Below are 57,671 nucleotides of genomic sequence, written 5' to 3' on the forward strand. Positions count from 1 at the left end.
AGGATCCGGGTTAAATCGAAGTAAATGGAAAAGAAAACTTCCAGAAAAATCCCAGCCAAAAGACGGATTTTCACTGAAATTCTAAAAGAGAATTATACGATCGCGCTAACTTTGATCGATCGGGAAATGTCCGAAACCGGAAAAGATCCAGAATTACTTTATAATTTTGCAATATGTTGTTCCAGAACAGGAAACCACAAAAAATGCGTTTCAATTATCGATGAATTATTAGAGGAATTTCCTAAATTCTCTGAAAGAGATAACGCGTTCAGAATGATGATCTATTCTCTGATCCGGACTGGAGATTATAAAACTGCTCTGACAAAAACGGAAGAACGTCTCAAACTTTCACTGGATGATATTATTCTTCTTTCCTTAAAAGCGTCGGCTCTGGAAAAATCCGGAGACACGAAAGCAGCAATCGAGACTCACCTCAGAATTTTGAGATTGAGGCCGGAGCAAAAAAACAGCCTAAATTCGGTGGCGTATCTACTTTTAGAGGGAAAGGAACCAAACCCGGAAGAGCTAAAATTGGCAATGGAAAACATCAAACGAGCGCTGCAATTGGACCCGGACAATCCTGCTTATTTGGATTCCTTTGGAGTTCTGCTTTCCAAATTGGGAAAACAAGAAGAAGCCAGAAAGGCCTTCGAAAAAGCAATTACCAAAGCTCCAACCGAAGATATCATTTTAGAACACCTGAAAAAACTATCTCAAACAAATAGACAAGCGACTTGACACCTCGCCCTTCCGCGAAATCATGGACTTCGATCCGGGATGTAGCGCAGTGGTAGCGCATCTGTTTTGGGTACAGAGGGTCGCAGGTTCAAATCCTGTCATCCCGAATCCTTCTTTATCACACAAGACTCGGTAGCTCAGTTGGATAGAGCAACTGCCTTCTAAGCAGTGGGTCGGGGGTTCGAATCCCTCTCGGGTCACCAAACATGGTGGACGTAGCTCAGTTGGTAGAGCTCCAGATTGTGGTTCTGGCTGTCGCGGGTTCAAGCCCCGTCGTTCACCCCAGTTTTCTTCTAATCCAAAACAATCAAATCAACTATTACCAAAAATTTTACGGTGGCTTGAAGCGAGCCTGTTGTTCACCCCAATTTTCTTCCTAATTCCCATTTCTCTTCAATTAACCCTTTTTTCCAAATTTCATTCTGCTTAGATTCAGAACGAACAAAGCCGAAACGTTTGTATAAATTTCTCGCTGCATCCAAATTGCTAAGGGTCCAAAGAAAAACGGAAATATTTTTAGATTTTGCATAATCTACTGCAAGAGTTAGTAAATTTTTCCCTACCCCCAAATTCCTAAATTTAGGTTCCGTATAAAACCATCGGATCTGAGAAAGATTTTTTCCAGAATGAATGATCGAGATGGCACCCGCTATATTTCCATTCGATTCCGCTACCCAGACCTTATCAAATTCAGTTTTATTTTTTAGATATTCCGACATTCCAAGTATCAAATATTTTTCGAATGAATCATTGAACTTGTACTCATCTCGATACAATACGGCTTGTCTATGGATTATATAACCTAGATCTCCAATACTTGCCTCCCGATAGATCACTGGAGATACTGCCCTGGAAAGAACCCTTACTACAAAATTCATAGAAGAAACTAATTCGTTTTTATCGGGATCAGAACAATCTTTGAGCAAACCTGAAATTTGTGAATTCGAAGCTAAAATTAATTTAGATAAAACCTCTTTTCCTTTTTTAGTGAGTTCCAAATGAAGAATGCGAGAATCATCTCTACTTGGAGTTCTTTTTAAAATTCCCTTTTTCTCAAATTGTTGGATTGTTCTACTTAGATAACCTTTGTCCAAATTTAACAAACGAACCAATTGACCGGCGGTAATATCCTTAGAATGTCCGATCTCATATAATAATCGCGCTTCGGTTAGAGAATATTCGCTATTCAAAAAATGATTATTTAGAAGTCCTAAAGCGTTTGTATAGTATCTGTTGAATTCACGAATAGAATCTACATAATCTTTCATAAAAAAATACTATATTTAATAGTTGCCAAAAGCAACTATTAAATCCAAAAAATTTTGTGAAAAATCTTGGCGTAACCGACCTTTATTTCGCGAAAAACAAAACAATCCCTGCAATCGTAATATCCGCAAAGAAATGCACGAGTACCGGATAATAAATTCCCTTGCTCAAAATTCGAATTAATCCAGTCATCAAACCATAAATCCCAGCGAGCACAATTCCCACCCAACCTCTTGGAAATCCATACAAATGTAAAATCCCAAAACTGATTGCTTGGAAAAGAAGAGCCCAAAAAAGAGAAAGTCCCGCGGTCAATAAAGACTCAAACAAAATTCCCCTGAATAAAAACTCTTCTGCAATCGCGTTTATGATCGCAAAGCCAAGGCCCGCAGTAATCAGCAAAGGAATCTCTCCTTTTGGAAAATTCTCTTTGATATCACTGATATCAGGATCCAAAAGATAAAACCAAAGAAATAAAGCGATACTTGCTGATAGAACAAATAGAATAGAAAGTCCCAAAACTTGTTTGGAAACTTCTCCCTTTGGCCACCATCTCAATAGCTCAGCTTTGCGAATTTTTGAAAAAGCTAAAAAATAAAAAACTAAGGCAACAATTAGAGTTCCGGGCCAAAGATTTTTAGCATAAGGAAATACATTAATGAAAGTTAATGCACATAATGGAATATTTAAATAGAATAACGACTTCCATTTAAATTGAAATCCGATCAGTAAGAATAGAAACAGAAGGACCGGAACTACGAATAAGGCTCGAACTTCTTCAAAAACTGCAACGCTGAAGACAGTAATTGATAAAAAGATAAAGAAACTTTCACGGCTATTAGATTTGTATTCAGGTAAATCGATTCTGCCGGTTTCTGAAAAATTCATATCAATACTTTGAAAGTTTATTCAAAGAGTTGAATATCTTTAATACATGCATTAGGACCAATATTTTCGAATGTCCCTTGCACTGCCCAAATCCAAATTCCATTTGGATATTCTTTTTGAGGAACAGAACCCGCGTCCTTCTTCAAATAAACCGTAGCAATTTCAGATCCTGAAAAATCCAAAATGATAGAACTATATTCAGTATCATCAGGAAGTCTGGATTCTTTATCCACATTGATTGCTTCTCTTTCTAAAACTTTGAGAGAAAGAGGAGGAGTATTTTTAGAACAAGCGATTACTTTCAGACCTTTCCAATTAGTCGGAACATAAATCCCGGACTTCAGGCGATGAGAAAGTCTTAACTCTAAATCAAAATCCATCTTTAATGAAGAAGGTCTTAATTTTTTCCACTCGGTATCCAAATTTCCGTCGGCCAGATAAGGCGCCTGAGAAGAACGATCCACTAAATAAGAATCAGTGAAATCGAAACGTAAAAAAGGAGGTTCGGATTTATAGGATTCCAATTTGGAATTCGTGGTAGAATACAGATAATAATTAGAAAAAGCCAGCCCGGTTACGAAAACCAAAGCCCAAATTTTTGAAACAGCGTTCAATTTTAAAAAATCCACTCATTCAAGTATGTCGATTTCTTAACCCGGAATCAAGAAGGATTTCCTTTCTTCTTGTCGAAAGAAAACCGATTTCGAATCATGATCCCGGAAAGAAATTTCTTAGGAAGGCGGTTCTCGAAATGCTTATTGGAATTACCGGCGGCACGGGACTCATAGGATCCATGTTGGCGATCCGCTTAAAGGCAGAAGGACATAGAGTCCGAATTTTTAGCCGAAGCGGAAAATTGCCGCCCAGACTCCAAAGAATTTCAGAATGGGATGTTCGAATCGGATCTCTTCCTACCAGAGCAGATCTAGAAGGAGTAAACGTTCTAATCAATCTCGCAGGTGAACCAATTGCAGGAGTTCGTTGGACCCCAGAATACAAACAAAGAATTCGCTCTTCTCGCGTAGACTTCACAAGGGACCTTGTTGCAAGACTCACATCCATGGGAGAGTTCGCACCCAAAACATTTTTCAACTCTTCTGCAATTGGGATCTACGGATCTTATGATGCGGGAACTCCACCATTCGACGAGGATAGTCCTGTTTCAGATGATGAGTTAGGCAGCTTATGCAAAGATTGGGAAGAAGAAGCTTTAGAAGCAGAAAAAGCAGGTATCCGAACAATCCTTCTAAGAACAGGAGTTGTTCTAACCACTGAAGGTGGTGCACTTGCTACCATGCTTCCTGCATTCAAATTATTCGCAGGCGGCCCGATAGGAAGTGGAAACCAAATCCTTTCCTGGATACATATCGAAGACCAACTCTCTGCAATCATGTTCCTGATCAGAAAAGAAGAAGCAAAAGGAGCATTCAATCTTGTATCCCCTGAGCCTCTTTCCAATGAACAATTCAGTAAGGCACTTGCAAAAACTTTAGGACGCCCTTCATTCGCAAGAGTTCCATCTTTTGCACTCTCACTTGCATTGGGCGAAGGTGCCATCGTGGCAACTCACGGCCAAAGAGTGGTGCCAAAAAGGCTCCAAGAGCTGGGTTATAAATTCAGATACCCAAGTCTGGAATCTGCTCTTCGAAATTTACTAGGCTGACGTTTTTCGAAAAATTTTATAAACTTCTAAAAACGACTTCCCATCCGATTTAGAATGAGTCTAATCTTCGTATGGAAAACACAATGCCTGGTTCATTCAACGAACTTCTCAAAACACATGATAAACCCATCCTAGTAGATTTCTGGGCCGAATGGTGCGGCCCTTGTAAAATGGTAGCCCCTGAGCTGGAAAAATTTGCACAAGCTCACCCTGGGCAAGTCACCGTAGTAAAAGTCAATATAGATGAAAAACCTGAATTGGCTCAACAATACGGAGTTCAATCCATTCCGACTCTGATGTTATTCAAAGACGGACAAATCGCTGAGAAAGTGGTGGGAGCAATTCCACAGGCACAAATGGAGAAAGTTTTTGCCCCTAAGCTGGCTTAACTTTTTACAAACGCTACGGGAGGCAACTCGCAGCATTCGCGAGAACCTTCCGCAGCGATTCTTCTGGGCGACTCCTTCGCTTCGCTCGGACCGCGCTACTCCGGGCTACGCGTTCGCTCCGGTCCCGGCAAATCACATTCAATATCCTGAATATAATTCTTATCGGCCGTGACTTCCCCTGCGTATCGCTGTCGCGATTACCAATTCACGATCTCGTCTACTTCTTCTTGGTCTAAACGGAAAGATTCATAATCTCCGAAAGTTTTAGGAAGAGTCCTAAATAAGAAAGCTCCAAAACCTTTTGCAAAAGAATCGAATCTAGATTTTTTAGAACCTGATGTTCTATCAAAAACTGCCTGTTCTAAAAATTCAGAAAGAACCAAAGCACCGTAAGCTTGGTCGGAAAGATCTACTCTAAATGTTTCCTTCCATTCTCTAGGCTTTTCTTCTATATTCTTATTCCAATCTAATAGAAGATTTTCTCCTAATTCTGCAGCAGCCTTTAGTTCAGGGTATTTTTTAGCAGAGTCAAAATTTTTCTTTAATTCCGAGACAAAAGAATCTCTGATCTTAGCACGATTCATCGCGCCAAGTGCATGATCAGTAATGATCAAGTGAGTTCCTTCCCAGGTTTCGTTGATGATACAATCATTATGAAGTCTTGGCAAACAAGTGTAGTCTCCAATAATCCCTGAACCACCCAAAGCCATAATCGCTCTATGAGTGATCTGAGAAGAAAGTGAAGAAGATCTATATTTCATCAAGGGAGTGGAGATCTGTTCTGCTAAAATTCCTTTTTGAGACCAATCAATCCCTCGGAAAATTGGCATAACCAAACCGGCATATAAAATCCTCATCTCTGCAAGTTCTCTGGAATATGCAGAAAAATCTTGGATCTTCTTCCCATAAGCTGTTCTGTATCTGGAATATTCTCTTGCCTCCATGAACGCTCTTCTGGACATTCCAGAAGCTGCAAGACCAACGTGAACTCTGGAAGTTCGGATCACATAACGGATCAGGTTTGCAATTCCATGCGCAGGTCTTCCTAAAGCCTCTGCTTCCAGATCTTCGTATACGATCTCTACTGTGAGCTTACCCTTAGAACCTATAATATCTTTTTTTCTTAATATATGGTGACCGTTCAGTTCTCCATTGTCCTTGATCCTTGGGACCAGAAACAATCCGACTGTTTCGGTATCTTCTATCTTAGCTGTTGTGACCCAAAGATCTCCTGGATTAGAGCAGAACCATTTTTCTCCGTTTAAGATCCATTTTCCATCTTCTCCCTTGCGTGCGATCGTACGGTTGGCACCTACATTACTTCCACCAACTCTCTCGGTAACATACTGTCCCGCCATAAAATGAGAGAAGGAGCCCTTTCCTGCGACTAAAGGAAGATATTTCTTTTTCTGTTCTTCTGTTCCTATTCCCTGAAGAACTCGGATCATACCTTCAGTCATCGCTAAAGGACAGGTAACTCCTCCTTCTCCATTTTGATTGGCGAGATAAGTTAAAGCCTGTCTGTGAAGATCAGTAAAAGGAAATTTCCATTCATCATGAAAATCTAAATTAACAATTCCGTAATCATAGGAGATCTTTCTGGAGAGTTTTTGTTCGTGAGAATAAACGATCTGATCAATACGATTTCCTGTTCTATCGTATTTAACTACTTCTCCGTATTTACCTTCTTTATGAGAGGCCTCGGTGAGTTCGTCTAAGGTGCCGCCGACCAATTCTCCATAACCTTTGAGATGATCGACCATCGCTTTTTTATGATCCGGTTTATAATCGGAAGAATATCTTTCTACTACTCTCTGGAGGATCTTATCCTCTTCGTAAAAGTTTTTACCTCTATTTCCTTTGTAACCGGTTAAGTCATAAGAAGATAAACCTGGGTTCTCGGCTAAACGTAATGGATGATTCATAATATTTCCTTTTAAAGAACGGCGACCTGATACCACTATCATAAGCGAATACAACTCGACTACCAGAACTTTTTAGCTCAGAATACTATGCATCGAACATCGTTTGTTTGGAAGAAAAAGTATAGCAAAGGTTATAGAACTAGAAAAACAGGTTTTTCTTAATATTCTAAAACCAAACCTTCATAAGGTGCGATCTCGAATACTACTGGGATCTCCATCTTCTCAGGTTTTCTATGAGTAGAGATGAGTATCTGAGCGGTACGATTCGCATTCGCTACGATCTTTTTAGATTCATTCTCAAAGTTCAAAATGACCAGACATTTTTTCTTATCGAACTCTCTTGTATATTGTAGAACTCCAGGAGGAGAATCATAATCCAAGGCAAGAGTTCCTTTTTTCAGGATCTCATTCCCTTTTCTAAGCCATATTAGCTTTTTATAAAAATTTAATAAACTTTCGATTGATCTGGATTGAGTTTCTACGTTTACTGATTCGTATTTGGAAAAAACTGGAAGCCAAGGTTCTCCCTTGCTAAATCCACCGTTCACATCCCCAGACCAACACATAGGAAGCCTACAATTGTCCCGGCTTGGATATACCGGCCAATACCTGATCCCTACTGGATCTTGGATGCGGTTTTTAGGAACTCTTTCATCCATCATTCCGAGCTCTTCTCCGTAATATAAGAACGGAGTTCCTCTTAGAGTTAAGAGCATTAGAGCAGCTATCTTTGCTCTTGCAGTTGTCTCTTTACCTTTAGAATATCTAGTGATATGTCTGCGGAAATCATGATTACTTAATGTATAATTCGGCCAACCTTTGTCTCGGAGATACTTCTCCCATTCTTTGATCACGTCCCTGAATTTTTCGGCTTTCCAAGGAGTGTAAAAGAAAGCAAAGTTGAATGCTAGATGAAGTTCATCACCTTTAGCACCATAATAAGAAGCAGGAAGTGCGCTTGTGCCAGGAGGCTCCATCATCACTTCGCCCACGGACATTCTGTCTCCGTAAGAATCTAAAAGTTTTCGGAGATCTTTAAGAATATCATGCATCTCGGGACGATCACGATCATAAATATGATTTTGTTGATCGAAAGGTCTAGCGATCCATCTTTTGCGAGGGTTACTTCTTAATTCAGAATCTTTAACGAATAGATTTACAACATCTAAACGGAAACCATCCACTCCGAGATCTAACCAATTTTTGACCATGGAGAAGATTGCTTTTTTAACTTCTGGATTTCTCCAGTTCAAGTCAGGTTGTTCTGCTAAGAAAGAATGATAATAATACTGATCAGTGGTTTTATCTAGGGTCCATGCTCTTCCCCCAAAAGTACCCATCCAATTATTAGGAGGTTTTCCATTTATAGGATCTCTCCAAATATACCAATCTCTCTTAGGATTGTTTTTGGAAGATTTAGATTCTAAAAACCAAGGATGTTGGTGAGAAGTATGATTTGCAACCAGGTCCATGATGATCCTGATCTTACGTTTATGAGCTTCTTTTAATAAACGTTTGAATGTTTCCAAATTCCCGAATACAGGATCGATACTTTCGTAATCCGAAATATCGTATCCGAAATCATACATAGGGGAAGGATAAATAGGGGAAAGCCAGATGGCATCAATGCCGAGTGAGTTCGGAGTTCCGTCGTTTAGATAATCCAGTTTTTGGATAATACCTTCTAGGTCGCCGATCCCATCTCCGTTAGTATCATTAAAACTTCTTGGATAAATTTGGTAAACTACCGCGTTCTTCCACCAGTCCGCGTCTATCTTTTTGCCGCGGTTAGGTGTACTTGGCTTTTTGATCAGCCTGACAGATGTCGCGGTTTCTTTTTTTCTTTTAGAAGTGACTGTGGAACGATTGCCCGAATCCATACTGGGAACCATTTTTAAAAAACAAGTTCCCCTGTCATCCTTTCCACTGGCTGTATTCTCAAGATCTTATCTTCCAGGGATTTTAACAATTCTGCATCTTTGACCTGTTCCCCGTCCTTAGTCTGGAGATAGAATGAGTCATAAGCATAATCTGCAGAAGTAGAGACCCTCAAATGAGAAACTTTTAAACCAAAATCGAATACTTTTCTTAAGATCCTATACACTAAACCAACCATATCGGGCATACGCACTTCCATGATGGTAGTATCTGTAATATCTTCGTTAGAAAAGCGAACAGAACGATTGATAATACTTTCCGGTATCGTCTTACGTGGATTCCATTCAGTTCTTTCGAAAGCAATACTGTCTCTTTGTAATTCTCCAGAGGCCATTAATCTGAGTTTGCCTTCCATTCTGGAAAGTTTTTCAGAAGAAATATTTCCACTGCCTTGAGGATCCGTTACTTGAAGAATATGGATCTGAAATTCTTCGAAAGTATAACTTTGCATCCCAACTAAACTCAAACCCTCGGAAGAAACAGAACAACATAAATCTAATAAGATTTCAGGAATATTACGGCTTACTACTTCTACTGTTACGAAAGCGGGATCTTGTTCAGAATCCAAGAGCAGGACCGAATTCGCATCTTGGCTAAGAGAAGTAATCGATTTAAAATATTTTAATATTTTTCTATTTGATACAGTTTTTAAAAAACTTTCAGGGATCACTGAATATGCAAATGACGCAATCGTTTTAGAAATTTTAGGATCTTGCCCTTCTTTTTCGGTCAAATATGCCACAAGATCTTTGGACAGAGAAATTCTTTCTTCTTCTCCGTGAGGATCTTCCGAATCATTTCTTTTATTTTTAAAGAAGTCTATAGAGTTTTTGTAAAGTTCGTTTAAGATTGCCTTTTTCCAATTAGTAAGAACGTTTGTGCCAACTGATTTGGTATCTATTATTGTAAGAATATATAAAAGTTTTAATCTCTCCGGATTAGAAACTGTTCTTGCAAAATTTCGTATCAGCTTTTTATCCGAAATATCTCTTTTAGAAGAAAGTTCCGACATCAGGATATGTTTTTCTACTAAGAAACGAAATAGATCTGTGTCTTCTTCTGATAAACCTAAACGAGATCCAACTGAAACAGCAAGTTCCGCACCATATTCTGAATGATCTCCTTCTTTTACTTTTCCAGCATCATGAAGAAGAATTGCTAAAGCCAAAATTTCGGTCTTCTCACATTCTCCATAAACTTCGAGGATCTCTCTATCCTCAAACTCTCTTTTATCTAAACGATCCAATTCGTGCAAGATCAGAAGAGTATGCTCATCCACAGTGAACTCATGATGATAACTGAACAAAGGAAAATTTGTACATGCGCCGAACTCAGGCAAAAGTTCCCCAAGCACCTGGCATTCATGCATTAATTTTAATATTTTTCCTCTATCCTTTTTATTCTGAAGAATGCTGATAAATCCACCGTTTACTTCCGCGGAATATCTGAAGTCATTATCCAAAAAGTGAGAAGCAAATCTGATTTCGCTAAGCAACCCACCGGAAACCTCAAAGCCCGTTTCTTGGATCATCCTGAAAGTAAGTAAAATATCTTTATATAAAGTATGAGGATCTGCAAAAAGATTTCCTTCGCTTGGAGGAAAGATCGTATTTCCAATTTTTAGGAAACGGATTCCTTCATAGTCAAAGTTCTGTGCTTCTCCCTTTTTTTGAGCCGCTAGTAATGAATCCAAATATACACGAACGATAAAAAATATATTCTTTTGATGACTATAGAGAGTGTTCATAAATTTCTCTATGGTTTGCATCTCTTCTTTTTTACCAAAGCCTAGATACTCCGCTACTTCAGGCTGAAGATTCAGATCCAAACGATCATGTTTTCTTCCAGTAAGAATATGAAGTGCGGTTCTCACTCGGATCAAAAAATCATAAGCTTCTTCCAAGGCTTGGACTTCTCCGCTTTGGAAAACCGGAAGAACTGCGAGTCCGCCTAAGGAACGGATAGGGCTTCTGGATTTTTCGGTCCAATATAAATATTGAATGTCTCTTAAACCACAGAGATCTGTTTTTAAATTCGGTTCAGAAAGAAGAATAGGTCGACCTTCTCTTAGGAACCTTTCCGAAAGTTGATCTTCTTTTGCTTGGTTATATCTAATCGCAAATTTAGCAGGAAGTTTTGCTAAAAATTCTTCTTGGTATTTTTTGAATAATTCTTTGGAACCAGTTAGGAACCTACTGTCCAAGACCGCATGAAAGCTGGACATATCATCCAAATAACGAAAGGATTCCTTGATAGTCCTACAGGTATGCCCTACTTCTTTTCCGGAATCATAAAGATAAGTATTTATAGAAGAAATGATCTCTGAAAGTTTAGAATCCGGAACTCCATTATGTAAATATAATATATCTACATCTGAGTGAGGGGCCATTTCCATACGGCCATAACCGCCTAAAGCGATAACTGCTACTTCTTCCCCTTTTTTTAAGATGCCGGATGACTTTTCGAATCTGGCTCTTAAAAAGGAATCTATTATAAATGTGAGCTGGCGAGAGATTAGGCGGCCAGAAACCGTCCGACTCTTTTCCAAAAGCCTTTGAAAACTATAAGAGATGTCTAATTCTAAAGGCAAGGTAAGTTCCTACTAGCTGTTAGACTGAGTTTATTTCAATTTATCGCCAGGGTTAGCACCTCTATGAGGCACAAAAAGACTGAGGCTCTCGCCTTCTCCAGAAGCCAAAAGCATTGCTTCTGAAATTCCGAACTTCATCTTTCTTGGTTTCAAATTAGCAACCGCAACAATCGTCAATCCAAGTAGATCCTGAGGTTGGTAAGAAGCTTTAATACCTGCAAAAACATTCTTAGTTCCGAGAGAACCAAGATCCAATTTTACTTGGACAAGTTTGTCAGCGCCTTCTACAGGACCTGCTTCTATAATTTTACCAACTCGAAGATCCACTTTACTTAGATCTTCAATAGAAATTTCCAAAACTCCTTCTGTTTTAGGAGCAGCAGCGGGCGTCGCAGGTTGAGCGGATTTAGTTTCCAAAGTGTTTTCTTCTAACATGGTTTGAATCGATTTTTCCTCTACACGTTTGGTGATCATTTCATATGCAGATACTTTTGTTTTTTCCAGATCGGAAGAAAGATCCGCAAACTCAGGCTTTTTGTTTAAACCTAAAATTTTATACACCTTCTCCCCTGATTTAGGAAGAACAGGGTATAAATAAATAGAAAGAATTCTGGCTGCATTCAAAGCAACTGTTACCGTTTTACGAGCTGCTTCTGCATCCGATTTAATTTGGATCCAAGGTGCGAGATCGTTCACATACTTATTTGCGATATCGCCCAAGCGGGAACATTCTTTCATTACTCTGGTATAATTTCGGGTTTCATACCATTCTCTGATCTTAGATTCGGAACTTCGGAGTTCATCCAGGATCTTCTTCCCTTCTGCGTCCAAACTGCCTAATTCTCTATCAAGTTTATCTAATATAGAAGTCGCAACTCTGGAAACCAAGTTTACAAAATTTCCTACAAAGTCCGAATTTACTTTTGCAGTATAATCATCAAAAGAAAGATCCAGATCGTCCATTCCTGGACCAAGCTTTCCTGCTAGATAGAAACGAAGATGTTCCGGATCCAAATGTTTGAGATATCCTTCAGCCTTGATAAAGGTACCTCTGGATTTAGACATCTTCTCCCCATTCACAGTGATAAAACCGTGGACATGGACTTGAGTAGGAGAACGATATCCCCCTCCTTCTAATGTAGCAGGCCAGAATAAAGTATGAAAATATAATATATCTTTTCCGATAAAATGGGAAATCTCAGTCTTCTCGTCTTTCCAGAAAGAATCAAATTTTTTTCGATCCCCTTTGAAATAATTCAAACTGGAAGCCATATATCCGATTGGAGCATCCAACCAAACATAAAAATATTTTTCAGTCTCACCAGGGATCTTAAATCCGAAATAAGGTCCGTCACGAGAAATATCCCAATCTTGGAGTCCGGATTCAAACCATTCTTTCAGTTTTTTGCGAACACCTTCGGCAACATGTGAATCCTTTTCGACCCAACTAGAAAGATATTTCTCAAAATCTCCCAACTTGAAAAATATATGTTTAGAATTTCGACTAACGGGTGGGTTACCACATAAGGAACAATGAGAATCTTTTAGATCTTTAGGAGAATAAGTCGCTCCGCAATTCTCACAACTATCCCCATATTGATCTTGAGTGCCACAATTAGGACAGGTCCCTTTGATAAAACGATCGGGAAGGAACATCTTATCAGTATCACAATAAGCCTGCTCAATCTCCCTTTCTGCGATATGACCTTTTCCTTTTAGAGAAAGATAAATTTCTTCGGAAAGGATCCGATTTTCTTCAGAGTTAGTGGTATAATAATTATCGTATTCTACTAAAAAGCCGGAGAGATCCCGGTAATGTTCCGTTCTAACACGGTCGATCAATTCTTCCGGAGTGATCCCTTCTTTTCTTGCAGCAAGCATGATGGGTGTACCATGCGTATCGTCCGCACAGAAAAAATAACACTCATTGCCTAAAGATTTTTGATAACGAACATAAACATCAGTCTGGATCGCTTCCAAAACATGGCCCAAATGAATAGGACCATTTGCATAAGGCAAAGCAGAAGTAACGAGGATCTTTCGTTTTGATTCGGAACTCACATAGTCAGGTTGAGAAAAATTCCCCCAAAATCAACATGGATTTTCATTGCAAAACCGCAGGTTGGGTTAAAATACATCGGAAAAACGGGAACACCCTTAAAGGGAAGGCATTGAAAATGGAAAGGGTTTCATCCTTGGCTAGCAAAGTTCTACCAGGTCATGAGTTTTACGAAAAGTTTCAGAAAAGTCTGGATAGAGAAACCGAGATTTTTCAACTCAAGATGAATTACGCCAAGGTACTAGTCAGTCTTTGGTCTTATTCTTGTCATGCAGACGGAGTCTTTCATAGAAAAGAAGGAAACCTAGTCGGACAGATGGTAAAAGCTATGTTCGATAAAGATTGCATCTTCGATCATCACCAAGATCAAAAGGCCGAGATCATCGAAGAATTATCCGAAGTGTTTGAATCTCCTCTTCCCATTAAAATGATCACTGACTTTGCAGAAGGTAATCCAGTCTTAGCTGTAAACTTTTACGAAGACGCTGTGTGTATCGTAACAACTGACGGCAAATTTACAGATAGAGAAAAAGAATTTTTGGTAGATCTAGCGAGAGAACTGGAAATTTCTTCCATGGATAAGAAAAACATAGATAATAAATATACGGACGGCGGCGACGACTGAACTTCTAGTCGCCTCCTTCTCATGCCTTTTCCGATCCTCTTACTTTTATCCAGCTATATAGGTCTGCAGCTCATACTTAGCGGACCTTTCATACAACTTCTAGTAAATATAATATCCTTTAGGCTATTCAAATTCCGTTGGTTAACTCCAGGTATCATACTTCCAGGACTTTGGGTCTGGGCCAGACATTTTACTGTATTCTTTCCGGGAGAACTTGGAACAGATATAGTACATGCAAAAGGAAGTTTTGTACATTTTAGGATCTCATTCTCCAATCTATTTAAAGGAAAATTAATATTCAGAGGAGTGAATGTCCGCTCCTTTCATATGGATTATACAAACAGAGTAGAATCCAGGAAGAAGATAGAATATCTTCCCAAAAGAGGAAAGATCCAATTCAAGTTAGAAAAGGTTTCCCATTCCAGCATAGATATAGAGGACAAAACCTTAACTCCCGTATTCAATATTCAGATCCGCGATATCAAAATAGAGAATGGAGTTTTAGACGCAGGTTCTCCATTAGAAATTCTTTTCAGAAGCAGAGTGGGCTCTTGTCGATTGGGGAGAGAAGGCCTACTCAGAACAGGAACTCTTAAAGGTGGAGATAGGGGATATCTCACGTTAAGCGGGATCACCTGGGGAGAATTAGCTGGACTGGAAATCATCCCTCTGCCATTATTCAAAAAACAAGTACATCTTAGTTTAGAATTTAGACATATAGACGAACATCATACAGACTTTGAAGGCACATTATTGCATACTGGTTTAGGAGAAGAAGAGGAATCAGAATCTTATCCTTTCCGATTCGGAGTCGATTGGAATGATTTTAATCTTCCTTTCGACCTGGCTCTTAGGAAACTGATTATGGAGCTATTTCTTCAAACAAAGTTAGAAGGTCTGATGGCGAGAACCTTGCAAACGATAGCAAAAGGGATCCGGTTGTTTTTAGGGAAGGATTAATCGAATTTGGTAAATTTGAAAAACTTATTTATAATCGTTACAGTAATCTACATTTCAATTCATCCCAAAATAGAAGCAGATACTGTTTACTTAAAGTCCGAAGAAAAAATCGAAAACGTAAAAGCAAAAATTGGCCCCGAGTATCTAGAGTTAAGTTTAGAGAACGGAAAGTCAGTTTCCCTACCAAAAGGTGCATGGAAATTACTAAAAATTCAGCCCGTTCTCTGGACAAAAAAAGTTCCTAATGCTCTAGAAGAACTCCAAGAACGAAATCGTGTAGAACAATTATCCGAAAAAGGAAATATATTCACACCGAGAGCAGAAGAGGATAAAATCTCACCTACTTCTAATTTTTTCTTAGGACTGATCCCAGGATATTCAGGATTGTATAGAACTGAAAATTATTGGGGAGCTGGAACATTTACAGTTTTAGAGTTAGCCGCGCTTGCCAATTTAGTTTCTCTTTCATCGAGAGAAGGATTACATGGAGGAGCTTTTCAAGGAAACACTTCTGCTACTGGCTCTTCTCAAAATGCACAAGATACAATATTCGGAGAAGCTATTTTAGGACTTCTACTTTTGACTGACGGAGTTGCGTCCAGTATTATGGCTTCATCTTGGAATGAAGGAACTTATTCAGGAGAACCAATCAGATTTAGCCCTAAAAAGACAGACTGGTATTCGAGAGCATTTCGATCTTTATTATTTCCAGGCTGGGGACAAATTTATGCAGAAGAATCTTATAAAGGAATAACATTTCTTACTTTAGGAGTTTCTTTACTCGCAGCAGGAATTTATCAGGACGATCAAATTAGGACCGAAAGAAGAGATTATCAATCGGATAAAAGTAGAGTGGAAAGTAGATATTTATCTGGAACACTTTTTGCCAATTCGTATCCGTACATTCCATTCAGATTAGATGAACCTCAATTTTTATATAATATTATGAAAGCAGATCATTCCAAAGAAAGTTTAGATGATGCAAAAGTTGAAAGAGGGAGAATTTGGGGAGCTTTAGCGGCGATTTGGACAGTTAGCTTATTAGATGCAATTTTCTTTTCCGGCAATAAAGATAAACTTTCTTCCGGAGTTCGTTTTAATTTTAGAGTACAACCGAATAGCCAAGTCTATGAAACTCGCGCGATGGGAATGTCCGCTTCTAATACGGAATATTTTGCGGAATTAAAATATAATTTCTAAAAAGAAGTTTAACCAGGAGCTTATCTAACTCTCTGGCCTGCACCCTCTACGATCCCATTCAACTTAATCAAACCAGAGATCATATCTTTCATAGCGGAACGGAATGCTTTCTTTTGTTCTTCATCCACTCTTTGAGAAGCGATATCCGCTTTCATGGATTCAAGAGTATCACTCACCAAAGCAATGATGCCATACATTGGTTCGTCTTTGTTGGTGGAATTGATGATGAATTCTATATTATTCTTATACATTTCTTTACCTTTTCGCCTATCGAGAAGGATACGAATCCTCCGCGAACTTAATTCATTGTATAAAATTTATTACTTTGAGGACAAGGATTCAAGCCGAATTTGTAATATTCGAAAGATTTATCAAATTTTTGATATAGTACCTTTAGAAGAAGATTCCAAGAAATCAGGAGCCATTTCATCCTTTAGATCCACTCCAGATATACCCCGTCTGAGAGATTCTGAAAGTAAATAAGCGGTTTTTAAGGATGCCTTACGGAAATCTAAGCCATCTGGGCGTATATTCGAAATACAATTTCGGCTCTCATCTGTTTTGCCTAACTTAGGATCAAAGGTTAGATACATTCCCAAACTATCCGCAGAAGTAAGCCCCGGCCTTTCCCCAATGAGCAGCACTACTGCCTTGGCTCCTAATATTTCCCCTATCTCGTCTCCAATTGCGACCCTTCCTAACTTTCCTAAAACGAATGGAGCAATCTTATATTTTTGTTCGGTTAGGATTGGCACCAAAACTTGTAAGAATGATATAAGGTTTGAATCAACGGCTTTTGCGGAAAGTCCATCTATTCCAATCAACGCAAGATCATATTTGCCTTTTTTAGATTCTAATCTAGATCGAGAAGGTTCAGAGATCCTGCGGCCTAGATCTGGTCTGAGTAAATATTCTTCTCTACTTTTTGCTAAACTTTCTACTTTTACAATCTCGCTTCCAATTGGTTGGAAAATTTTTTCGAGTCCCATGTTTATCGTATCAAAATCTGGTTCTAGTAATACTGCATCTCTTGCTCTTGCATGATCCAATCTAAATTTTAATAATTCAGAAGTTGGAATAGAACCACCGGATCTTCCAATTCCAATTCTTGCAGAAGTTAGACTTTTCCAAAATTCTTTAGGATTCATCCAGCCTTATCCTCTAAAATTTCTTCGAGAAGAACTCTGTTCTGATTTTCTTTAGGCAGAAATTGTTCTGTGGATTCGAATAGCCCTTTTTCTAAAAGCCAACTTTCGAATTCAGGCGCAGGTCTTAGTCCAAAAATCTGACGTAAATATAAAGCATCATGAAAAGAAGTACTTTGATAGGACAACATCACATCATCCGCACCAGGAACCCCCATAATATAATTACATCCCGCAGCTCCAAGTAAGGTGAGCAATGTATCCATATCGTCTTGGTCCGCATCTGCATGATTTGTATAACATACATCCACACCCATCGGAAGACCTAAAAGTTTTCCACAAAAATGATCTTCGAGCCCTGCTCTTAAGATTTGTTTTCCATTATATAAATATTCCGGGCCTATAAAGCCGACGACTGTATTCACGAGAAGCGGATCGAATTTTTTTGCTACTGCATAAGCCCTTGCTTCTAATGTTTGTTGGTCTATACCAAAATGAGCACCGGCGGACAGGCCGCTTCCCTGCCCTGTTTCGAAATACATTACGTTATTTCCAACAGTTCCTCTGTTTAACTCCAAAGCCATCTGTCTGGATTCTTCTAAAATATTGAGATTCACTCCAAAACTTTTGTTCAAAGCTTCGCTTCCTCCGATAGATTGGAATACCAGATCAAGAGGGGCACCTTCTTCCATCGCTTTCATAGAAGTGGTTACATGACAGAGCACACAAGATTGAGTCGGAATGGAATATTTTTGGATGATAGAATCCAACATCTTAAGAAGTGCGATGACTGTAGGAACATTATCCGTGGCAGGATTTATACCAATCACTGCATCGCCGCTTCCTAATAAAAGTCCGTCCAAGATACTTGCCGCAATTCCTTTGGGATCATCCGTAGGATGATTTGGCTGCAAACGTGCAGACAATCTTCCAGGAAGACCAATCGTATTTCGGAACTTGGTTACTATAGGAGATTTTTTAGAAACCAAGATCAAATCCTGATTGGACATTAATTTAGAAACAGCAGCAGCCATTTCGGGAGTAATTCCGTCTCGGATCTCAGAGATCAATTCTGAATCGGTATTTTCCCTTAAAAGAAAGTCACGAAACTCTCCTACTGTGAAGGAAGAAATTTTAGAGAATGCAGACCGATCATGAGAATCAAAAATTAGGCGAGTAACTTCGTCTTTTTCTCCAGGGATCAATTCTATATTCAAAAATTCTGATAGATGCAGATCGGCCAAGGCCATTTGGGCAGCGATTCTTTCTTCTTGTGTAGAAGCGGCAATCCCAGCCAATTGGTCCCCAGAACGAAGTGGACTCGCCTTAGCCAGTAAGGTTTTTAAATCAGGAAATACGTAGGATTTCCTACCAAGAACGGTTTTATAACCCATATTGATTCCCTATTACTCTCATTCAGGATCTTTGATACTACTTACTCTAATTCTGAAAAATCTTGGGAGCAAGAAAATTGCCTTCCTATTTTCCAAAAATAGAAGTTCTGGCCCAGAACAATCCGCTTCCTAAAATCAAAACAAAGATCCCGAATAGGATCGGATGTTGCCAGGCACATACAGTCAATACGATCGCAGATAAAACAAGAGCAATGGAAGGTAGAAGTTTCCCTCCTGGAACCATAAACGGTCTTTCTCTATCTGGCTGTTTTTTTCGGAGCACAAAGAAGCTAATCATGGAACAAAAGTATAAGAGCAAAGCTCCAAATGCAGACAATGTGATTAGCTCTGATGTTTTTCCAGTGCATAATGCAGCGATCCCGAAAACAGTATTTGCGATCAATGCGTTGGCAGGAGTTTTAAATTTAGGATGTATCTTGCCGAAAAATTTAGGAAGAAAGTTCGCTCTTCCAAATTCAAAACTGGCTCTTCCCCCAGCCAAAATGATTCCATGAAAGGAAGCGATCAGACCGAATAGTCCGATCGTAATTAAAAGATGGAATGCCCAGCCGGACTCTCCATATAATTTTCGTAATGCAAGAGGCAAAGGATAGTCAGAAGCGGCGGCACCAGTTTCTGGATATACGATCATCTCCCAGCCACCCACTCCTATAGAAGAGAAAAATACCAATCCACAAAGTACAACTAAGGTAGCTAATGCAGATCCAAATCCGATCAGTATATTTTTTTGAGGGTCTTTAGTTTCTTCTGCGACGTTTGCTACTCCTTCTATCGCCAGAAAAAACCAAACTGCAAAAGGTAAAGAAGACAAGGCACCGGTCCAACCGTTAGGCAATGGGTTGGAGGAAAACTTCTCCCAAGAAAAACTAGGAAGTGTAAGTCCTGAAAATAAAAGTAATTCAAAAACTGCTAATATAGTAATTCCAAACTCGAATGATGCTGCAAATTTTACTCCGAGTATATTCAAACTTGTAAAGAGTAAGTATGCAAATATAGCGATCCAGATCGGATCTATACCTGGCAAAAATAAAGAGAAGTAGGCTCCGATGGCGGCGGCAATCGCAGGAGGTGCAAATAAAAATTCTATCAACTGGGCGGTGCCGACGAGATAGGCCCAGGCATTTCCAAGAGCTTCTCTACCGTAATCGAATGCTCCTCCCGCTTTGGGGATCATACATGCGAGTTCTGTATAACTGAAAGAAAAACAAACATATAGCAGAATGATCAGTAAGGTGGCAATCCCCAAACCTAAGGTCCCGCCCACTGGTAGACCCAGGTTCCAGCCAAAATACATGCCTGAAATTACGTATCCGACTCCTAAACCCCAGAGTAGCCAAGGACCCAGAGTTCGACTAAATTCTTCTTTTGATTCCATCTCTGCTGGCTACGTAGCAAGAAGTATGCCCAGATTAAATCAGCTCTTATTTCTGGGATGTTGGAGTTCCCACAAAGCACTACAGCAAGATCCCGCGACCAGAATCCGATTACGCGATTCGATCTCAAAACCAAGTTCGTTTCTCCAATAGTAAAAAACTCGACGTCTAAACTTGTACCAGGGAGCCTTAAATATGCCTCACTTAAGATCTCGTACTTCCACCCACGGACGCAATATGGCCGGAGCCAGAGCACTCTGGAGGGCCACCGGTATGAAAGAAGGTGATTTTGGAAAACCGATCATCGCAATTGCAAATTCATTCACTCAATTCGTTCCAGGACATGTTCATTTAAAAGACCTAGGACAAATGGTCGCAAGAGAAGTGGAGAAGGCAGGAGCCGTTGCTAAAGAGTTCAATACCATTGCAGTGGATGATGGTATCGCCATGGGGCATGGCGGAATGTTATACTCTTTGCCGAGCCGTGATCTGATCGCTGACTCAGTAGAATATATGGTCAACGCTCATACTGCGGATGCACTTATCTGTATTTCAAACTGTGATAAGATTACACCGGGCATGCTCATGGCAGCTTTACGTTTGAACATACCAACCATATTTGTTTCCGGCGGACCAATGGAAGCTGGAAAAGTAAATTGGAATGGAGATATTCGTAAATTAGATTTGGTGGACGCAATGGTAGAAGCCGCCAATGAAAATGTTCCAGACGAACTTGTAGAACAAATAGAACGTTCTGCTTGTCCTACCTGCGGATCTTGTTCCGGAATGTTCACTGCAAATTCAATGAACTGTCTTACAGAAGCATTAGGACTTTCTCTTCCTGGTAACGGTTCCACATTAGCTACTCATGCGGACAGAAAACAACTCTTCCTAACTGCAGGAAGATTGATCGTAGATCTTGCAAAAAGATATTATGAACAAGAGGATGAGTCAGTTCTTCCTAGAAACATTGCTACTCACGAAGCATTCCAAAATGCGATGAGCTTAGATGTAGCGATGGGAGGATCCACAAACACAGTTCTTCATATTCTTGCAGCTGCTCACGAAGCTGGGATCAATTTCAAAATGCATGATATTGATCTGATTTCCAGAAGAGTTCCTTGTGTTTGTAAAGTTGCTCCTGCTACTCAAAAATATCATATGGAAGATGTTCATAGAGCAGGTGGAGTTATCGGAATTCTTTCAGAGTTAGATAGAGCGGGACTCATCCATAGAGATGTTCCAACAGTTCATTCTGCTACATTAGGAAAAGCTTTGGAAGAATGGGATATCGTTCGTCAGAATGCAAACTCAAAGGCATATGCTTTATTCTCTGCAGCACCTGGTGGAGTTCCTACAACAGAAGCATTTTCCCAAGATAAACGTTGGCCTGAATTAGACTTAGATAGAGCAAACGGATGTATTAGAGATGTAGAACATGCATACTCTCAAGACGGAGGACTTGCAGTTCTTTATGGAAACATTGCGCCTGAAGGTTCTATCGTTAAGACTGCAGGAGTAGATGAATCTATCTGGAAATTCACAGGAAGAGCCAGAGTTATGGAAAGCCAAGAAGAAGCTGTGGCAAAAATCCTAGGCAACGAAGTGGTAGAAGGTGACGTAGTTGTGATCCGCTACGAAGGTCCAAAAGGTGGACCTGGAATGCAGGAAATGTTATACCCTACTTCGTATCTGAAATCCAAAGGTTTAGGAAAAGCATGTGCACTTCTAACCGATGGAAGATTCTCCGGAGGAACTTCCGGTTTATCAATTGGACATGTTTCTCCGGAAGCAGCAGCAGGCGGAATAATCGGCCTTGTAGAAGAAGGTGATATCATCGAAATAGATATTCCTGATAGATCCATTCACTTAAGAGTGAGTGACGCAGAACTTTCGGATCGCAGAGATAAAATGCACGATAGAGGAAAAGATGCCTGGAAACCTAAGTCCAGAAAAAGAACGGTTTCTGCAGCTTTGAGAGCCTATGCAGCGATGACTACTTCTGCACATACCGGAGCTGTCAGAGACGTTAGCCAGGTAGAGCATCAATAAATTCTTGATCTCATTAAAACTTAGCCGGTTTTAATGAGACAGAACTCTATTCCTCGAGTAAGGGACGTAAAAAAATAAAAAGCCGATATTTGATAAAAAGACTGGAAACCGATCTTAAAAAATAGTAACTTCTACTTATGTCGAAAATTGCCCTTACTCTCCCTTCTGTACAAACTCCCTCTGAACTGATGGATTTCCTCAAAAAGGAATCAGATAATCCGAATTTCGACCTTTGGTTGGACCAATTGTCTGAAAGAGCAAGATCAGGAGACAAACTGGTTTGGAGTTTTTTATACCAAGCAATCAGAGAGGCAGATTCAGGCAGATTGTCCTGGGGATTTCACAAAAGACTTCTTTCCGGGATCTTTCATATGCTTTCTCGGATCGGAGATTCTCAGTCTTATAGATTATTTATCAATTATGTTAAGTCCTTGGACAGAACAATTCCGACTGGCGCCTTAGAACTAATCGGAGATCTAATTCCTACATTCAAAGAAATTGATATAGACGAGATTATTTCTATCTCTTCTCTAAACGATCCATTCAAATCCGCATTCGGGATTTATGCATTAGCTCAAGTTGTTTTAGAAGACAGGATCCCTGAAGAAAAGATTGAACAAGTAAAATCTTTCTTAAGAGATTATCATAATCCTAATTATTACTTGGATCATCTAGTAGAAAGGACTCTTGAGTTTTTAGAAAGAGATAATTCCGACATTCTTGCTTTCGTAGAACAGCTCGCTAGTTAAAGCCAGGGTTTTCATTTAAGTATAACTTCTTCGTTCGAAAATTTGACTATTGCGGGCGGGTCGCGGATAAGAAGAAGTTCCGCTCATAAAAAAAGGAAGTCTTTCGACTTCCTTTTTTTTATTCTTCAGAGTTTAAGAAGGTCCTTAAGCTGAGTATTGGTCCATTAGAGATTTTGCAATTACTCTAAGAGCCATAACTTCTTCTGCACCTTCAAAGATGGAGAATACACGAGCATCTACGAAGTAACGAGAAACCGCGTATTCTTCCGCGTAACCCATTCCACCGTGGATTTGCATAGCTTCTCTTGTTACCCATTCAGCAACTTTAGAAGCATAAAACTTAATCAAAGTTGCTTCCATCTGTCCTTGGTGGTTATCCAAAAGTTTTGCTACAGTATTAGTGAACTGGCGAGAAGCCTGAACGATCATCGCCATACGAGCAATTTTATACTTAGTTAGGTTATAATCGAAGATAGGTTTTTGGAAAACTTGTCTCTCTTGAGCGTAACGAAGACCAGCTTCCAAAGCCGCTTGCATCACACCGTTTGCACGAGCTGCAGTTTGAATCCTTCCACCTGAGAAACCTTCCATTTGGAAATAGAATCCTTTTCCTCTTCCTGCTTCTCCACCGATTAGGTTCTCTTCTGGAACAAAATAGTCCTCAAAAGAAACTTCGAAAGAGTGCATACCGCGGTAACCGATTGTTCCGATTGCTTTACCGGAAATTCTTCCGCCGCCATCTTGTTTATAATCGAATTCGTGGCCAGTGAAGCTTGGCTTCTCCGCAAGAACGATAGAAAGACCTTTGTGTTTTAACTCAGGGTCGCTTTCTGTTCTTACAAGTATAAGAAGAAGGTTTGCATATCCTGCAAAAGTACACCAGGTTTTAACACCATTAATAGACCAGCCTCCGTCCACTTTTTTAGCAGTTACGGAAACTCCGGCAACATCTGAACCGTAATTTGGTTCTGTTACCATGATACCGCCCATCTTCTCTCCAGAAGCAATCAAAGGAAGCCACTTCTCTTTTTGAGCGTCAGTTCCACCTTTTAATAATGCTTTAGAAAGAATTTCAGGACGAGTGATCAAAGATCCTGCGATCCCTAAAGATCCTCTGGAAAGTTCTTCGGTAACAACAAGCATGGAAATATTATCTGGCTTATCGTTAGATTGTAATCCACCGTAAGATTCAGGGATACAAAGACCGAAACATCCCATGTCTCTTAAACCTTGGATGATCTCTTCTGGAACGATATCGTCGTGGCGGTGAACATGCTCTGCTTTAGGAGCTACCACTTCTTCTGCGAACTGTTTGAAAGTCTGGCGGAACATTTCATGATCTTCGCTCAAACCATAAGCTCCAAAACTTCCGGAAGAAGCGATTAGGTCAGCGATATGATTATAATTTTCGATCGCGCTGGATTCTTCTAAGAACTTGTTAGTAGCGTCATCGAATAATTTAGAAACTAGTTCTTGAGTTGAGATTCCGTATTCGGAAGCTCTGGAACTGAATTCAGTACGAATATGAGAAACAGCTTCTGCAGCGAAAACCTGAGCCATCAATTTTTCAAGCTCACCAGTTCCGAGAGAATCGTTCCAAGCGTAATCAATAAAGTTTTCTGCGATCTTTTGTTCGGAGGTCAACCAAGCGATTTGGTATTGTACGAATTGGTTTTGATCCATTTTCGCAACGGAAACTTTTCCATTGGAGCTGCATTTAGCTGCCAGAGCCTTGGTTACTTGTTCGATTATTGCTGAAGACTTGCTTAAAGCCTGTTTTGCCGCCGAAGAGTCCGTCGGAGCTTTCGTTGCCATCATTTGTTCCTACCGATATTGGGAAATATTACTCAAAATACTATAACCTGGGGCCGTTTCGGCCTGTCATTTAAGTTTTTGAACCCAAGTCTCGGGAAGAAATGAGACAGAATTAAGGAACAAGGCAATGGAAAACTAAGATATCTTCCATCCGCCTTTTCCTTTTTTACATTCAAATCGATTTATTTCTTAGCGTTGCTCTTCTTAATATTTTCTTCTCTATTTTTTTTGAAAATTTTCGAAAGTTCTTCAGATTTTGCAATATTAGCACTTAAACTCGGATATTTAGCAGAAATTTCTTTTTTGCATTCTTCGAAACCATTATCGGATGCGGATAATTTTCCATTTATGTAAGAAAGAGTTCCCCCAAAGATCGGATTTTTAGAACCGAATGTCATAAGATTGAATACTGTCTCACCTTGAAGTTTTACTGAGAGATTTCCATTTGAAGCATTAATATCCGCTGAATTAAGTGCGTAAATAACATCATCACCGGCGACCAGATAACACGCAGATATAACCCCTGGCTTTTCTGCAGAACCTGCTCCCAATTCGATTGTATGACCACTAATCTGACTATGTGTAAGATCGAAATTATTCAAGGTCACGCTATTGATACTCGCAGGAGTCAAATCGAAATTAGCTTTAAAGAAATACAATGTTTTGCCCTGAGGAACTTGCTCATTAATATTCTTAGCTGGATCAACAACTGCAAAACTCGAACATCCGACCGTAAGCAATAGTAGAAAACAAAATTTCAATTTATTCATAAAACCTCTTAAACCTAAATTACGAAAACCATAATGTATTTCGGCATTTTCATGCAATTAAAGAATATTTCTTAATCTTTATTTTTTATTACGAAAAGAGATCATTTTTATGATCTGCCATTCATGAAAATTCTGCTGGGTTCCACTAACGTTATATTCCACCGCGTGATGTGATATCCCGTCCACACTATCGTAGGTCAAAAAACCAAATTGAGTAGGATCTCGATCAAGACCTTCGATGATATTCAATGGGAACTTGGTCGTAGAGTTATCAATCAAATGAAAAGTTCCGGATAATTTTATCTTTTCGATCCTCTTTTGGGCTTCAGCAGAGATATCTAAACTTTTAGCACCCTTGGCAATTAACTTATCCTTTAAAACTTTTGCTCTTTGATCAGTTTTGGATAATTCATTTAGAAATTTTAAAAATATATTTTCGCCATCTATTAAATATAAATTTACCTTTGCTCCCTTGTTTAAGTAAAATTCAGCTAAACCATAGTCACCAGAAAGGATCGCAGTAAATAATGGAGAGATTGGAAGTCCGTAACTCAAATCTTCGTCTTGAGAGTTTTTAGACGCAATATAATAAGCGACCTGATTTATGTTCGCTCCGGCTTTTAATAATATTTCCGCAATTTCTTTTCCATTCGCACCAATTAAAGGTGTTCTATCTCCCACTTTTTTAATCACGCCTGAATCATTGGACATGATACATTCTGAAGATCTTGAATTTGGATTTGCTCCTTTTTGCAGGAGAAGTTGAACGAGTTCCTTGTTTCCCGCTTTTGCAGCGTGATATAATGGAGTTCCGCAGTTATTGGACTCCAAATTTTCGCCCCTATTAATTCGCTCGATTACCTTATCAGTTTTACCATCTACAGTATCAGTAACGATAGTGGCAGTGGCGCATGCAACGTTAGCCGTTAGCAACAACACTAAAAATATATTTTTCATAGCGAAAAATTGAATGTTATGAGTTAAATGTAAAGTTCTAAAAAAGCAGGAAAATTATTAGAGACGCATTTAATTCTACTATTGATTGCGGACCAGAGAAGATCTGATCTTTAATAGATTGTTTCGGATCCTTCTCTTTTGGTCATCAGTCAGATGGATCTCTTTTCTTTCCGCCCTACCTAAAACCAAACTCGCTTTTTCTACGAACTCAATTGCAGCATCGCTCGCAGATTCTCTCTTCTGCTGCTTTTCTTTAAAAAGATCCAAAGCCTTTTGGACCTCTTTTAATTGTTCTGTGACCGAAACGATTTCTTCTACAGGGGAATTCATGATTGCAATCCTCTATTCGTAAAGAACGTCGATGTACTTCTTCTTAGCTTCTGCATGTTCTTTAAAACTTTTAGAGAAGTAATGAAATCCATCCGGCTTTAATAAGAAGAATAAATACTCAGTCTTAGTAGGCATAAGTGCTGCTTCCAAAGAAGGTTGTCCCGGATTAGAAATAGGACCAGGCGGATATCCCTTATTCATATAAGTATTATATGGAGAAACGATCTTCAGATCTTTTTCAAAAATGCGAGGATGAGGTTTATCAAAAAGATACTGGATAGTCGCACATGACTCGAGTGGGATGTCTTGTTGTAGGCGATTTAAGAAAACGCCTGCCATCAAAGGTCTTTCTTCATTTTTTTTGGCTTCTCTTTCTACTACAGAAGCCAGAACTACGAGTTCATGCAATTTTTTAGGATCTAATTCCTTTGCACCAGGAACCTTCTCTAATCTAACATAAAATCTTTTGATCATCATTCTTGCGATCTTATCCGCAGGAAAGTTCACAGGAACACTGTAGGTCTCAGGAAACAAATAACCTTCTGCATTATTTGCAGGGATCTTAAACTCTCTTAATAATTCTGTTTTAGAAGCTGCATTTAAAAAGTCGGCTCTGGATTTAATTAAGTTTTTCTTAACTAATAAATCACCGATCTGACGGTTATTATAACCTTCTGGAACTGTAAAAGTAACAAGTTTGACTTTTCCTTCTGTGATTACTTGAAGGATCTTACGCGCATCCATTCCATCGTTGATCTCGTAAAGACCAGCTTTGATCTTTCCCGCGGACCTGGTTGCCTTAATTAGAAAAAGGAAATATTTAGAAGATTTTAATAATCCGTTTTTAGAAAGATTTTCAGTAACTTCCGTAGGAGAGTCGCCCGGCTCTACGATGATGTCCACTTTTACCTGGCCAGCACCTACAGCTCCCCCTTTGATCTCATCTGTAACAAAGAAGGCGACCACACCCGAAAGTGCAAGTATGCCTAATAAAACAATGGATCTTCTCACGAATGTATTTTTAAAAATCATAACCGCATCTGCCTCGTATTTCTATCGGCGAAATTTCCTTTTTACGGAACCTCTACTTCCCTAAAAAAGGGATCTCTGGAACTAAGTTTTTGGCCCCAGACTTATCCTGCTCTCTGAAAAAACAGGAATAGTACCCTTCGTGACAGGCTGCACCTTCCTGTTCCACTTCGTACACAACAAAACTTCCGTCTTTGGGAGCTAAGATCCTTTTCAGTTTTTGGATATGACCGGAAGTATCTCCCTTTCTCCAAAGCTGGTTCCTGGATCTGCTGAAATAAATTCCTAAGGATTCTTTAATGCTCAGTTCTAAACTTTCCAAATTGGAGAATGCCTGCATCAAAAATAGACCCTTCTCGTCTTTAGTGATCACAGGGATCAAACCATTAGAGAATTGGAGGCCGTCAAAATTAGAGATCTCCACCAATTCCTTTTCCGAAAAATCAGGGTGAGAGATCAAGATAGTATCTTCGTCGCAGTCTATAAATGTTTTCACGTTAGTCGGAAGATCATTGTAGAGGTGTTCCCATTCTGCTTGGGTCACTCTTTTTAATTCTGAAATTTTTCCGGGTTGTCCCCCGGCCCAAATAATAGTAAGCATTCTTTTCCTACATAAACCAAGGACCGACCCAAACAGTCAAGAAAGGTGAGACCTTGAAAATCCTCCCAAGGCCGCACCTAGTGAGGATGTTATGCCGCTTCTTTTTCTTTTCTATCTCCGAAGCTGTCGAACCGGACCTCGTCCGCTATTACTTTGACCTTAGAACGGGATTGGCCTTCTTGATTTTTCCATCTATCCTGTTTTAAATGTCCGATTACTGTTACCTTTTTTCCTTTTTTAAGATATTCAGAACAATTTTCAGCGAGTCTTTCCCAAACTTCTACATCTACGTATGAAACCTCAGCCTCTTCTCCTTCTGCTCTTTTGTAATTATGGTTCACTGCCACTGTAAAATTTGTGACAGACTTTCCTGCTTGGGTCCTCTTTAATTCTGGATCAACGGTTAAGAAACCGTCCAGAACTGTGAGTGATAAATTTTTCATAAACATTCTCCTCCTGGGGGAATATAGGAGTCACGTGTAATAGAATGTTTACTCTGCTTGTGATTTTTTTGGATTTAGTGGACCTTCTCCCAGAATTTTGATTCCGCGAGATTCGCCAAAGATGGAAAGAATGCAACGGGCCCGAAAAATCGGGCCCGTTCTTTTTATTCTTCCAGAGTGGTAAGGTAAGATTCGCCTTCTAAAATTGAAGATACACCAAGATAGTATTCATCTTCTGTGTTGAGTTGTCCGGCAAAAGAATACCAGCCGATAGAAATGCCCAAGAGGAGTGCGGCCGCTACCGCTAATACATTTCTGATCGGAAACTGAACCAGCTTTTTAGAACTTTCTTCTTTTGTGTATCTGTCGATCACACAAGAAGCTAAATTTTTAGACCAGTTCGGATCTGATTTTCTTTTTTCGATCTCTTCCTTCATTGGTAGACAATCTTTTAATATTTTCCCCATACTTCTCCTCCTTCTCTTTTTTCGGAGTTCTGCATTCTTCGCAACATTTCCTTTCCTCTAGCAGCTCTGGATTTTACAGTTCCAGCTGGAACTCCCAGAACTTCAGCGATCTCTTTTTCTGAATATCCGGAAAGATAATATTGGATCACACTTCTATACGCTTCCGGTAGATTACCGATCCAAAGTTTTGCTTTTTCCCAAGTAGGAAGATTTTCTCTATCCTCTGGGAGTTCTTTATCAAAAGCGAAACTTCTGGAATCTTCTTCCGATCTTTTTCCGGCCTTCTCTGCTTTGGTTTCTTCTCTTACCAGATTTTCATTCATACGAATGGATTCATTTCTAGCAATTGTGTATAACCAAGTGGTCAATTTGGAGTCTCCTCTAAATTGACCTTTTTGTAATGCCTTATAAGCGCGAAGATATGTTTCCTGTGCGACATCGTCTATCGCATATGCAAAGCGTTCATACAAGTAACGGGAGACCGCCGCTAAGACGATCTCCCTGGTTTCTTCTACGAAGCGGGAAAATTCTGCCTCTCCCATTTTACCTCCGAAAGACTTTGGAAATTAATCCTCGTCTTCCTTATCGAATTTACTCTGGAACTTAAGGATTAGATCCGCCAGTTTCCCTCTTTGTTCGGGAGTTAATACCGCGTGGAATTCCACTGCCTTTTTGGTGAAAAATACTCTAAGAGCTGCGATCTTTTTCTCTCTTTCTTCGCCCAGCTTGTTCCATTTTTCAGGATTCAATTTATCTGCACGAAGTTCTTCCACTGCTTCCTTAGGAAGGAAGTGTCCGCCCATTTTTAGCTCTTTACGTTTTGCAAGCACGTCCTCTTTGATTTTATCAAGGGCTGCTGCTTGTGTCTCTGTTAAATCCAATTCGGACTTAAGTTTTTTGACGATATAATTGGCTCTTTTCTCATGAGACATCCATTTATGATGGCAGCCTTGAGTCAGTAGGGCGGTAGCCCCCAACACCAACAAAATCGCGGTTATTTTCGTAATTTTGCGAAACATTCATTTCTCCTCTTTATGCTCCTGGGACCGGAGCCTAAAAAGTCGGTTCCAAAAAAATTAAGAAGAAAGTATGAGAATATCTTCTTCCTTGATCTCGTATTTGGAAGCCAGACGGGTCACGAGTGATGCCAGAAGTTCCTGGGCCTTTTTATGATAATAGAACTCTTCTCCCACTTCGATGAAAAACTTACGAACTCCAGGCAGTTCTTTTAGTATGAACGCGATCTCTTGAGCGATCTTCTCCGCATTTTTTTGGAAAGGACAACCTACAAGTTTTACTCCATTTCCATAAGATACGTTTTGAGTCCTCTCAATGGAGAATGGGTATTTCTTTTTATCCACGATCATGTCTTCTGGGATCTTAAGCACAGAGACTATCTTTTGTAGAAGTTTATCAGGATCAAAAGGTTTGAGGATATAGCCCACAAGTTGTTTACTATGGGCTGCAGCCATCACATCTTCTTTTTCATTACTTGCAGTGAGAAAGACGATTGGGGTATTTTTGTTTAGATCTGGGACCTTACTTGCCAGGCGAACCCCGGAAAGTACAGGCATCATATTATCCAAGAGGATAAAATCATATTTAGTTTTTCTCAATTTGAGTTCCGCGGCCATTCCGTCCACGACATGGTCCACTTCGAAATTGAACCTTTCTAGAAAATGGATGAGTAATTCGGCAGAACTTTCGTTATCTTCCGCAAATAAGATCTTAAAGAAAGAATGCACCATAAAATCCGAAACTTTTCCTTAATATTCTCTCGCGACCTTAGGAGAAGGCCGACATAAAACTTTATTCTTCGTAAATTATCCGTTTTTATAATGTTTGCGTCGACGATAAAACTTTGGCGAATTTGGCCCAAAAATAAAAAAACGGGACCCCGATTTCTCGAAGATCCCGCGTTTACCTTAAATCGGAAAGTATATTAGATTATCTTCCGGCTTCCCAATATCCTTCTGAATACTGGTCGGTAAGATTTGCCCATACTTCTGAAACTCCCTTAGCAGTTTTTGCTTCTTGGAGTTTTTTGTTCTCATACGGAGTTACAGGAGAGGAGAAGTTCCAGCCTCTTGCAGAACACGCGCTCTTTCCGTTTGCCCAATTTCCAGAAGCATCTGTGATTGCCCAGTTCCCACTTCCATCTTTACAAGCATAACGATAGCTATTGGAACATTTATTATCATTCCAACGTCCGCTTCCTACGATCTGCAAGCAATCTTCAGCTCCACCATAATCATTAGGCTCTGCGTTATCCCAAGACCAAAGTCCTTGTTTTGCAAAATCAGGACTGAATTGGTCGATCCCGAATACGCTGATACCGCAAGCCAACATCTGAGCTATATTATCGTTTGTGAATACTCCACTTTCTTTCACGCCGTCATAAACACCAAAGTAGTTGGTGCTATCATTGAATACACGGGTCATAGTGTTATCGTATACACTTCTGGACCAGTTACAGCTAGGATAACCTTGGAAAGCTTTCGGACTGATCGTATTACTTCCGAAGAAGATCCTTTTCGAGTATTGGTTCCAAGCTCCATCGTAACAACCATTGCTCATCATCAAGATCCTTCTGTTAGAAGAAACCATGTCTTTGAGTTTAGGCATGTTAGCTGCGTTCGGAATATCTCCACAAGAACCGCTATATCTGTATAGATATGGATCTAAGTAACTTCTTACGATACCTAAGAATTCATCCTGTCTTCCATCCAGATAATCTTCGAAATATAGAACTAAAACTTCGTTCCTATTTTGAGGAGAAGAAATCCAATTGCGAATCTCTTCCAATCCTTTGCTCGCAGGACGATCGAATACGTTACATCCTAGATCGTTGGATTGAGCGTGGCAAAGTAAGAAATCATTTTTGAAATTCGTACTCAGATAATAATGAATATCTAATTCTATAAACCTAGCTCCCAATCTCAACTGATCTGTAATAGAAACCTGTTGGTTCGGAAAAGCGTAAGAAAAGAAAGGTCCTGCATACGCTTTGCTATTATAGGAATTATGTGTGCCGTAAAACAAAGCCTTGTGCACTGGTAGGTTTGCCGCTACTTGCACTTGTCTTTGTACAGCGAGTGATTTTGCTTCCGCAGACTTTTCGAATATATCGATCGGACTTTCAGTTACTGCTCCCCTGCTTGCAAATAAACTAGTCGAAGACAAGCTTATCAACAAAACAGTAAGCATGATCAATTTTCTCTTCATGTTTCCATTCACCTTTTTTACTTCTGTGGATGCATAATATTTTGAAGGCTTAACTTGTAACAAGCTTCTTCTTATAAGTGGCTTATATATGTTTCTTTTTATGAAGAACGCTCGTTATTTATAATTTAATAATGAATTAGTAGGGCTACAAACAAACAGAGTTCAGTGAGCAGTCACTCATATATTATATATTAATAATATACATTCAGGAGAATTCAGATCATAACTTCTATAGAATGGCTTAGTTCTGTTTTTCATTTAATTTCAGGCATGAAAACAACTTGTTTCATTGGAAGAAGGTCCCAAAAATGCGAGACATGCCAGCTAAGAAGAAGTCCACAAAGAGCAGTTCATCCCCTAAAAAAGGGATCAAATACGAAGACAAATCTCCGGGGCAACCAGAACTAGTTCCAATTTTTAATGAGATCAAGAAGCTAATGAGACCCTATATAAAGGGAACTCTTAAAGAATGGGGAGATTCTAAAGGGCAATACGGTTTAGTCAGCGAGATGGAAATCGAGGTAAACGGTAAAAAGAAGCCTGAAATTTATTTCGCAGGGGCACTCGTTCAAAAAGGATACGTGGGATTTTATTTTATGCCCGTGTATTCTGAGCCTGAATTGAAAAAAGTTTTACCACAGGAACTTCTGAAATGTTTAAAAGGCAAAAGTTGTTTTTATATAAAGAAGAATGACCCCGTCCTTCTCTCTCAAATAGAAGACGCCTTAAAATTAGGATACGACGATTATAAGAAGAAGGGCTGGGTAAAATAAATCCTTACTTTCCGAGAAAGATCTTTAAGAAGTATTCTCTCAATTCAGGAGAAGGCATAATCTGATAATGAGATAATCCTTTTAGAATTTTTACTCTAGTTTCAGGATTTGATTTTTTACGAAATATAGAATCACTAAAAAGAGTAAGACTTGGTTTTTCTACGATCCCGTCTCCGATCCAAGATGACCAATCACCCTCTTCTTCAGAAACAAAACTGTAGATTTGATAGGCGTCTATATCATCCAGCTCGCCAAAATATTTATCTTTTCCGTATCTACCTAGATGTGTTCCTTCTTTCCAATCTTCTTCTCGTATAATTCCGTGAGAAAGATCCTTCATTGCTTCACTTCTTTGGTTTCCAATATAACCAACTAGCTGCACAGGAAATACAGGCATCGCCTCAGCTCCAAGACCCAACCAAAATCCTACTTTTTCAATATAGGATCCCCCATCAGGAGAACTGATAAATAATACTTTTTGAATATTAGAAGAAATTGGATTTCCTTCCTTTTTCGAAGAATACAAAGCACTTCTAAAAACAAGTCCGCCCTGGCTATAGGTGACCACGTCGAATTTTTTCTTTTTTAATTCAGGATCTTCTAAAACCTTTCTGACTAACTCCAGAAGTTTAGATCCATTCTCTGAGATATGAGCTCCAGGATTAAATCTAAGATAAAATGGATAATAATTTTCTTTAACTAGAATTTCTGAGAAAGAAGGTTCTCCATTTTTAATCCAAAGACCTTCGTCACAAAATAAGCCAGGCACACAAAGGATCGGTTTTTTAGATCCAGATTTTTTCCAATCTGCCAATACTTCTTCTGGACTTACATCCTTTCCATCTAAACGAAAAGACGCTTGGATCACAGAAGTAGTGATCATTCCAGCGAAAGATTCTCCTACTACACTGGAAACTGAAATGTTCTCGAAAACTTTTCTTTGTATCAAAGATTCCGTATCACTCAATGCTTCTAATGCTGTATGCATTGCTTGTGCAGTGGATTCAAATGCTTTGGATAAGCCTTCTTCAGTTTTACTTCCTGCTTCTTCCAAAGATCTCCCCGCATCCTTCAGAAATTCTCCAAATTTGGTTCCGTTTACTGTAGGAGTTTCTGAAATTTCGGATAAACTTTTTGCACACCATTCAAATGAGCCTGTGAGTGCAGATTTAACTCCGGATAGAACACCGAGAGAAGTATCTCTTGCGAATGAAACTGCGAATTTTCCCAACTTCATGCTGGGTTCTGTAGGTTTGTATGGCATATTTTAAATTCTTAACTGTAAAGCGCCGCCTCACTATACGTAAAAACCGCGTGCCGTCAAGGGGAAAGATAGGCGAAATCATCAATTCAGAAGCCCGAAAACTCCTGAATATTTAAGATTTAATTAGCAGGCGAGTTGGACAAAGCTGATCGCATCAGACTTGCTGAATTCTCCCTCTTCTTCTACAAAGCCTAGGAACAGAGCTTGAGCTCTCATTCTCGCAATATGAGCAGAAGGATAGTCCATCACACAAAGTGTTTGTTTGCCCAAGAAATCTTTTTCTTCTCCAAGAGAAAGTATAGGCTCGCTTGATTTGCGGACTCCGAAATTCTCACCGAAATCCAAGATCAATCTATAAGCTTTCTCTCTGTGATCGAGAACTAATTCAAAACCAATTACTTTACCGACTCTTAAGTCTAGATCGGCAAAAGGTTTTTCCGAAACTAAGTTTGTATATTCAGTCGATTCCATCATCTAGTATAACCATTCTTAGATAATTATTTGACAAAAAAATTACAAAGAAGGTCCAAAAATCACTGTTAGACTGCGGGTAAATCTAAGAAAAATCTTGTGTATTCATTGGCAGCACTTTCAAAGGAAAGAAATCCCCCATGCTCTTTTACTATACCAAGGCTGACAGAAAGTCCGAGCCCTGTTCCCTTATCTGCTCCTTTAGTAGTAAAGAATGTATTGAAGATAGACTTACCAATTTCTTGAGGAATTCCAGAGCCCAAATCTTCTACAGCGATCCTTACCCAAGGTTTACCACCAATCTCTTCCGGCTTTGCAGAGATGATCATTCTTTTATTCTCATCATATTCCGGATAACGTTGGTTTAACGCATCTGTTCCATTATTGATTAGATTCAAAAGGACTTGGAGAATTTGTCCTTCTTTACACATTACAGAAGGAAGATCTGCATTTACATCCAGATCCAATTGAATACGGCTCATCTTTAATCTTTGTTCTGAGATAGAACGCGCCCTGGATATTAAAGCAAAAACGCTTACTGGTTCGAAGGCCCCTTTTTCCTGTCTGGCAAATCTTAATAGATCTTTTACCATTACGGAAATTCTTTCTCCTTCTTGTTTGATCTTAGAAGCGATCTTTTGGGCCTTATCTATATCCATTTCTCCTTTGGAGATTAACTGAGCATAGTCAATGATCGCCATGATAGGATTATTGATCTCATGGGCCATAGCTCCGGCTAAAAATCCCATTGCTTCTACTTTCTGACTTTGCCTGAGTTGTTCTTCTATTTCGAACTTCTCTTGTTCTGCTCTTCTTAAAGCCTTATGTTCTTCTATTTCTCGAATTGCTCTTCTTAAAGCAGGTACAAGTTTTACTAATCTGTCTTTCAGAACGTAATCGGTTGCACCTCTAGTCAGAGTTTGGATGGCCGCATCTTCTCCGTATGTTCCGGAGACAAAAATAAATGGAGTAGTAGGACATTGTTCTTTTGCGATGGTTAATGCTGATAATCCATCAAAATTAGGAAGTGAGTAGTCCGAAAAAATGAAATCAGGCTTCTCATCTTCGATCGCCTTTAGGTATTCTTCCCTATCTTGAACATGGACAGGAATATATTCTACTCCTCCCCTTTTTAATTCTCTTTGAATAAGCTCTAGATCGGTATAAGAATCTTCTAAAAAAAGAAATTTTAGTGTTCTCATGTCAATGCACCGATTTATTTAATATACACCAATATTGTCCAATTTCAGATACTGTTACGATCAGCTTTTCAAATTCAACAGGTTTAATTATATAACTGTTAACACCTAGTTTATAACTTTCTACTATATCTTTCTCTTCTGCCGAAGAGGTTAACATTACTACAGGGACCGTTCTTAATTTTTCGTCGGACTTGATCTCTTTTAGCACCTCGAGACCGTCTACTTTGGGCATTTTCAGATCTAATAATATGAATAAAGGTTTTCCGCCAGATTCCCTACCTTCGTATCTTCCTCTGCAAAACAAAAATTCTAGAGCTTCTTCTCCATCTTTGACATGAAAGACTTGATTTACTAAATTATTTTTTCTGAAACCTCTTAAAGTAAGCTCTGCATCGTTCGGATTATCCTCCGCATAAAGTATATCATAGTTTCCCGATTGATTCATTCTTCCCTATCCTTTGTTTGGTATTGTAAAATAAAACGTGGCACCTTGTCCCATTTTTCCCTCTGCCCAAACTTTTCCGCCATGTCTCTGCACAATTCTATCTACAATGGCAAGCCCAATTCCGGTTCCGTGAAATTCCTCGCTGGAATGCAGTCTTTGGAAAACCTTGAAAAGTTTATGAGAGTATTGATCATCGAAACCTACTCCATTATCTTTTACGAAAAATGTTCGGATTCCTTCTCCACTTACGAAACCTATCTCGACGAAAGGATTTTGAGATTTGGAAGAGTATTTGTACGCATTTGAGATCAGATTCAACCAAACCTGTTTTAGCATAGAAGCATCTCCTTTTACAGGAGGAAGTTCTGAAATTTCGACAATTGGGCTTCTGGATCCGTATTCTTGATTAATGATCTCTATCGAATCCGAAACCATATGTTTCATATTTATAGAATCTGATTTTGGCTCCAGCTTAGATACACGATAGAACGCTAACAGGTCATCAATCAACTGCCCCATAAATTTAGAATTGCTGGCGATCACATTCAAAAGCCTAAGGGCTTCTGGTTCCAAAACTGTGGAATAATCTTCCAGCATGATTTTCGTAAATCCATCTATTCCTCGAATGGGAGCTCTTAAATCATGAGATACGGAATAACTGAAAGCTTCCAATTCCTGATTTGCATATTCTAATTTTCGAATATTCTCTTCTAGATCTTGATTTAATTGGTTTATTTGAGTATCTCTCTGGTTTCTTTCGGTTACATCTAACCATTCCACAACGCTTCCGATTCTTTTTCCGGAGGAATCGAAAACCGGGTCCGCACTTAGATTAAATTGTCTCCCTCCTATAGAAATAGAACTTTTATACGTATCAGTAAACGTGGAAAGTATCCTTCTTTGTTTCTCAGGATGAGAGTGAAAAATATCAATACAGGATCCCAAAAGTGCTTCTGGAGAAAAATTAGAAAATTGGTTACGAATATTCTCCTTCGCACCTTGGAACATATTCACTACAGAACGATTCGTATACACCACATTCAGATCATTATCTGCGATCATAATGTTGCTGGAGGCGCAATCCAATGCGGATTTGACCATTAAGATTTCTTTATAAAATTTTTCTTTTTCAGAAAGTGTATGTTCAAGAAGATTATTCTTCTCGAAAAGGAAATTTTCCGTTTTTGTCCGAAGATCGTATTCTTTTTTTAAGAATTTATAAAGTATAGCTAAGATGAGTATATTAAAAGAGAGGGATAAGAATAGGACCCAATCAGTGATCTTCTTATTCAGTTTAGAATCCAAGGCCCTTTCAGAGAGAAGTGAGAGCTCTTTTTCCTTGAGCTTATCAATTGAACGGTCGATCTTATTCTCTAATATTGCATTTGTAGTCTCTTCATCTTTGTTTTTAAATATAGAATGACCCATCTTCTGGACCAGTTCATCCCTTTTGGTGAACAATTCCTCTAATTCGGAAATACCTTTTTGTTGTATGGAATTGTCTCTGGTGATGTATTTGAGTTCACCAAGCTTCAAAATTAAATTCTGTTTTTCAGTTTTATAATATTCCAGATCTTCTTTTTTTCCAGAGGCCAAAAAGAGTAAAAATCGGATCTTTGATTCTTTTACGGAAGAAGCTAAACTTTCTAATCTGGAAAGTACGCTGAAAGTATGAGATTCCCAATCCTTAGATTCACTTAAATTCCTATTACTGATCCAAGAAGAAACTCCGATCATAAGGCCCAAAAAGCCTATTCCGATAACTCCGAATCTTAGTTTAGAATCATATGAGAGCATATAAGGAAAACATAGATTAAAAGTTTATAATCTTTTAATTCTACTTCATGTTTGATCCGCGTATTTTAAATTTTTTGACCCCATTTTGCAAGATATTTACACAGTTTGGACAAAATTAATTTCCTAAACCGATTATAATCTTTTAGTCACTTGATTAAGTCACATTAGATCGAAAGATTTATATTTTATCTAGCGCTTGTTTGATCTTTAGGACTTGGGAATTTTCGGGTTCAACCCTTTGAGCTTCTCTCAAAAGATGTTTTGCTCTTTCATAATTTCTTAAAGCGATTGAGATCCTAGTCAAATTGATTAAATTTCTAACATGATCAGGTTCTCTTAAGAGTAATCTTTCGCCGAAATCTTGAGCTTTTTGGAATTGTCTAGCTCTTCTTGCTACGTAAGAAGCAATAAATAGTATTTCTTTATCTACAGGACGAATATTCAAATATTCCTCTGCAAATTGTGCAGCTTTGGAATAGTTCTTTAATCGAATATGATACTTAAGTAATCCCTTTTTTACTTCAGGTAGACGATTGTCTAATGAGTCTGCTTCTTCCAAGAAAGATAATGCTTCTTTGATATTCTTATCTTGGGATTTCTCTTTGGCTTTTCTAAGAAGTTGCCTGATCTTCTCCTTCTCTTGGATCCTTTCAATCCCTCCTTCTTCTTTGAAAGAAATTCGAACCAAGGACAAGTCGTCAGTTAAAGAACCCACTTTTTTTATAGAGTCATATATATTAGAAAGTTCTCCGTTTCCTTCTTCTATCAACTTTAAGAAAAGTTTTTCATTATCATTGATGATCCTTGCGCCTTCTTCATCGTTTCCGAGAAGAATATCATCCCTTCCATCTGAACCAGCAATTATCACATCTCCAGGTAATAGCTGGAATGTTTTCACTGAAATTTTTCCATCCATTCCAGTGGTTCCCAACTTCCTGAACATAAGATCATTCTCTATAAAGTCTGCTTTTCCATCTCGATAAAGCGCGGTCCAAGGATGTTCTGCATTAATATAATATAATGTTCCAGAATCTTCATCTATTAGCCCGATTACAGAAGATACGAGCATTGAACCTTCAAAACTTTCGAATACTTTATGCAATTCTATAAATGCGTTTTTCAACCATCTTTCCGGAGACTGCTCTTTCATAGATCCTACGATCCGAGTTCTTTCAATGATCGATTCACAGACGGCTCCTAAAACCAAGGCTCCTCCTGCTCCTTGCATAGATTTCCCCATCGCATCCGCATTCAAGAATACTATATAACGTTGGCCTCTAAGAGTGATCTGGTTAGAGATATTCATATCTCCACCGATCTCATCGTTAAATCTTCGGAAGCTGAACTTTTTCTTTTGTTCTATTAGAAAATCAACTTTGACATTTTCGGATACAGCTTTGTTCGCACCTAAAGGTTTGATCAAGAGTGAAGTAAGGAAATAATCTCCGTCCTGTTGTTGTTTGAGTTCATTTACTTCTTCCAAAGTTTTTTCTAATTCTTTGGTTCTATCTTTTACTTTTTCTTCTAATTCATCTGCGTATTGCTCGAGCCTTTTCCTGGCTGCGAGGATACTTCTCGCCATTTTATTAAATGATCTGGCGATAAATCCAATCTCATCCTCCACTCGAGGAGTCAGTCTATATTCTAAATTTCCTGAATTTACTTCAGTTAATCCTACGACTACTTCGTCCATCGGAACTACGATCGCATTTTGGAAGAAGAACCTAAATCCTATAACAATCACGAAGAATGTCAGGACCATGGATGCTACTAAAATAAAACTTGGATCATGATGGAATATTCTATAATCCTTATATTCAAATCCTACCTCGTATATTTTTCCACTCAGGCTCGGAGCAAAATAGTAGGAAAGATACATTACCGGCTTAGGATCAGAAGGAGAATAGACTCTTGTGCCTCGATAAATTCTTTCTCCGGCAAAATGAATTGGAGCCAGAGAATTTAGCACGATCTTGGAGACATGCTCCGCAGATTTATCCGAATTTACCGCTTGGATTGCAGATTGTTTTACATATGCTAATGTTTCAGATAATCCGACATCTGTAGAAATGAGCAATCCTTCGATAGATTTTTGTTTTTTACGATCAGGAAGCCTAGAGTATTTATTTCGAATAATATTCAATTTTCCGTATATTCCTCGGAAATAATCCTCTATATCAGGATCTTTTACTGTTTCATTACCTTTCGATTTCAGGAATGCGCGGATACCTGCAGCATAAGCTTTAAAGTCATTTGGAGAAGTTTCCAGAATCGTTTCTGTTCTTTCTAATCTTTCTTTTGCAGGCAAACTTCCCAGATTAGAGATCTTTTGTTTTTCTCTAAAAAAGCGAACTTCTAATTCATCTTCTTTTTTGAATCGAGGATCTTTATTTCCTTTTTCTGATCGGAATTCATTCTTATCTGGATCATAAGAAACTATATAAGCCAAGCCTTGTGGATCCTTTTGTTCCAGAACTGCAATAGAGCTGTCTCTTCTTTTCATATCGTCGTAAGTTCTTTCATATCCATTCAGAATAGAATAACCTACTAGCTGATAACATACGAAAAATGTAGCTAAAGAAACTCCGATGATACGGTTTAAGATTGTAGTTCTTTCTTTAGTCGCGTTCACATACACAATCATGATCAGGAACATTCCAGTAACCATTCCTAGGTTAAAGGATTGTTGATAAGTTGCACGTGCCACTGTTCCGTTTCGACTAAGAGCGTTTAAAATTCCAGGAACCACTGTGATCACAGCGTAGCTAAGAAGAATATATATTACGGACCTTCTCTCCTTTCCTGTTTCTATGATCGCCTTCCAGATACCGATCACAAGATAACATACTTCGTAGAATAAGATTATATATATAAAATAACTGTAAAATACATGAACCTCATAGTCCCAATAATGACTTCCTGGAACAAAAGATCTAGGAGCATCCCAGCTAACATAAACATAATAACCTGTGACTACCAAAACTCCCAGATAAAGAAGCCAATAAAAGATCAGACCTGGTAAGATCCCTTTCTTTCTAGGTTCAGGGAAATAGATGAAAAATCCTACTAATTGAGTGAAACTCATCAAAGGACCTGCGACTGCAATGACCCTATGAAAAATTGTATTTTCTTCGAAGGAGATAAAGCCCCAAAAATACCCTATATTATGGAAAACTGTGGTTAAAGCACAGACTCCCAAATGGAAGGCAGCCATGCTTCGTTCCTTGATCGTAAGAAAGAAGAAGCCAGCATAAAAGAAGTATAGAACGATTAAGATCGAACCGAAAGAGTAGAAGTTAAAAAATAACGGATCCATTGATAGGTGTTGAAATATAGTCCCGGAAGCTTAGAGTAACGATCCGACTCGGATCAAGCGTAATTTATTTCCAAAATTTTGTAAGACTTCTTAGATTTGTCGGAATTCCAATAGAAATTATTTAAGGTTCTCTATAAGCATTGTATCTTTGCATAAAGCACGTTCTAAAAAGGAATCTACTTGACCTTTGAATCAAAAAACAGAAGCTTACTGGAAATATCGGCCAACCATTTCTCTCCGATTCATGCAAACATCTCTTAATTACAAACTTCCACTTTATATACTTTTCCCGATCTTATTTTGCTTAGCATATCTATTAGCAAACCCAGGATTTTTCAGCCAACCATACCAAGAGACTGGAGATTATGCCGCTAACGCGCTTCAGATCTGGAAAGCAGGGAAACTGGAAGAAAGTTTAGGAGCATACTCCCGCTTTTTAGTAAACCATCCTGGTCCTATCGTATTTTATTACTTAGCTCTTGCAGAAAAAATATTCTTCTTTGTGAAATCTCCTCATGGGGCGCATTCAATTGGGATTGTTCTTTATAATCTTTTTTTCCTTCTGATCGGTTTAAGAATTCTTTATAAAAAGTTGGAAGAGAACAGATCTACAGTTCTATTATTTGCTTCTTTGATTTTAGGATTAACTCCTCTTTTACCAAATGCATTCTCAAATATCTGGGGACCGGGAGTTGTACTTTTACCCACCTTGGTTTTGGTCATTTCTCTAACTGATTTTTCCCAAGGTTCTATTCGAAATTTTTTCTGGTTTGTAGTTTGTGCGAATATCATAGTGCAGAACCAGATCGTTGGGATCTCTTTTATCGTTCCAATGTTTGCAGTCGGATGTTTTTATTTTTATAAGAACAAAGGACTTTCCCAATATAAAACGAAAGAGTTCGGACTAAGTATTCTATTTGCAATAGTGTTCACTATCATTTGCTGGATCCCTCCGCTAATAGAACAATTCACGAATACTCCAGGTAACTTAAGTAAAATTATAGGATTAGCTCTTAAGAATTCTACCTTTCATAAATTAGGTCCTACATTACAGTATGCTTTGTCTTATTATGTTTCTCCACTTAGTATTCCGAAACAGATCCCTGCACTTTTGATTGTAGGTTTATTATTTGGAATTCCTAGTTTCTGGAAGGATAAATTACAAGAATTTGATAGATCCTTACTCAAGATCCTGATCTGGGCATTTTTTATCACATTATTCGGCGCATTTAAAATGAAGGGAGGTCAGATCTCCCATATCTATTGGTTCACCTATGTTTTGGCCGGACTTCTTTATTATTTAAACCTAAAGATCATTTTATCCAAATCTGAATTCCCAAATACCAGAAACTTTCAAATATATTCGATTTCTATAATATTTATATGTATAGCAATTTATGGCAAAAATACAGAATTCGAATATGATGATAGGCCTGAAAAATTCATAACTGCAATCTCTCCTCAAAAAGAAAGCAAATATAGAATTCTCTGGAAATCTAATCCCAAAGATTTCGGACAAGGAGATCTTAGTTTAGGAATTCTTCTTAGATTAACTAGAGAAGGATATAACTCCTGCCTAAATGAAGAATGGCATTTTTTAGTTCCAAAATCGTTCAGATGTGGCGACACAGAACCCGCAATTACGATCACATTAGAAACACCAGAAAAAGAAACTGAAGAGTTCCAGATCCTAGACAAGAAATCATTTTATTATAAGTCTACGATTGTAAGGATCATTGAGTGAAAGAGTATTTAAGCATTGCTTTAAATATTCTTCGCCATTTCACGTTGAATTTTGTTGACCTATCCTTTCTTTCCATAAAATTGTCGATGAGCTGGACTTCCAACGATGCTTTTTAATGCTTTCGTATTTCTTGTATTCTTCATAGTAGTCTATGCTGTTTTCTTAGCATTCGCATTCAAAGCAAAAACTAACCCTTGGGCCTTGAGAATTCAAAACCTCTGGCTACTTGCCGCTTCATATTTTTTTTACGGCTGGTGGGATTGGATCTTTCTAACTTTAATCATCGTAAGCACGTTAGTTGATTATTTTGCAGCGATATGTATAGGCCGAAGCCAGACCAGAAAGAGTAGATTAATATTTCTTTGGTTTTCGATCCTTTCAAACTTAGGGATCCTCTTCACGATGAAATATTTCAATTTTTTTGCAGGAAGTTTTCTTTCTCAATGGAATTCGATCGCTGTTTCTCTAGGTGGGGCCCCTCTCGGAGAAAGTGGAAGTTTTCTATTAAAATCAATTATTCTCCCAGTGGGGATCAGCTTTTATACATTCCAAACGATGTCTTACACTATTGATGTATACAAAGGTGAATTGAAACCTGAAAAGGATTTCTTCGATTTTGCATTATTCGTTACTTATTTTCCACAGTTAGTAGCCGGGCCAATTGAAAGAGCAGGCGATCTATTACCTCAATTAAAAAAGCCTAAATTTCCTGATTCAAACGCGGTTATGGAAGGGCTTTGGGATATTCTCTTAGGATATTTTCTTAAAGTATATATTGCTGATAATCTTGGCCCAATAGTTGACCAAGTTTTTTTCACCAACAAAGAAACCTATCTATCTCACATAGAGTTTGCTTCTCGTATGGGAGGAGGACAAGTTTTAGCAGCTACACTTGGCTTCATCATACAGGTTTATTGTGATTTTGCAGGTTATTCTTTTATAGCTGTTGGGATTTCCCGACTTATGGGTGTAAATCTAACAATTAACTTCGATACTCCAGAATACTCTGCTAATCCTGTCGAGTTATGGACAAGATGGCATGTCACCTTGAATCGTTGGTTTAGAAGTTACGTTTATTTTCCATTAGGCGGTAGCAAAGTTGGCAAACTTGCCCAAATCAGAAACGTATTACTCGTTTTTGGATTATCTGGTCTTTGGCATGGAGCAAATTGGACCTTTGTTACTTGGGGACTTTTAAACGGATTCTATACAGTTGTATATTTATTAATTACTTGGTATGCAGCTGATCGTTTGAGTTTCTTATCCAATACAAAATGGAAATCGATCTTATTTGCTATTGGTAGCAGAGTTCTTACTTTTTTCTTATTTGGCTTAAGTGCTGTGGCATTTAGAGCATACGATGTATCACATATGCTTCTTCTTTATTCCCAGATTTTTTCTGTTTGGGATGTTTCTGGTCCAGTAAACGGTATGCTCGCTTCCGGACATTATTTCTGGGAAATATTCAAGGTAGTACTTCCGCTTCTAATTATAGATTTCTTTATCTACACTAAAAACGACAGATACTTTATCTTTAAAACGAATAAGTGGGTTCAGTCCTTAGCCTTTATCCTTCTTTTCGGAATTGTCATCCTAAAAGGAATCTTTGGTAAAGAGGTAATTTACTTTGCTTTCTAAGTTGTCCGGGATCCTGATAGCGGTTTCCTTTTTTATAATATTAGAAATTATAATACATATTGTTCCAACTTATTATATGGAAGAGCCGGAGCCGTTTTTCGTAAATTATAAGCGAGAAACTTTAGAGTCCGGAAAAGGAACAGCAGATGTTATCATCCTTGGCGACTCCAGAAGTATGACGTTAGAAGGAGTCAGCAAAGGAGAAGGCCATGAATCTTCTGTTTACAATCATAGTCTTCCAGGAATGGGTCCTAGATATTATCGTTATTTTTTACAAAAATATCTAGAATACGGAAACCAAAAACCGAAATTACTTTTGTTCGCAGGAAGCCAGCCATTATATTCAGAAGGTTACGGATTTCCTCTTTATGATCCGTCCGGTGGAAAAGCCCAACATAACGAAACAATCTCACAGTACGCCAACAGACGCTGGAACGAAGGACTGAAAAATTGGTTCTTTAGTGTTGAAGAAGAGAAAAAGAATCTTAATACAGACGATACCTTCCTCTGGGATTTTTTTGGCCAAAGATATTTACATCAATTCTCCTTTTTAGAATTATACGGCCAGTTCGAAGGTATTGAAAGTATATTCATTCTTTCTAAAGCAGCTCCGCTTATCTATAAAACTTTTAAATATCGTCGTGCTGTAAGAAACGCAATGACCGCCTCCAACTGGAAATCTGCAGGTGGAGAAGCTGATTGGGTTAAAATGTGTTCTTCATGTGAAGCAATCGAATCAGGTCTATGCGCTCCTTCTTCATCTCAATTAGAAGATAATCTTCGGATCAAAGAATGGTTAGATACATATCACGGAAAATATAATATTTCCAATCGAATGAATCCGATAATGATGTTTCAGGGAAAAGAATACGTTAAGGCAAAAACCCAAGAAACCGGAAGTTTAGCAAAGGATTTTAAACCTAATTTTGCCCCATTGATCGATTTGATCGAATTCTGCGAACAAAACGGCATCAAATTCGGATTCCTTTATATGCCTGGGATTTCAGAGATCGAGAATAGACCTTTAGCTCAAAAGGTAAGAACTGAGCTCTTAACTCTATTAAAAACAAGACCTACAGTTGGTTTTTTCGATTTTCCTGAATACAAATATTCCAAGGACTACTTTGTGGATTTGATCCATCTAGATTGTAGAGGAGAAACTAAACTCAATCATGAGTTCAAAAACATAGTTCTCCCGCAAGTTGATCGTTTCTTAAAAGAAGAAGTACGAAAATAAGTTCTTCATCTTTAGATGAGTTTTAACCTTTAGGATGAATAAATGAAAGAGTATTTCCTGGGAATATTCCGTGCAGACGACAAAGAAATAGCGCCATTCAACGGGCTCAGGACTCTCTGCTTTTTTATGCTGATATATGGACATATGTATCGGTCCATGCAGGTATTAATACCGGAAATGCATCCGTATTGGCAGAATTTTCTAAATAATGGTTCAATTTGTTTAGATATGTTCTTTAGTCTAAGCGGATTTTTGATAGCTACCCCGTTATTTGCAGAGATAGATAAAAAAGGAACGATCAATTGGAAGTTCTTTTATATAAAAAGAGCATTAAGGATCATTCCTCCTTATTACTTTTTCATTATATTGCAATATTTCATTTTTATACCAAGCCTAATCAAAAATTCTCCTCCCGAGTTAGCAGAACAGTTTAGAGCATACTCCCATAGGATCTGGTATGATATATTTTATATCTCTGATTATGCAAAAGGAACCATCTTCCATGGCTGGTCCCTTTCGCTTGAAGAACAATTCTATATAATATTCCCTATCTTTCTCTTATTAATATTCAGCAGAATTCCTGAAAAATTTAGGCTTAGCTTACTCGTAACTGTTACCTTATTCCCTCTTGTATATCGGACAATTTTCGCCTACACCGTTCTATTCAAGGCGCCTGCTTCGGATGTTATAACATTATATAATAATAATTTCTATTATCCTTTCCACGGTCATATTGATTCAATTTTGTATGGAATAGTCTTCGCATACATATTCAGTTTTCGTAAACATTGGCTGGAGTGGTTCTTTAATTCTGGGAAGCTTGGAACAGTATTGCATGTTCTCACTTTGCTAACAATTTTAATATATACAATTTTTATCGATGAATTCAAAGCCGGCGTTCACCAAATCATTCGTTTTCCAAGTTTCGCTTTGCTTTGGATCTTGGTTTTTATTTTTGCAATGCGAAAAGAAGATCCTATTGGAAGATTTCTTTCTTGGAAAATTTTCTTCCCATTCGCTAAATTATCTTACTGCGCCTATCTTATCCATGTAGTCGCAATGGTGCCGATTTCTAGAAAACTTTTATTCATGGATAAAAAATTAGAACAACATGAATTCTTACTCTATTCTGTTCCTGTAGGATTATTTGTATTCTTCTGCGCGTATTTTTACTATCTTCTTACCGAAAGACCGTTTACAATTCTCAAAGATAAATTGATTTCCAGATATAAAGCAAAAGTCACATCAGAAGTATTCAGGGAAGAATTGAACAAGGCTGCTTCTTAAATTTATAATAAACTCCGAATAGCCAAACATATATAGGGACATAAAAATCTTTTTTTATTTTTGCTCCGGAAAAAACCAACATTGGCGTTGATTCCGTGAATTTTATCGGAAAGATCCCATGATATTTTCCGAAAAGGCCGTTTTTTGCTTGCTATAAAAAAATCGAATATGCACACAAGGTTCGTTACCCACATGGAAATAACGGTTCAAGGCGATATCCACATCATCAAAATTTCCGGATCAATTCTGCAATCCGACAGCGAGGAACTGGACCGCAATCTGAGCGACCATAATTTCGAACCTTCTCCTAAGATCATAATCGATCTTACAGAGGTAAGTCATATTTGCTCAACTGCGTTGGGGATCCTAGTCTCCTACAAAAAAAAGTTCAACTCCGCAGAGGGAGATATCATCATCGTAGTAAATGATGACGATCTTCTCCAACTATTCGAGATCACAATGTTGGACAAAGTGTTTAAAGTTCTTCCTACAATCGAAGATGCTTTTGACGAGTTCAAATTGGGAAATTGAAATCCCTTTCTTTAGCTTCTAACAATTCCCATAAAGTTCGCGAAATTCGAGCCATCCTTTCTCCTTTAGGGTTCACATTATCAACCCCAAAGGAGTTAGGGATCGATTTCGGTCCGGAAGAAACTGGTAAAACTTTTACCGAGAACGCACTTCTCAAAGCCAGGGAATTATTCTCTCTTTCTAAACTTCCTTCCTTAGCAGACGATTCGGGGATCTGTGTAGAAACTCTCGGTGGAGAACCTGGAGTCTATTCAGCTCGTTTCGGCGGAGAAGGTTTAGATGATGAGGGAAGAGCAAGGCTTCTCCTGGAAAAGATGAGAGGAGAAAAAAATCGAAACGCAAAATACGTATGTGTGATCGCGTTAGTCACTTCGGAAGGAGAGTTTACTTTCGAAGGAGAATGTCCTGGATTAATTTCTGATACTTATGATACTAGTGGAAATGGGTTCGGATACGATCCAATTTTTTATTACCCTCCCTTCTCCGCTCATTTTTCCCAAGTCTCAGATGAGAAAAAGAATTCAGTTTCTCATCGCAAAAAAGCCTTGGATGAGTTAGTGAAATACCTGAAAGCATATTCACAAAACTGAATATAGATTCCGAACGAATATTCCGGAATTTTTTAACAAAAAACGCAAGCATCCAGGACAAAAGATTATCTGAAACTGAATAACGGGTTGCCAAACAACCGTCAGGAGGTTAGGATGAAGGTACCAATCTATAAAAGAGTTCCATCAAAATTAGAGGATATTTTAGGTCCGAAAGGAAGGGATGAATTTTTAGATTTCGTAAATTTCAATTGGAATTTAGGGAGTAAGATACTTTTGGAAGAATCAAGTAATCAATTAGAGAAGAGACTTACTGAAGAAGTCGGAAAAATAAAAAACGAATTATCCGAATTCAAAAATAGCACCGATCAAACTTCCACTAGTCTAAAAGGCGAACTTACAAATGTCAAAACGGAGATTACAATCTTCCGTTCTGAATTCGAAGGATTTAAAACGGAAGTCAGATCAGAATTTGCAGCAGTTAGATCTGAAATCAAATCCGAGATCGCAATTTGTAAATTCGAGCTCAGATCCGAAATGACGGAAATGAAATTAGAATTAAAAGAGGAAATGCATTCCGGATTTTTAGGAGTTTATAAAGAGCTCGCTAAAATCCATCAGTTGATATCTACTCAAACAAAATGGATCTTAGCAACTGGGGTTTCTATAACAGTTTTTATGCCAATATTAATGAAACTTTTGGATAAATATATCTGATCTTACTCGGCTTCCGTAAGCACAGGTCCACCAGCCAAACGTTTGTAAAATTCTTGGCCTTCTCTTTCTAAGAAGTCTTCGTAAGTTCCTTTGAAGTCTCTGATACCTTCTGTGGTAACTTCCAAAACTCTAGTTGCAATTGAACTTACAAATTCCCTATCGTGAGAAACAAATAAGATAGTTCCTTCAAACTTGGTTAAAGCATAATTCAAAGATTCGATGGATTCCAAATCCAAGTGGTTTGTAGGTTCATCCAAAGCCAAAAGATTATCCTGAGCCATAATCATCTTTCCTAAAATGATCCTGGATTTTTCCCCTCCGGAAAGCACTTGGGTTGGTTTTTTAGCCATGTCCCCGCTGAAAAGCATTCTTCCCAGAACAGCTCGGATCTCTTCCATTTCTGTACCTGGAGGTGCATATCTATATAACCATTCTATAATGGAATCAGCGTCTTCTCCAATTCCTTCTCTATGATCCTGAGGGAAGACAGAAGCCTCCACGGAATCTCCAAAGGCAACCGTTCCTGCATCAGGCTCGATCTGTTTCATCAAAGTTTTTAAGAGAGTTGTTTTTCCGACTCCGTTTGTTCCGATGATCGCGATCTTCTCACCTTTGGTGATATTGATCGTAAAATCCTTAAAGATAGATCTATCTTCGTACGACTTAGAGATATTGTCCGCAAGGATTACGTCCTTACCAAGAACTCTTTTCATTTTGAAAATTATATAAGGAAAAAGCCTGGAAGAAGGTCTGATCACCGCCATATTATCTTTGATCTTCTCTATCATCTTTTGGCGAGAAGTAGCCTGTTTAGATTTTGCAGCGTTAGCACTAAATCTACTAACGAATTCCTGAAGATCCGCGATCTTCTCTTTTGCTCGTTTATTATCCGACTGAGCTCTTTCTCTCGCGGCTTGAGAAGCTTCCATATACTCGTCGTAGTTTCCGGGATAAACAGTCATAGTCTGATAGTCCAAGTCACAGATATGAGAAGCAACAGAGTTGATGAAGTAACGGTCGTGGGAGATAACAATAACAACTCCCTTATAATTCAATAGAAAAGATTCCAACCAGTGAATAGTCTTGATATCCAAGTGGTTGGTAGGCTCATCCAAAAGGAGAACATCTGGTTTTTGGAATAGAACCTGAGCAAGCAATACTCTAAGTTTAAAACCGCCTGTTAAAAATGAAAGTGTCTGGCTATGGATGTTTGTAGGAATTCCTAGACCTTCTAATAATTCTCCCGCAACACTTTCCGCTTCGTATCCGCCCATCTCTCCAAAAGCTTCCTCTAATTCGGAAACTCGGATACCGTCCTCGTCGGACATCTCAGGTTTGGAATAAATTTCGTCTCTTTCTTTGGCGATTTCCCAGAGTTCTTTATTCCCCATCATCACAGTGTTTAATACTGTTTCGTTTTCGTATTCGTAATGATCCTGCTTTAAGTAACCTACTTTGATTCCTGCGTCGATTGCAACAGAACCCGCAGCTGCTTGTTCCATTCCAGCAAGGATTTTCATAAATGTGGATTTACCAGAACCGTTGGCTCCGATCAGACCGTATCTGCAGTTTTCCTTAAACTTAACTGTAACGTTTTCAAAAAGAATTTTCTTTCCGAAATTCAGAGATAAACCAGAAACGCTGATCATACAACCTACCTAAACACCGAAGGGATCTTATAAAAAGAGGGGATAGGACCATAGTTTATAAGGTGCTAGAATTCGCCAAGCGAATCCTAGGCCTGGTCTATTCGCTCAGTTTACGTAATTCTTCAATACCCGGTAGATTAGATAAGTCCGGAACGATTACAATTTCTATCCTTCGATTAGCGGTTCTATTCTCCACGCTTGTATTCGGGACAGAAGGACGAGATGATCCCATAGAAGCTGCACTGATCTTCTCTTCAGGCATTCCGGATTTTACCATTGTATGTAATACTGTCAAAGCTCTAGCAGATGCAAGTTCCCAGTTGGAATATCCTTTGATACCAGTAGGAACATCGTCTGTATGACCTTCTACTTGGAATCTTCTTCCATGAAGAGATGATAGAATTCCTGTGACTTCTTTAATTGCATCTATTCCTTTGGATGATAAACTTGATGAGCCAGGAGGGAATAATATATCAGAAGAAAGTATTACTACCATTCTTCCATCTACGATCCGGATCTTCAGTTTTCCCGAATCGATCATTCCTTTAAAACTTTCTAATAAACTCCTGTAATCAGCTATCCTTCTTTCCGTTTCTTCTTGGATCCTTTTCATATCTTCTACGGATCTTTGGAGAGAAGACTTATCTTTTTCTAAATTGGAAAGATCTCTCGCCTTCTCATCGTACATTGCCTGTAAGGCGTCATATTTGGATTGAGAAACACAATTGGACAGAATGGAAATAGAAACAAAGACTATGGTAAGAATACCCAGATTCCTTTTCATGATTCCTCCGAGTTTTTTACTTAGAACAGGGTGCATAATTAATTTATCGTTTTTTTCCCACTTTTCACGAGGGATTCTCCTCTATTTTCCGAATTATTTTCGAAAAAATCTGGCGAGAAAGTTCGATCCGAGTTAGTCTGTTAGTAATCATGCGATCCTTTCTATTAGAACTTCCCCGACTGCGATTCTTTCCCATAATTTTGTTTTTATTCTTAATTATCCAGTCTGGTCTGTATTCACAAACTTCTCCTACAAATCCACCAGCTAACTCAAAAGAGTCTATAGCTGGAGGACCTCCTACATTTAAAAAGTTGGTAGAAGAAGTTAAGGTTTCTTTAAAAGACAGAGGATATGTAGTAGATAAGAGATCCCATTTTACTGGTTCCGTATTCAAAGGGAACACAGTATCTTTCAAACTTCAATTTCCAGAAGGAAAGGACAGAAAGATTGTCCGCAAATTAGGAGTGGGGCTTGCTCATGAAAACCCGGACCAATCTGTTATGGTCCATATCTTTCAATCAGATAATGAAGATAGAAAGTTATCTCCTTTGTTCACAGGATTTGTAGAACCTTCTTTCGTTTATGAATGGGAAGCAAGATACGGAGAGAATCATTTCTTAGTAGAGATCAGATTAGATGAATCAGAGTCTAACGTTGCAAACTTTGAACTTATATTCGGCAGCCAATTATACACCCCCGCTGCAGCATTCGGGAGAGAAGAAAAAGACCAGAACCTGAACCAACCTGGTTCTCCAGGTAAAAAACAACCAGGAGCAGAAGGAAGACTCCCAGGTACGAGTGAGTTGAACAACTACTTTGAAGTTTTTAAGAAAGAGTTCTGAGGTATTGAACTTCATTACAATTAGGTAAGACTATCATTCAGGTAAGTTTGACTTAAATAGCCCTTCCCTATAAGTTAATGAATTGCGGAATTCTGGCATTTGTTATATCTTCGCTAAATAGTGAAATTTCTATCCTAAAGGATAGATCTTCCGGCGATTGCGAGATCTTAGATCTTCAGACAAAAAAATAAATTCGCCGGATGAATCCTCCTAAAAGAGGTCGGATCGGTGAAAAAGAAGGACGGTAGCCCTGTCTACCCCACAAACGGAGTTTTCAGAAATTCTCGAGAGAGAATTTTAGAAGGCGCTGCGATAGCTTTCGCTCGCAAAGGTTTCCACGGAACCTCTCTAAGAGAGATCAGTAGAGAATGCGGGTTAGAGCAGCCTAGCATTTATCATCACTTCCATTCCAAAGAAAACCTATTCAGAAAGGCGCTAGTCGCCACTCATTTGATGATATTGAACGATATCAGAAGTAGATTGGTAAAAGACAAAGGATTAAGAGAAGAAGTTGTCTCTGTATTCCGAGCAATTTGTGATATAGCAAGACAGTTTCCTGATAGGGCCAAACTTCCATTCAGCTTGGTATATTCTGCGCCTGAAAATCTGGTCCAAGAATATACGAATCATTACGGTGCCCAATATAGAAAATTATTGGATGCTGCCGTAGATCGTAATCCCCCGCCTAAAAATGCGGAACTAAAGCTTTCTCTACTCGTAGATTTATTACATAGTTTGATACTTTCTATCTCTTCAGAGCGGTTTTTTGAGGATCGGGTCAGAGGTTTGGAAGAAAGAGTCGATCATATCCTTCTTACTTAAGCCCGAAAGCCAAGTTTAAGACTGTTTTTTTTCTCGTAAGCCTCGGTCGGTTAGGTTTTCTGGTCCCCATGAGCGCACCTGAAATCGTACCAATCGGCCAACTCCCTCCATTAGGAGTGGTCCCTAAGAAAATGCATGCACAGGTCATCCGACCAGAGCGTTTTGGAGATCCGATAAAGTCTATCCAAGCTGAAGAGATAGACGTTCCTGAAATTAAACCTGACGAAGTGCTGGTTGCAGTTATGGCTGCCGGAATTAATTATAATAACGTATGGGCTGGCCTTGGATTCCCGGTCGATGTGATCGGCGCAAGAAACAAAAAAGGCGAACCTGAAAAGTTCCATATCGGTGGATCAGATGCATCCGGTATCGTATATAAAGTAGGTTCCGAAGTTAAGAACGTAAAAGTAGGAGACGAAGTAGTCCTACATTGCGGTATCTGGGACAAGAACGATCCTTGGGTTAAAGCAGGAAACGATCCTATGTTTGCGCCTTCCCAATTAATTTGGGCGTATGAAACTAACTGGGGATCATTTGCTCAGTTCTGTAAAGTGCAAGACCACCAATGTCTTCCTAAACCAAAACATCTTTCTTGGGAAGAAGCAGCTGCTTACATGCTCGTTGGAGCAACTGCATATAGAATGCTTCACCACTGGAAACCAAATGATGTAAAACCAGGAGATGTAGTTCTTATCTGGGGAGGAGCAGGCGGATTAGGAGCTATGGCGATCCAGATCGTAAAAGCTGCTGGTGGAATTCCAATCGCAGTAGTTTCTTCTGATGATAAGATTGAGTTCTGTAAAAAACTTGGCGCTGCCGGAGTAATTAACAGAAACAATTTCAAACATTGGGGCGCTCTCACTTCTGATATCAATAAGCCTGAAGTATTTGTAGAATGGACTAAACAAGCCAGAGAATTCGGAAAAGCTATTTGGGACATCGCAGGAAAAGGAAACAATCCTAAGATCGTATTCGAACATCCAGGTGAAACCACCATCCCTACTTCAGTATTCGTTTGTGAAACTGGAGGAATGGTAGTTATCTGCGCTGGAACCACAGGTTATAATGCAACTGTTGACTTAAGATATCTTTGGATGCGTCAAAAACGTCTCCAAGGTTCTCACTTTGCAAACGACGAAAACTCAATTGGTATAAACCAATTAGTGATCGATAAAAAAGTAGATCCAGTTCTTTCTCAAACCTTCCAGTTCAACGAAACTGCGCAAGCTCACCAATTGATGAAAGAAAACAAACACCCTGCAGGAAACATGAGTATCCTTGTAGGTGCTGATAAATTAGGACTAGGTAGAAGTTAAGCTACCGCAGAAGGGCTCCTGATTCCAGGAGTCCTTCTATCCTCCGAACTATATTATAAAAGTATAATCAAATGAAAGCGGTCCAACTTTCCTCTTTCGGAAAAGAAAATCTCTCCTTAATCGATTTACCAGACCCAGGCAAGCCAGGCCCGGGAGAAGTTTTAGTCCGTTTTAGAGCGGCCTCGTTAAATTTCAGGGACTATCTAGTTGTCCAAGGAAAGTACAATCCGAATTTTCCAGTTCCAATGGTTCCTTGCAGCGATGGCTCAGGAGAAATTGTTGAAATAGGAGAGAATGTCTCAGGCATCAATATCGGAGACAAAATCAACGCAACCTTTGCTCCTTATTGGTTGTCAGGACCCGCAAACAAAAAAGAACTTAGGACAACACTCGGTGGTCCTTTAGATGGAACACTAAGACAATACGCAATTCTTCCGGCTACTGGTGTGGTTCCGATGCCTTCTCATCTTAGCTTTGAAGAGGCGGCCACACTTCCTTGTGCAGGACTTACTGCTTGGTCGTCCTTCTTTGTGGAAAGCAAACTCAAAAAAGGAGAATCAGTCCTTATACAAGGAACTGGTGGAGTCTCCTTATTTGCATTACAATTTGCTAAAGCAGTTGGAGCTACTGTTTATTTAACCTCTTCTTCAGACGAAAAATTAGAAAGAGGAAAATCCTTAGGTGCAGATCATCTAATCAATTATAGAAATATTACCGCTTGGGGAGAAAAGATCAGAGAACTCACAGGCGGAGAAGGCGCGGACCATATCGTAGAAGTAGGTGGAGCCGGAACCTTAGAACAATCGATTAAGGCAGTAAAACTTTTCGGCACAATCCATTTGATCGGGATCTTAGCTGGTGCTATCAAAGATTTGAACCTTCTTCCATTAGTTATGAACCAAATCAAAGTCCAAGGGATTGTGGTGGGTCATAGAGAAGGTTTCCTTGCTATGAACAAGGCTATAGAAGAATGGAAACTTAAACCTGTAGTAGATAAAGTCTACGAACTTTCCGAATTCAAAGATGCATTAGAGTATCTGAAAGACGGAAAACATTTCGGAAAGATAGTCGTTCGAATTCCTTAAATAAACTTCCTTCAAAAAAAAAAACGGCCCGGGAAATTTTATTTCCCGAGCCGAATTCAATAGCTATATCTGATGATTACGGAGCTGTAATCAATTTATCACCCGAATAAACATATCTTCCTGTGAATGTGTATTCGTCGTATTTAGCCGTGTATCCCGGAGCGAAAGGCCATCCGTTCAGCATTGTGCTACAAGCCGCCAATCCCTGATCATAAGTTACGTCATTCACAACACAAGAAGGAGAAGGCTCATATACTGGGAATGGCCACCCAGGTAGATAAAACCATTTCTGTCCGGTAAAGGTTCCTTTCCTCACTGCAGTGGATTTACTAAAATGCTCCCAAACCTTAAAGTCAGCATTCGCAACCGCTGTAGGCATCGAAGCAGGCTGCATCATTGCGGGAACATTTGTAGGATTCATAGTGGTATCTTTATAAACCACTGTGGTCGCTTGGATCGTTTTCGCACGCACTGGAATTTCTACTTTATCTGTTGAAACCAAGATATCTCTACAAGGAGAAGTTCCTTGGGTAAAAGAAGATTGGACCACCAATGTAGATGCCTGATTCGGAGCGACAACGGATTGAGAGCGAGTAAGATTCACGTTCGTTCCCGCATTCACTGTTAAAGAAATAGCAGGGATCCCATAATTTCCTCCAGCATTCGCTTCTATTGTTCCAACTCCAGGGTTAGAAGAAGAAGTCGCACAATCATTTCCTGCTCGATCATAGAAATTATGCATGAAATCAAGAGTTGCGCCTTCTGGTAAGAAACCGTACTTTTTATAGTCGCTAATACCTGCATTAGGGATCAGGCGTATTTTAGAATAACCTCCGACGTTCCCAATTCCTTTTGTATCAGAAGGAGAAAGAGCGACATGAGTGTATGGTCCACTAGATTGGTTATTATAAATAAACGCGATATCCGTAAATCCAGTATTAGAATTTAAGAACATCGTCACGAATCTTTGAGAAGAACCTTTAGCAAACATCAATCTTCCAGAACCATCAAAAGAAATCGATTCTATCGGAGACCCGCCAATTACAGATTCACGAATAAATTGTAGAGTAGGAACTCCCGAAGTAAAAGTGACCCTGTAAGAACGAAGTAAAGTGTAAGAGGTATTTTGACCTACAATTACATCGTAGCCTCCCAAGATGTATAATGTATACACTGGATTCCCTGACCAATCCATATATGAAAGAAACTTTACTTGTCTTCCTATAAAGTTTGTGCCGGATTGTACGCCAGAAGGAATAATACTATTATACGTCAGATCTCCCGGTTTTTTATACCATACTTTGATCTCTCTTGAAGGTACAGACTTAAGAGTAGCAAATACTTCCTGTTCGTTTTGAGGATTGTATCTAACTAGCGAGTCTGCAGAAATCACGTTATTAAAGTCAGGATTTGAAAGACCATTCGTATTCAGATTTCTATAGTAGTTACCTGAATGCAAGAATTCGTATTGATGAGCATCATATCCGACCAAGAGTCCTTGTCCACGATCGTAAGGCATTACGAACAAAGAATTTGTATTAACTTCTGGAAAACTCGTACCGTAAATTTCCGGACCAAAACTACCAACCGA

Annotated in this window: 53 protein-coding genes and 3 tRNA genes (2 of these 56 only partly in view); 24 read left to right on the plus strand and 32 right to left on the minus strand. The window is 38.8% G+C overall.

The features are described 5' to 3' along the window. The 5 genes from surE to EHQ52_RS05440 all read left to right on the plus strand — a co-directional run. Positions 1-24 carry the 3' end of a 5'/3'-nucleotidase SurE gene (surE, locus tag EHQ52_RS05420; protein ID WP_135614240.1) on the plus strand. Its footprint begins 729 nt before the window's first position, so the window shows 24 of its 753 coding nt (coding positions 730-753); its start codon lies off the left edge, out of view; its stop codon occupies positions 22-24. Beyond that, positions 25-738 (plus strand): tetratricopeptide repeat protein, encoded by a 714-nt coding sequence (locus EHQ52_RS05425; RefSeq protein ID WP_135614241.1) that lies wholly within the window; start codon positions 25-27, stop codon positions 736-738. A gap of 35 nt (positions 739-773) precedes the next feature. After that, positions 774-845 (plus strand) — tRNA-Pro (locus EHQ52_RS05430). A gap of 19 nt (positions 846-864) precedes the next feature. Further along, positions 865-941, plus strand: a tRNA-Arg gene (locus tag EHQ52_RS05435). Positions 942-947: 6 nt separating this feature from the next. Further along, positions 948-1,023, plus strand: a tRNA-His gene (locus tag EHQ52_RS05440). Between the two features lie 74 nt (positions 1,024-1,097). Here the strand turns inward: EHQ52_RS05440 and EHQ52_RS05445 are convergent. From EHQ52_RS05445 to EHQ52_RS05455, 3 genes are all read right to left on the minus strand, one after another. Further along, entirely contained in the window at positions 1,098-2,006 is a 909-nt protein-coding gene (locus tag EHQ52_RS05445; RefSeq protein WP_135614242.1) for a bifunctional helix-turn-helix transcriptional regulator/GNAT family N-acetyltransferase, read from the minus strand. An 82-nt stretch (positions 2,007-2,088) separates the two neighbouring features. Next, positions 2,089-2,892, minus strand: coding sequence for a CPBP family intramembrane glutamic endopeptidase (locus EHQ52_RS05450; RefSeq protein WP_135614243.1), 804 nt, complete (start codon positions 2,890-2,892; stop codon positions 2,089-2,091). Positions 2,893-2,909: 17 nt separating this feature from the next. Then, positions 2,910-3,506, minus strand: coding sequence for a hypothetical protein (locus EHQ52_RS05455; protein ID WP_244244800.1), 597 nt, complete (start codon positions 3,504-3,506; stop codon positions 2,910-2,912). Positions 3,507-3,643: 137 nt separating this feature from the next. On the opposite strand from EHQ52_RS05455, the gene EHQ52_RS05460 reads away from it, so the two are divergent. Together EHQ52_RS05460 and trxA are read left to right on the plus strand one after the other, a co-directional pair. Continuing rightward, the gene (locus EHQ52_RS05460) at positions 3,644-4,555 is read left to right on the plus strand and encodes a TIGR01777 family oxidoreductase (RefSeq protein ID WP_135614245.1); all 912 of its coding nucleotides are present in this window, start codon (positions 3,644-3,646) and stop codon (positions 4,553-4,555) included. Positions 4,556-4,638: 83 nt separating this feature from the next. Continuing rightward, positions 4,639-4,944, plus strand: a complete 306-nt coding sequence (gene trxA, locus EHQ52_RS05465) for a thioredoxin (RefSeq protein WP_135614246.1) — start codon at positions 4,639-4,641, stop codon at positions 4,942-4,944. A 197-nt stretch (positions 4,945-5,141) separates the two neighbouring features. Here trxA and EHQ52_RS05470 read toward each other — a convergent pair whose 3' ends face one another. The 4 genes from EHQ52_RS05470 to metG form a co-directional block, all read right to left on the minus strand. Next, entirely contained in the window at positions 5,142-6,869 is a 1,728-nt protein-coding gene (locus EHQ52_RS05470; protein WP_135614247.1) for an acyl-CoA dehydrogenase family protein, read from the minus strand. 158 nt (positions 6,870-7,027) lie between these two features. Beyond that, the gene (locus EHQ52_RS05475; protein WP_135615655.1) at positions 7,028-8,749 is read right to left on the minus strand and encodes an alpha-glucosidase; all 1,722 of its coding nucleotides are present in this window, start codon (positions 8,747-8,749) and stop codon (positions 7,028-7,030) included. 14 nt (positions 8,750-8,763) lie between these two features. Next, positions 8,764-11,397, minus strand: a complete 2,634-nt coding sequence (locus tag EHQ52_RS05480; protein ID WP_135614248.1) for a [protein-PII] uridylyltransferase family protein — start codon at positions 11,395-11,397, stop codon at positions 8,764-8,766. Positions 11,398-11,427: 30 nt separating this feature from the next. Then, complete coding sequence (metG, locus tag EHQ52_RS05485; protein WP_135614249.1) at positions 11,428-13,458, minus strand: methionine--tRNA ligase; 2,031 nt, start codon at positions 13,456-13,458, stop codon at positions 11,428-11,430. A 116-nt stretch (positions 13,459-13,574) separates the two neighbouring features. Between metG and EHQ52_RS05490 the strand changes: the two genes are divergently transcribed. The 3 genes from EHQ52_RS05490 to EHQ52_RS05500 are packed head-to-tail and all read left to right on the plus strand — an operon-like array spanning position 13,575 to position 16,241. Next, positions 13,575-14,081, plus strand: a complete 507-nt coding sequence (locus EHQ52_RS05490) for a tellurite resistance TerB family protein (protein ID WP_135614250.1) — start codon at positions 13,575-13,577, stop codon at positions 14,079-14,081. Between the two features lie 21 nt (positions 14,082-14,102). After that, the gene (locus tag EHQ52_RS05495; RefSeq protein WP_135614251.1) at positions 14,103-15,041 is read left to right on the plus strand and encodes a hypothetical protein; all 939 of its coding nucleotides are present in this window, start codon (positions 14,103-14,105) and stop codon (positions 15,039-15,041) included. A gap of 15 nt (positions 15,042-15,056) precedes the next feature. Next, positions 15,057-16,241 (plus strand): DUF5683 domain-containing protein, encoded by a 1,185-nt coding sequence (locus EHQ52_RS05500; RefSeq protein WP_135614252.1) that lies wholly within the window; start codon positions 15,057-15,059, stop codon positions 16,239-16,241. A gap of 20 nt (positions 16,242-16,261) precedes the next feature. Here EHQ52_RS05500 and EHQ52_RS05505 read toward each other — a convergent pair whose 3' ends face one another. The 4 genes from EHQ52_RS05505 to eat all read right to left on the minus strand — a co-directional run bounded on the left by EHQ52_RS05505 (position 16,262) and on the right by eat (position 20,176). Then, positions 16,262-16,492 (minus strand): hypothetical protein, encoded by a 231-nt coding sequence (locus tag EHQ52_RS05505; protein WP_135614253.1) that lies wholly within the window; start codon positions 16,490-16,492, stop codon positions 16,262-16,264. A 120-nt stretch (positions 16,493-16,612) separates the two neighbouring features. Next, on the minus strand, positions 16,613-17,389 hold the full coding sequence (gene eutC, locus EHQ52_RS05510) for an ethanolamine ammonia-lyase subunit EutC (RefSeq protein ID WP_135614254.1): 777 nt from the start codon (positions 17,387-17,389) through the stop codon (positions 16,613-16,615). Further along, entirely contained in the window at positions 17,386-18,780 is a 1,395-nt protein-coding gene (locus EHQ52_RS05515) for an ethanolamine ammonia-lyase subunit EutB (protein ID WP_135614255.1), read from the minus strand. The genes eutC and EHQ52_RS05515 overlap by 4 nt, the downstream gene beginning before the upstream one ends. 85 nt (positions 18,781-18,865) lie before the next feature. Beyond that, positions 18,866-20,176, minus strand: coding sequence for an ethanolamine permease (gene eat / locus EHQ52_RS05520; protein ID WP_135614256.1), 1,311 nt, complete (start codon positions 20,174-20,176; stop codon positions 18,866-18,868). A 193-nt stretch (positions 20,177-20,369) separates the two neighbouring features. Between eat and ilvD the strand changes: the two genes are divergently transcribed. Together ilvD and EHQ52_RS05530 are read left to right on the plus strand one after the other, a co-directional pair. Further along, positions 20,370-22,226, plus strand: a complete 1,857-nt coding sequence (ilvD, locus tag EHQ52_RS05525) for a dihydroxy-acid dehydratase (protein ID WP_135614257.1) — start codon at positions 20,370-20,372, stop codon at positions 22,224-22,226. A gap of 137 nt (positions 22,227-22,363) precedes the next feature. Then, the gene (locus EHQ52_RS05530) at positions 22,364-22,975 is read left to right on the plus strand and encodes an iron-containing alcohol dehydrogenase family protein (protein WP_167492181.1); all 612 of its coding nucleotides are present in this window, start codon (positions 22,364-22,366) and stop codon (positions 22,973-22,975) included. A 144-nt stretch (positions 22,976-23,119) separates the two neighbouring features. Here EHQ52_RS05530 and EHQ52_RS05535 read toward each other — a convergent pair whose 3' ends face one another. The 12 genes from EHQ52_RS05535 to EHQ52_RS05590 form a co-directional block, all read right to left on the minus strand. Then, entirely contained in the window at positions 23,120-24,790 is a 1,671-nt protein-coding gene (locus EHQ52_RS05535; RefSeq protein ID WP_135615657.1) for an acyl-CoA dehydrogenase family protein, read from the minus strand. Positions 24,791-24,972: 182 nt separating this feature from the next. Further along, positions 24,973-25,560, minus strand: a complete 588-nt coding sequence (locus EHQ52_RS05540) for a hypothetical protein (protein WP_135614258.1) — start codon at positions 25,558-25,560, stop codon at positions 24,973-24,975. Positions 25,561-25,638: 78 nt separating this feature from the next. Beyond that, on the minus strand, positions 25,639-26,496 hold the full coding sequence (locus tag EHQ52_RS05545) for an ankyrin repeat domain-containing protein (protein ID WP_167492182.1): 858 nt from the start codon (positions 26,494-26,496) through the stop codon (positions 25,639-25,641). A 99-nt stretch (positions 26,497-26,595) separates the two neighbouring features. Then, positions 26,596-26,847 (minus strand): hypothetical protein, encoded by a 252-nt coding sequence (locus tag EHQ52_RS05550; protein WP_135614260.1) that lies wholly within the window; start codon positions 26,845-26,847, stop codon positions 26,596-26,598. Between the two features lie 12 nt (positions 26,848-26,859). After that, the gene (gene mltG / locus EHQ52_RS05555) at positions 26,860-27,879 is read right to left on the minus strand and encodes an endolytic transglycosylase MltG (RefSeq protein ID WP_135614261.1); all 1,020 of its coding nucleotides are present in this window, start codon (positions 27,877-27,879) and stop codon (positions 26,860-26,862) included. 52 nt (positions 27,880-27,931) lie between these two features. After that, positions 27,932-28,477, minus strand: coding sequence for a phosphoribosyl-AMP cyclohydrolase (locus EHQ52_RS05560; RefSeq protein ID WP_135614262.1), 546 nt, complete (start codon positions 28,475-28,477; stop codon positions 27,932-27,934). Between the two features lie 89 nt (positions 28,478-28,566). Next, the gene (locus EHQ52_RS05565; RefSeq protein WP_135614263.1) at positions 28,567-28,920 is read right to left on the minus strand and encodes a single-stranded DNA-binding protein; all 354 of its coding nucleotides are present in this window, start codon (positions 28,918-28,920) and stop codon (positions 28,567-28,569) included. A gap of 164 nt (positions 28,921-29,084) precedes the next feature. Then, positions 29,085-29,387, minus strand: a complete 303-nt coding sequence (locus EHQ52_RS05570; protein WP_167492183.1) for a hypothetical protein — start codon at positions 29,385-29,387, stop codon at positions 29,085-29,087. Continuing rightward, entirely contained in the window at positions 29,372-29,929 is a 558-nt protein-coding gene (locus EHQ52_RS05575) for an RNA polymerase sigma factor (RefSeq protein WP_135614264.1), read from the minus strand. The genes EHQ52_RS05570 and EHQ52_RS05575 overlap by 16 nt, the downstream gene beginning before the upstream one ends. 24 nt (positions 29,930-29,953) lie before the next feature. Then, positions 29,954-30,406: a Spy/CpxP family protein refolding chaperone gene (locus EHQ52_RS05580; RefSeq protein WP_208653456.1), complete on the minus strand. Its 453-nt coding sequence runs from the start codon at positions 30,404-30,406 to the stop codon at positions 29,954-29,956. 57 nt (positions 30,407-30,463) lie between these two features. Next, the gene (locus tag EHQ52_RS05585; protein ID WP_135614265.1) at positions 30,464-31,135 is read right to left on the minus strand and encodes a response regulator; all 672 of its coding nucleotides are present in this window, start codon (positions 31,133-31,135) and stop codon (positions 30,464-30,466) included. Between the two features lie 199 nt (positions 31,136-31,334). Further along, positions 31,335-32,612 carry a phosphoinositide-specific phospholipase C-related protein gene (locus EHQ52_RS05590; protein ID WP_208653457.1) on the minus strand — a complete coding sequence of 426 codons (1,278 nt, stop codon included), beginning with the start codon at positions 32,610-32,612 and terminating at the stop codon, positions 31,335-31,337. A gap of 308 nt (positions 32,613-32,920) precedes the next feature. Between EHQ52_RS05590 and EHQ52_RS05595 the strand changes: the two genes are divergently transcribed. Beyond that, a complete protein-coding gene (locus EHQ52_RS05595) occupies positions 32,921-33,385 on the plus strand; it encodes a DUF1801 domain-containing protein (RefSeq protein ID WP_244244801.1) in 465 nt (154 codons plus the stop codon). A 4-nt stretch (positions 33,386-33,389) separates the two neighbouring features. Here EHQ52_RS05595 and EHQ52_RS05600 read toward each other — a convergent pair whose 3' ends face one another. From EHQ52_RS05600 to EHQ52_RS05625, 6 genes are all read right to left on the minus strand, one after another. Beyond that, a complete protein-coding gene (locus EHQ52_RS05600; protein WP_208653458.1) occupies positions 33,390-34,649 on the minus strand; it encodes an esterase/lipase family protein in 1,260 nt (419 codons plus the stop codon). Positions 34,650-34,772: 123 nt separating this feature from the next. Continuing rightward, positions 34,773-35,123, minus strand: a complete 351-nt coding sequence (locus tag EHQ52_RS05605) for a CsaA family protein (RefSeq protein ID WP_135614268.1) — start codon at positions 35,121-35,123, stop codon at positions 34,773-34,775. Positions 35,124-35,188: 65 nt separating this feature from the next. Then, positions 35,189-36,322, minus strand: a complete 1,134-nt coding sequence (lvrB, locus tag EHQ52_RS05610) for a hybrid histidine kinase/response regulator LvrB (protein ID WP_135614269.1) — start codon at positions 36,320-36,322, stop codon at positions 35,189-35,191. 1 nt (position 36,323) lies between these two features. Beyond that, a complete protein-coding gene (locus tag EHQ52_RS05615) occupies positions 36,324-36,767 on the minus strand; it encodes a response regulator (RefSeq protein WP_135614270.1) in 444 nt (147 codons plus the stop codon). Between the two features lie 6 nt (positions 36,768-36,773). Next, positions 36,774-38,504 carry an ATP-binding protein gene (locus EHQ52_RS05620; RefSeq protein WP_244244875.1) on the minus strand — a complete coding sequence of 577 codons (1,731 nt, stop codon included), beginning with the start codon at positions 38,502-38,504 and terminating at the stop codon, positions 36,774-36,776. A 238-nt stretch (positions 38,505-38,742) separates the two neighbouring features. Beyond that, positions 38,743-41,880 (minus strand): SpoIIE family protein phosphatase, encoded by a 3,138-nt coding sequence (locus EHQ52_RS05625; RefSeq protein ID WP_135614272.1) that lies wholly within the window; start codon positions 41,878-41,880, stop codon positions 38,743-38,745. 187 nt (positions 41,881-42,067) lie between these two features. On the opposite strand from EHQ52_RS05625, the gene EHQ52_RS05630 reads away from it, so the two are divergent. The 7 genes from EHQ52_RS05630 to EHQ52_RS05660 all read left to right on the plus strand — a co-directional run bounded on the left by EHQ52_RS05630 (position 42,068) and on the right by EHQ52_RS05660 (position 49,582). Continuing rightward, the gene (locus EHQ52_RS05630; protein ID WP_244244802.1) at positions 42,068-43,624 is read left to right on the plus strand and encodes a hypothetical protein; all 1,557 of its coding nucleotides are present in this window, start codon (positions 42,068-42,070) and stop codon (positions 43,622-43,624) included. A 105-nt stretch (positions 43,625-43,729) separates the two neighbouring features. Then, positions 43,730-45,262 (plus strand): MBOAT family O-acyltransferase, encoded by a 1,533-nt coding sequence (locus tag EHQ52_RS05635; RefSeq protein ID WP_135614273.1) that lies wholly within the window; start codon positions 43,730-43,732, stop codon positions 45,260-45,262. Beyond that, positions 45,252-46,499 carry a DUF1574 domain-containing protein gene (locus EHQ52_RS05640; RefSeq protein WP_135614274.1) on the plus strand — a complete coding sequence of 416 codons (1,248 nt, stop codon included), beginning with the start codon at positions 45,252-45,254 and terminating at the stop codon, positions 46,497-46,499. The genes EHQ52_RS05635 and EHQ52_RS05640 overlap by 11 nt, the downstream gene beginning before the upstream one ends. Positions 46,500-46,541: 42 nt before the next feature. Next, entirely contained in the window at positions 46,542-47,786 is a 1,245-nt protein-coding gene (locus EHQ52_RS05645; protein ID WP_135614275.1) for an acyltransferase family protein, read from the plus strand. Between the two features lie 192 nt (positions 47,787-47,978). Next, positions 47,979-48,317 carry an STAS domain-containing protein gene (locus tag EHQ52_RS05650; protein ID WP_010514772.1) on the plus strand — a complete coding sequence of 113 codons (339 nt, stop codon included), beginning with the start codon at positions 47,979-47,981 and terminating at the stop codon, positions 48,315-48,317. Next, entirely contained in the window at positions 48,314-48,907 is a 594-nt protein-coding gene (rdgB, locus tag EHQ52_RS05655; protein ID WP_135614276.1) for an RdgB/HAM1 family non-canonical purine NTP pyrophosphatase, read from the plus strand. Before EHQ52_RS05650 ends, rdgB begins: the two co-directional genes overlap by 4 nt. Positions 48,908-49,021: 114 nt before the next feature. Then, on the plus strand, positions 49,022-49,582 hold the full coding sequence (locus EHQ52_RS05660) for an LA_3696 family protein (RefSeq protein ID WP_135614277.1): 561 nt from the start codon (positions 49,022-49,024) through the stop codon (positions 49,580-49,582). A gap of 2 nt (positions 49,583-49,584) precedes the next feature. Here EHQ52_RS05660 and EHQ52_RS05665 read toward each other — a convergent pair whose 3' ends face one another. Together EHQ52_RS05665 and EHQ52_RS05670 are read right to left on the minus strand one after the other, a co-directional pair. Further along, positions 49,585-51,231 (minus strand): ATP-binding cassette domain-containing protein, encoded by a 1,647-nt coding sequence (locus tag EHQ52_RS05665; protein ID WP_135614278.1) that lies wholly within the window; start codon positions 51,229-51,231, stop codon positions 49,585-49,587. A gap of 97 nt (positions 51,232-51,328) precedes the next feature. Then, positions 51,329-52,015, minus strand: coding sequence for an OmpA/MotB family protein (locus EHQ52_RS05670; RefSeq protein WP_135614279.1), 687 nt, complete (start codon positions 52,013-52,015; stop codon positions 51,329-51,331). A 149-nt stretch (positions 52,016-52,164) separates the two neighbouring features. On the opposite strand from EHQ52_RS05670, the gene EHQ52_RS05675 reads away from it, so the two are divergent. The 4 genes from EHQ52_RS05675 to EHQ52_RS05690 all read left to right on the plus strand — a co-directional run bounded on the left by EHQ52_RS05675 (position 52,165) and on the right by EHQ52_RS05690 (position 56,080). Next, positions 52,165-52,857, plus strand: coding sequence for a hypothetical protein (locus EHQ52_RS05675; RefSeq protein ID WP_135614280.1), 693 nt, complete (start codon positions 52,165-52,167; stop codon positions 52,855-52,857). A gap of 228 nt (positions 52,858-53,085) precedes the next feature. Then, entirely contained in the window at positions 53,086-53,679 is a 594-nt protein-coding gene (locus tag EHQ52_RS05680; RefSeq protein WP_135614281.1) for a TetR/AcrR family transcriptional regulator, read from the plus strand. Between the two features lie 68 nt (positions 53,680-53,747). Then, positions 53,748-54,995, plus strand: coding sequence for a crotonyl-CoA carboxylase/reductase (gene ccrA, locus EHQ52_RS05685; protein ID WP_135614282.1), 1,248 nt, complete (start codon positions 53,748-53,750; stop codon positions 54,993-54,995). Between the two features lie 71 nt (positions 54,996-55,066). Next, complete coding sequence (locus tag EHQ52_RS05690; protein WP_135614283.1) at positions 55,067-56,080, plus strand: zinc-dependent alcohol dehydrogenase family protein; 1,014 nt, start codon at positions 55,067-55,069, stop codon at positions 56,078-56,080. A gap of 76 nt (positions 56,081-56,156) precedes the next feature. Here the strand turns inward: EHQ52_RS05690 and EHQ52_RS05695 are convergent, their stop codons facing one another. Beyond that, positions 56,157-57,671, minus strand: the 3' portion of a protein-coding gene (locus EHQ52_RS05695; protein ID WP_135614284.1) for a thrombospondin type 3 repeat-containing protein. 2,259 nt of this gene lie beyond the right edge of the window; only the last 1,515 of its 3,774 coding nucleotides appear in the window; its start codon lies off the right edge, out of view; it ends in the stop codon at positions 56,157-56,159.

Origin of the sequence: Leptospira koniambonensis (genome assembly GCF_004769555.1) — a bacterium.
In the GTDB taxonomy this organism is placed as follows: Bacteria; Spirochaetota; Leptospiria; order Leptospirales; family Leptospiraceae; genus Leptospira_B; species Leptospira_B koniambonensis.

Coding starts and splice junctions, on each gene's coding strand:
- EHQ52_RS05425 (WP_135614241.1), top strand. CDS start 25: ATGGAAAAGAAAACTTCCAGAAAAATCCCAGCCAAAAGACGGATTTTC.
- EHQ52_RS05445 (WP_135614242.1), bottom strand. CDS start 2,006: ATGAAAGATTATGTAGATTCTATTCGTGAATTCAACAGATACTATACA.
- EHQ52_RS05450 (WP_135614243.1), bottom strand. CDS start 2,892: ATGAATTTTTCAGAAACCGGCAGAATCGATTTACCTGAATACAAATCT.
- EHQ52_RS05460 (WP_135614245.1), top strand. CDS start 3,644: ATGCTTATTGGAATTACCGGCGGCACGGGACTCATAGGATCCATGTTG.
- trxA (WP_135614246.1), top strand. CDS start 4,639: ATGCCTGGTTCATTCAACGAACTTCTCAAAACACATGATAAACCCATC.
- EHQ52_RS05470 (WP_135614247.1), bottom strand. CDS start 6,869: ATGAATCATCCATTACGTTTAGCCGAGAACCCAGGTTTATCTTCTTAT.
- EHQ52_RS05475 (WP_135615655.1), bottom strand. CDS start 8,749: ATGGATTCGGGCAATCGTTCCACAGTCACTTCTAAAAGAAAAAAAGAA.
- EHQ52_RS05490 (WP_135614250.1), top strand. CDS start 13,575: ATGGAAAGGGTTTCATCCTTGGCTAGCAAAGTTCTACCAGGTCATGAG.
- EHQ52_RS05495 (WP_135614251.1), top strand. CDS start 14,103: ATGCCTTTTCCGATCCTCTTACTTTTATCCAGCTATATAGGTCTGCAG.
- EHQ52_RS05505 (WP_135614253.1), bottom strand. CDS start 16,492: ATGTATAAGAATAATATAGAATTCATCATCAATTCCACCAACAAAGAC.
- eutC (WP_135614254.1), bottom strand. CDS start 17,389: ATGAATCCTAAAGAATTTTGGAAAAGTCTAACTTCTGCAAGAATTGGA.
- EHQ52_RS05515 (WP_135614255.1), bottom strand. CDS start 18,780: ATGGGTTATAAAACCGTTCTTGGTAGGAAATCCTACGTATTTCCTGAT.
- eat (WP_135614256.1), bottom strand. CDS start 20,176: ATGGAATCAAAAGAAGAATTTAGTCGAACTCTGGGTCCTTGGCTACTC.
- ilvD (WP_135614257.1), top strand. CDS start 20,370: ATGCCTCACTTAAGATCTCGTACTTCCACCCACGGACGCAATATGGCC.
- EHQ52_RS05530 (WP_167492181.1), top strand. CDS start 22,364: ATGTCGAAAATTGCCCTTACTCTCCCTTCTGTACAAACTCCCTCTGAA.
- EHQ52_RS05535 (WP_135615657.1), bottom strand. CDS start 24,790: ATGGCAACGAAAGCTCCGACGGACTCTTCGGCGGCAAAACAGGCTTTA.
- EHQ52_RS05540 (WP_135614258.1), bottom strand. CDS start 25,560: ATGAATAAATTGAAATTTTGTTTTCTACTATTGCTTACGGTCGGATGT.
- EHQ52_RS05550 (WP_135614260.1), bottom strand. CDS start 26,847: ATGAATTCCCCTGTAGAAGAAATCGTTTCGGTCACAGAACAATTAAAA.
- mltG (WP_135614261.1), bottom strand. CDS start 27,879: ATGATTTTTAAAAATACATTCGTGAGAAGATCCATTGTTTTATTAGGC.
- EHQ52_RS05560 (WP_135614262.1), bottom strand. CDS start 28,477: ATGCTTACTATTATTTGGGCCGGGGGACAACCCGGAAAAATTTCAGAA.
- EHQ52_RS05565 (WP_135614263.1), bottom strand. CDS start 28,920: ATGAAAAATTTATCACTCACAGTTCTGGACGGTTTCTTAACCGTTGAT.
- EHQ52_RS05570 (WP_167492183.1), bottom strand. CDS start 29,387: ATGGGGAAAATATTAAAAGATTGTCTACCAATGAAGGAAGAGATCGAA.
- EHQ52_RS05575 (WP_135614264.1), bottom strand. CDS start 29,929: ATGGGAGAGGCAGAATTTTCCCGCTTCGTAGAAGAAACCAGGGAGATC.
- EHQ52_RS05580 (WP_208653456.1), bottom strand. CDS start 30,406: ATGTTTCGCAAAATTACGAAAATAACCGCGATTTTGTTGGTGTTGGGG.
- EHQ52_RS05585 (WP_135614265.1), bottom strand. CDS start 31,135: ATGGTGCATTCTTTCTTTAAGATCTTATTTGCGGAAGATAACGAAAGT.
- EHQ52_RS05590 (WP_208653457.1), bottom strand. CDS start 32,612: ATGAAGAGAAAATTGATCATGCTTACTGTTTTGTTGATAAGCTTGTCT.
- EHQ52_RS05595 (WP_244244801.1), top strand. CDS start 32,921: ATGCGAGACATGCCAGCTAAGAAGAAGTCCACAAAGAGCAGTTCATCC.
- EHQ52_RS05600 (WP_208653458.1), bottom strand. CDS start 34,649: ATGCCATACAAACCTACAGAACCCAGCATGAAGTTGGGAAAATTCGCA.
- EHQ52_RS05605 (WP_135614268.1), bottom strand. CDS start 35,123: ATGATGGAATCGACTGAATATACAAACTTAGTTTCGGAAAAACCTTTT.
- lvrB (WP_135614269.1), bottom strand. CDS start 36,322: ATGAGAACACTAAAATTTCTTTTTTTAGAAGATTCTTATACCGATCTA.
- EHQ52_RS05615 (WP_135614270.1), bottom strand. CDS start 36,767: ATGAATCAATCGGGAAACTATGATATACTTTATGCGGAGGATAATCCG.
- EHQ52_RS05620 (WP_244244875.1), bottom strand. CDS start 38,504: ATGATCGGAGTTTCTTCTTGGATCAGTAATAGGAATTTAAGTGAATCT.
- EHQ52_RS05625 (WP_135614272.1), bottom strand. CDS start 41,880: ATGGATCCGTTATTTTTTAACTTCTACTCTTTCGGTTCGATCTTAATC.
- EHQ52_RS05635 (WP_135614273.1), top strand. CDS start 43,730: ATGCTTTTTAATGCTTTCGTATTTCTTGTATTCTTCATAGTAGTCTAT.
- EHQ52_RS05645 (WP_135614275.1), top strand. CDS start 46,542: ATGAAAGAGTATTTCCTGGGAATATTCCGTGCAGACGACAAAGAAATA.
- EHQ52_RS05650 (WP_010514772.1), top strand. CDS start 47,979: ATGGAAATAACGGTTCAAGGCGATATCCACATCATCAAAATTTCCGGA.
- EHQ52_RS05660 (WP_135614277.1), top strand. CDS start 49,022: ATGAAGGTACCAATCTATAAAAGAGTTCCATCAAAATTAGAGGATATT.
- EHQ52_RS05665 (WP_135614278.1), bottom strand. CDS start 51,231: ATGATCAGCGTTTCTGGTTTATCTCTGAATTTCGGAAAGAAAATTCTT.
- EHQ52_RS05670 (WP_135614279.1), bottom strand. CDS start 52,015: ATGAAAAGGAATCTGGGTATTCTTACCATAGTCTTTGTTTCTATTTCC.
- EHQ52_RS05675 (WP_135614280.1), top strand. CDS start 52,165: ATGCGATCCTTTCTATTAGAACTTCCCCGACTGCGATTCTTTCCCATA.
- ccrA (WP_135614282.1), top strand. CDS start 53,748: ATGAGCGCACCTGAAATCGTACCAATCGGCCAACTCCCTCCATTAGGA.
- EHQ52_RS05690 (WP_135614283.1), top strand. CDS start 55,067: ATGAAAGCGGTCCAACTTTCCTCTTTCGGAAAAGAAAATCTCTCCTTA.